This window comes from Bacteroides sp. 1_1_14 (genome assembly GCF_000162515.1).
Taxonomy (GTDB): domain Bacteria; phylum Bacteroidota; class Bacteroidia; order Bacteroidales; family Bacteroidaceae; genus Bacteroides; species Bacteroides thetaiotaomicron.
The window spans coordinates 463026-520696 of record NZ_GG774706.1; the positions used below are offsets into that span (position 1 = coordinate 463026).

The window sequence follows — 57671 nt, forward strand, 5'->3', positions numbered from 1 at the left end:
TGAACCGGGTAATAAAGAATAGTTAGCTCCGGGAGCTACTGCTATGCAGTTTTCACCACTGTCGGCAACAAAAATGAGTGCAGTCCCTGTGGGCTGATTAACATCATCTATGATATAATCAGTAGTGATACCTTCTTTCTTAAAGTGTTTTTTTAGAATTTCTGCATACATATCATTTCCCAAAGAGGTAATGAACGTTACAGATCCCCCGAGTCTTGCTGCTGCTACAGCCTGATTGGCGCCTTTCCCCCCGAGGGATTGCATGAAACTGGCATCTCCGACTGTTTCGCCAGGCGCCGGGAGATGGTTGACTTGTGCAACCATGTCGATGTTTGAACTTCCAATAACTACTACTTTCATTTGAACAGATTTATGTGTTTAACCTAGGTCTTATCTCGTTTATAGCACAACTTCTCTTTTATAAGGAATCGCACTCTGTGCACCGATTCGCGTGACTGCTATAGCTGCCGCCGCATTGGCAAATTTCACAGATTTAGCGAGTGAATGCCCTTCAGACAGGCAGACGCTGAATGCTCCGCAAAATACATCTCCGGCACCTGTTGTGTCAATCGTCTCTACTTCCTTTGCGGGAATCATGGTATATTCATCTTTCTCTTTTACGTAAGCCCCGTCTTTACCTAAAGTAATGACAACATTCTCTATACCTTTCTCTCCGATAGCCTGAGCGGCACGATGAGCGCTTTCTATATTCATCACTTTGATTCCGGATAACATTTCCGCTTCAATGCGGTTGGGGAGTATGGTGTGCACGTTCATTAAGAATGAGTTGCTCAGGCTGGACGCGGGAGCCGGATTGAGGATTACCTTTTTCCCATATTTGCAAGCAATAGTAGCTGCATATTCCACTGTGTCTATGGGAATCTCAAGTTGCATGAGAATAATATCAGCTTCCTTGATTTTTTCTTCGGCTTTATTGATATCCTCAATAGAAAGCGAACGGCTTGCTCCCGGTGCTACGATAATGCTATTTTCACCGAAAGAATCTACGGAGATAAGTGCAACTCCGGACGGACTTTTCTGGTCGGTAAATATATATTCCGTATTAATTTTCTCTGATCTGTATATTTCCAATGCTTGCAGGCCGAACAAATCATATCCGATTTTGGATATGAAGGTGACTTCAGCTCCCAGTCGGGCGGCTGCAATCGCCTGATTAGCTCCTTTGCCACCGGGATTCATGTAGAAGGTTCCGCCTAGTATGGTTTCTCCGGGAACAGGTAGTCTGTTGGCTTTCACGACCATATCGGTATTGCAACTACCGATGACTACAATTTTGGGTCTATGAATTGATATAGTTTCCATAGTATTAAAAATTAAGACTATGCAAATGAAAGCAATAATCATGCATAGTTTTCTACATTAATAATTGGTTTATATAATCTCAAAAATGATATCTTATATTGGATTTTCCTTGTATATAGGAGAGAATATAGAGGTAATGTGAAGCGAATTTATATAATTACAAAGAGAAAATGGAGATTTGAAAAGAGTGTTTTTATCGTCTGAAATACGAATCAGACACCTTACTCTTTAACATTCTTTTGCGCTAGCACGTGCTCTGAGGACTTCAGACAGTTTTTCTTTCCGAATTTTGGATTCCATCCACGCCGTAAAGTCAAAGAGGCGTAAAAGCTGACTTTCATATTTATTATTATATAATTCATGAATCTCAGGAGACAACTTTTCCCAAAATGCTTCTCTGTCTTTTTTCAGGATGGGAATATTTCTTTTATTCAGAAACCATAAAATGATACGTTCTGTTTTAAAAGTCTGCTCTTTGGGCGAAGATAGACTTCGGGTGATGGAACGGGATTCATACTGGATTAGCTCATGCTCCTGCACTTCATAAAAGACGATGAGGCGGACCAGACGAATAGTTCTCATTAAAGGCAGATACTTTATGTTATGGTCTATGATAGCGTTGCTGATATACTTTTTAGCAGTTTTATATTCTTGGTTACCAATGTGTACGAGTGTGGTGTAAAGCAATAATTCACTTTTTCGAATAGGGCCTAACCAGGCTTCTTTATCATAAAGTATTTCCTGGTAGTCTGCCATAAGTTGGGTACATTTCGAAAAATCTCCTTTATCCAGATAGGGAAATAGTTCGTATTGGAAGAGAAGGCAAGTTGCATTTACTTTAAATTCGAGCGAAGTGCTGTCTGATATAAGCTTTCTTAATTTATCAAGGAAGTAGGGGATTTCGTCATAGTTGCTCACAGACCGCAGGCTACCGAGTACTCCTTCGAGTACAGATAAATAGTATATAGGAGGATTTGACCAGAACTGCTGATTCTGCTCAAATAATGAGTCTAGTTCTTTGTATGAATTTAAGGCAGCTCTGTAATCGCCTGCTCCCATCAGGTAATTAGCCTGAAAAAGTTTATGGTTTCGTGTTAATTCAAAATTACCTTCGGAGTCTGAAGAAGCGGCTATATAAAGTTCGTTGACCATAAGGTCATTCATATCCTGTTTTTGCTTTACTGTTCTGATGGAGCCAATATGAGATAAACGATATTTCAATAAGTTGTGTAATGAAGATTGCTCTGTGATTTTCCGAATCTTTTTCAAAGCTTCATTTTGGATGAAGTGTTTGTGAAAAAGCTCCTGTTCTGTCATGTTGGGAAAGTTCAGACGGAGCAGATATTCCAGTTCCAGCTTCAAAGCTATCGTCAGAATTTCGTTGTTCTCATAGAATTGTGCTTGTTCTATTGTATTGGATAGTATTTCGAAACACTCTTCAAACAGAGAACGTTCATAAAGCATTCGGGCTTTGCACAAATTATTCAGCAGATCGTAATAGATATCTTTCTTTTTACGCAGGGTGAGTAACGTATCCGTCAGCTTTTCATATAAGTATTGAATGGATACTTCAAATGAGCCATTGGGCTTGCGTCTGTAAAATTCCTCTTTTACAGTATTTCCATTCGGTTGTTTACTCTTTATGATAATATCATAAATCACCAGATAGTCTTTTTCCTCCTTGTCCTTGATAACCTGTAGGGAGAAGTGCTTCTTTTCTGATTTAGATAACGAGTATATCAGGGATATAACGGAATCTACTCTTTTCATAGGGAACTCTTTGCATTAGTATTAGATTGCAATATTCGGGAATTTTTATGTAAAAAGCAAATCTGGCATTCTGTCACTTTGTGTTTTCTGTAGCTCTTTGTTGCGTATATTTGTGGGAAGAGGCCGGGCCTGTTCTGAAAATTGCAGGGAATTCTCATTTCCTCAGATCAGAAAAATATATTATAATGTGATTGAATGTTTTTCTGCCTTGAAAATTGAATGTTTGATAGTCTATCTGAAAATAATACTCATTTTGGATGGTTTTTCATAAGAAAAGCTATACCTTCGATGTACTTTTTAATAATAAAGATGAAATGTTGGATTTAAAGCAACTTACAGTTGAAGTATGCCGCATAGCTACCGAAGCTGGGCATTTTCTGAAAGAAGAGCGGAAAAACTTCCGTCGTGAGCGTGTTATGGAAAAACATGCGCATGATTATGTGTCGTATGTGGATAAAGAGTCTGAAGTACGGTTGGTAAAAGCGCTTTCTGCCTTGTTGCCCGAAGCAGGATTTATTACGGAAGAAGGCTCTGCTACTTATCAGGACGAACCTTACTGCTGGGTCATTGATCCGTTGGACGGAACTACGAATTATATTCATGATGAGGCTCCTTATTGTGTATGCATCGCTCTGCGCAGTCGTACCGAATTGCTTTTGGGAGTTGTGTATGAAGTCTGCCGGAATGAATGTTTCTATGCCTGGAAAGGAGGAAAGGCTTTCATGAATGGTGAGGAAATTCATGTTTCGGATGTCCGGGATATCAAGAATGCATTTGTGTTTACTGAATTACCTTATAATTATGATCAGTATAAACCGACGGCTCTCCATCTGATTGATAACCTTTATGGAGCCGTGGGAGGCATTCGCATGAACGGTTCGGCTGCGGCTGCAATCTGTTATATAGCTAATGGTCGTTTTGATGCATGGGCCGAAGCGTTTATCGGTAAGTGGGATTATTCGGCGGCTGCCCTGATTGTGTTGGAAGCAGGCGGTCGCGTGACTAATTTCTATGGTGACGACCATTTTATAGAAGGTCATCATATTATTGCAACCAATGGATACCTGCATCCTTTATTTTTGAAACTCTTAGCAGAAGTTCCTCCGTTGGATATGTAAGACTGCTGCGATTGTATAAATAGCTACTACTATGAAACACACATTACTTATAAAAGATTGGCTTTATTCTTTTTGTCCCTTTGGTTTCCCCGTTGCTGCGTCGTTTGTGGCGGATCGTTGGCTAAAGGAGAAGAGTGTATTTGCACCATGTGCAATATAAACTTGCCTCGTACCGATTATCATCTTCGGAAAGACAATCCGGTAGAAAAACTCTTTTGGGGTAAGTTTCCTCTGGAACGTGCCACTTCTTTTTTCTTTTATCGCAAAGGAAGTGATTTTCGGCAAGTTCTCCACCAACTCAAATATGGAGGACAAAAAGAAATTGGTGCTATTATGGGACGATATATGGCATCCGAATTGCAGGCTTCCGACTTCTTTCATGGAGTTGATGTAATCATTCCCATCCCTTTGCATAAGAAGAAACAGCAGATACGTGGCTACAATCAAAGTGAATGGATATCGCGCGGGATTATGGCCGTAACAGGTATTCCGGTGGATACCGAAGCAATCATACGCCGGAAGAATACGGAAACGCAAACACAAAAGTCAGCTTTAGAACGTTGGGAGAATGTAGATGGAATCTTCGAATTGCATCGTTCGGAGTATTTGGCAGGAAAGCATATATTAATAGTAGATGATGTGTTGACGACTGGAGCAACTACCGTAGCGTGCGCTTCTCGGCTGGCAGAGATTGAAGGAGTACGGATTAGTGTGTTGACGTTGGCTATGGCAGAATAAAGTAGCTATTCTTAAAAAGATTCAGTAAGCTGCAATAACTGCAAAAGAAAGGCTTTGGATAGTGTTATTATAAATGTAATTATTATATTTATAGGAATCGGTTTATGAATATCCTAATTCCGTTTAGCCTGTACTATTTTTATATCTCTATACCAATATCCGTAACCCACACTCACATCAAATACCCGCTCCTTGTCAGCAGGATTCGGCTTTATATGAAAAAACATTTTGCAAGGTTGTTCCACAGATGAATTTACGATCTCTCCCCAGTCACCTTTGTAAGTTGTGGTATCATCATACTTTATGTTGGGCTCGATTTTACATTCGATGCCATCTACCATTACATTAGTCACATAGGCCATGTCTGAATATTGGTCTGTACCTTGAAGAGTAAATTCTATACCATCCGAACCTATTTCTCCACATAATTTATATTTGTTTGCTTCGTCTTGGACTAAATCAATATCGGTAGCTTTTAAGGTTAAAGGATGAAACGTTTCATCTTCATTCCTACAACTTGCAAAAGCGAGAACTGTCACGGCGACAATAAATACTATTAATTGCTTTTTCATATTGTTATAACTTGCTTGGGGGATACAAAGAGTTGTTACCTACTTAATAAATACGGGAGTAGCTGATTTATTGCATTGAACCGGATTTTTTTTTGAGGATAGAGAAATAAAAAAGAGGTGCATCGTTATTGATACACCTCTTTTTGCTCTTCCTCTTGGACTTGAACCAAGGACCCTCTGATTAACAGTCAGATGCTCTAACCGACTGAGCTAAGGAAGAATGTTGCAATCAAGAATTTCAGTTTTGCTCTTCCTCTTGGACTTGAACCAAGGACCCTCTGATTAACAGTCAGATGCTCTAACCGACTGAGCTAAGGAAGAATGTTTTTCTCAATTGCGATGCAAAAGTAGTAGGTTTTTTTGAAATATGCAATATCTTTGCAAAAAAAATATTGAGAATGGACAAAATAATAGGATTGGGCAACGCCCTGATAGACGTACTTGCAACCCTGAAAGACGATACACTCTTGGATGAACTGGAATTACCCAAGGGAAGCATGCAACTCATCGATGACGCTAAGTTACAGCAGATTAACACAAAATTTTCACAAATGAAAACGCATCTGGCAACAGGCGGATCGGCAGGAAATGCCATACTTGGACTCGCTTGTCTGGGTGCCGGAACAGGTTTTATCGGAAAAGTAGGAAATGATCATTATGGCGATTTTTTTTCGGAAAAATCTGCAGAAAAATAATATTGAAGACAATTTATTGACCTCCGAACAGCTTCCTTCGGGAGTGGCATCCACTTTTATTTCTCAGGATGGAGAGCGTACTTTTGGTACCTATCTGGGAGCGGCCGCTTCTTTGAAAGCTGAAGATCTGACATTGGAGATGTTCAAAGGATATGCATACTTATTTATAGAAGGATATCTTGTTCAGGATCACGAAATGATTCTTCATGCCATCGAACTGGCTAAAGAGGCTGGCCTGCAAATCTGTCTCGACATGGCAAGTTATAATATCGTGAAGAATGATCTGGAATTTTTCTCCTTATTAATAAATAAGTATGTGGATATCGTTTTTGCAAACGAGGAAGAAGCGAAAGCATTTACCGGCGAAGAACCGGAGGAAGCTCTGAGAGTGATAGCCAAGAAATGCAGCATTGCTATTGTGAAAGTTGGAGCAAACGGATCTTATATCCGTAAAGGTACGGAAGAAATTAAAGTGTCGGCTATTCCTGTAGAGAAAGTTCTGGATACCACCGGTGCAGGCGATTATTTCGCTTCCGGATTTCTGTATGGTCTGACGTGCGGATACTCGCTCGAAAAATGTGCAAAAATTGGTTCTATTCTCTCGGGAAATGTTATTCAGGTGATTGGAACAACAATCTCTCCGGAGCGCTGGGATGAAATTAAGTTAAATATTAACAAGGTTCTGGCGGAATAACCAAGGTTTGAGTTACTTTTACGTCTCATTTTAATGAAAGATATATGAAAAAATTGCTGAATAGGCGGATAGCTCTTGTTTTGGTGGCTGTAATAGCTACCGTAGCTTTCTTTAGTTTTAAGAGTGGAGACGACCGCAATTTCCAGATTGCCAAGAATCTGGATACATTTAATGCGATTGTGAAAGAACTGGATATGTTCTATGTGGATACTATTGATCCGAACAAGACCATTCGTGAAGGAATCGACAATATGCTTTTCTCGCTGGATCCTTATACAGAATATTACCCGGAGGAAGATCAAAGCGAACTGGAACAGATGGTGAAAGGAAGCTTTGGAGGTATCGGTTCTCTTATTACCTATAATACGAAGCTGAAACGTTCCATGATTGCCGAACCGTTCGAAGGAACTCCGGCGGCCAAAGCGGGACTGAAGGCGGGAGATATCCTGATGGAAATAGACGGAAAAGATCTGGCAGGAAAGAATAATTCGGAAGTCAGCCAGATGTTGCGCGGACAGGCGGGTACGAGCTTTAAACTGAAAGTGGAGCGTCCTAATGAGAAAGGCGGACAAACCCCGATGGAGTTTACTATCGTGCGTGAATCTATTCAGACCCCTGCCATCCCATATGCTACCGTGATGGATAATAAAGTGGGATATATCAGCCTGAGCACATTCTCCGGCAACCCTTCCAAGGATTTCAAAAAAGCATTGCTGGATCTGAAGAAACAGGGAGCTACTTCTCTGGTCATCGACCTCCGTAATAACGGTGGCGGTCTGTTGGATGAAGCAGTGGAAATAGCCAATTACTTCCTGCCCCGTGGAAAAGTAATCGTAACCACCAAGGGAAAGACGAAACAGGCAAGCAACACATACAAGACTTTGCGTGAACCGCTGGATCTGGATATTCCGATTGCCGTATTGGTAAACAGTGGTACGGCTTCTGCTTCAGAAATCCTGTCGGGCTCATTGCAAGACCTAGATCGTGCCGTTATTGTTGGTAACCGTACATTTGGAAAGGGACTTGTACAGGTTCCCCGTTCTTTACCTTATGGAGGAATGATGAAAGTGACTACTTCCAAATATTATATCCCAAGCGGACGTTGTGTGCAGGCGATTGACTATAAGCACCGGAACGAAGATGGAAGTGTGGGAACGATTCCCGACAGTCTGACTAACGTATTCTATACTGCTGCCGGACGTGAAGTACGTGACGGAGGTGGTGTAATGCCTGATATTACTGTCAAGCAGGAAAAACTGCCGAATATCTTGTTCTATCTGGTACGTGATAATCTGATTTTTGACTATGCGACTCATTACTGCTTGAAGCATCCTACTGTAGCTGCTCCTGAAAAGTTTGTAGTGACGGATGCTGATTACAATGATTTCAAGGAACTGGTGAAGAAGGCTGATTTCAAATATGACCAGCAAAGTGAGAAGATTCTGAAAACACTGAAAGAGGCCGCTGAATTCGAAGGCTATATGACAGATGCTGCAGAAGAGTTCAAGGCACTGGAAAAGAAGTTGAATCATAATCTTGACCGTGACCTGGATTATTTCTCAAAGGATATCAAGAGAATGATTGCTAATGAAATTATCAAGCGTTATTATTTCCAGAGAGGTGGTATTATCGAGCAACTGAAGGATGATGATGATTTGCAGGAAGCAATAAAGGTATTGAATGATCCTGCGAAGTATAAGGAAATGCTGAGCGCGCCGATAACGAAAGCTGAAAAGAAGTAACGTTGATTGTCATATATAAAATGCGGTGGACATTAGTAAGATGTTCACCGCATTTTATATATGCATATTATATTGGTTAGCCAATGGGAGCCCGGTGTAAGTGTTTTTTTTATAAAAAAGAAGGATAGCTTTTGCCCTACTAATCAGAATGTTCTATCTTTGCACCAATTACATTTTAAATGATTTACAATATGTCTACAGAATTATTCTCTACTCTGCCTTATAAAGTGGCAGATATTACACTTGCTGATTTCGGACGCAAGGAAATCGATTTGGCAGAAAAAGAAATGCCCGGCCTGATGGCTCTACGCGAAAAGTATGGAGAATCCAAACCGTTAAAAGGTGCCCGTATCATGGGATCATTACATATGACCATCCAGACCGCCGTACTGATTGAAACACTGGTTGCATTGGGAGCTGAAGTCCGCTGGTGTTCTTGTAATATATATTCAACGCAGGATCATGCTGCTGCTGCGATTGCTGCTTCCGGTGTTGCGGTATTCGCATGGAAAGGCGAGAATCTTGCTGACTACTGGTGGTGCACATTGCAAGCATTGAATTTCCCCGGCGGCAAAGGTCCGAACGTGATTGTAGACGATGGTGGTGATGCTACCATGATGATTCATGTCGGTTATGATGCAGAGAATGATGCTGCCGTATTGGACAAGGAAGTGCATGCGGAGGATGAAATCGAACTGAATGCCATTCTGAAAAAAGTATTGGCTGAGGATAAGACTCGCTGGCATCGTGTGGCTGAGGAAATGCGCGGCGTATCGGAAGAGACAACGACCGGTGTACACCGTTTGTATCAGATGCAGGAAGAAGGCAAATTGCTGTTCCCGGCATTTAATGTGAACGATTCGGTTACCAAGTCTAAGTTTGATAATCTCTACGGATGTCGTGAGTCACTGGCTGACGGTATCAAGAGAGCGACCGATGTGATGATTGCCGGTAAGGTAGTGGTGGTATGTGGTTACGGTGATGTGGGCAAGGGATGTTCGCATTCAATGCGCTCTTATGGTGCGCGTGTGCTTGTGACGGAAGTCGATCCGATTTGTGCGTTGCAGGCTGCTATGGAAGGTTTCGAAGTCGTAACGATGGAAGATGCCTGCACCGAAGGTAATATCTTCGTGACTACTACGGGGAATATCGATATCATTCGCATTGACCACATGGAGAAAATGAAAGATCAGGCGATCGTATGTAACATCGGCCACTTTGATAATGAAATCCAGGTGGATGCGTTGAAACATTATCCGGGCATCAAATGTGTAAACATCAAGCCGCAGGTAGACCGCTATTATTTCCCGGATGGTCACAGCATTCTTATGCTGGCTGACGGTCGTCTGGTGAATTTGGGATGTGCGACAGGCCATCCGTCATTCGTGATGAGTAACTCATTTACCAATCAGACGCTGGCCCAGATCGAGTTGTTCAACAAGAAATACGAAGTAAATGTATACCGCTTGCCGAAGCACCTGGATGAAGAAGTGGCTCGCCTGCATCTCGAAAAGATCGGGGTGAAACTGACGAAGCTGACTCCGGAACAGGCCGCTTATATCGGTGTATCGGTAGACGGACCTTATAAGGCTGAACATTATAGATACTAATTTAATTGACAATTGACAGTTGACAAATGACAATGAACAGCTATATGGAACGAGTGATCTGCCGGGCTGTTATTGTTGACCATCAATTGTCAATTGTCAATTGTCAATTGTCAATTTTATGAAGAAGTTCCTTCCCGACTTAATTGCTATTTTAGCTTTTATCATCCTTTCTTTTGCTTATTTTTTTCCGGCTGATATCGAAAGTCGTATTCTGTTTCAGCACGATACGGTGGCTGGAGTGGGAGCCGGTCAAGAAGCTCAGGAATATCTTGAACGTACAGGAGAACGTACCCGCTGGACAAACTCTCTTTTTGGTGGTATGCCTACCTATCAGATGTCTCCGAGTTATGATTCTACCAAACCGCTGAAGTGGATAGAAAACATCTATCACTTGTATCTTCCATCTTATGTGGTGCTGACCTTCATCATGATGCTCGGGTTTTATATCCTTTTGCGGGCATTCGGGTTGTCTGTCTGGTTATCTGCTTTAGGGGGGATTATCTGGGCTTTCTCCTCCTATTTCTTTATTTTGATATCGGCAGGGCATATCTGGAAATTTGTCACATTGGCTTATATTCCGCCTACGATTGCCGGTATTGTACTGGCTTATCGGAAGAAATATCTGTTGGGAGGGATTGTGACTGCTTTGTTTATCGCGCTTCAGATTCAGTCGAACCATATTCAGATGAGCTACTACTTCATGTTTGTCATCCTGTTTTTTGTAGGAGCTTACTTTGAAGATGCTTATAAGAAGAAGGAGTTGCCGCATTTTTTCAAGGCAAGTGCCGTTCTGGCATTGGCTGCGATGATAGGAGTGTGTGCGAACCTCTCCAATCTATACCATACTTATGAGTATAGTAAGGAGACTATGCGCGGAAAGAGTGAACTGAAACAGGAAGGACCTGCTGCCAATCAGACCAGCAGCGGACTGGACCGTAACTATATAACGAACTGGAGTTATGGAATTGGTGAAACGCTTACTTTGCTGGTTCCGAATGTAAAGGGAGGGGCATCGATTCCTTTATCCAAGAATGAGACTGCCATGGCAAAGGCGAATCCGATGTATAGTAACATCTATTCGCAGCTGACACAGTATTTTGGCGATCAGCCCATGACTTCCGGACCGGTCTATGTGGGAGCTTTTGTTTTATTTCTGTTTATATTGGGGTGCTTTATTGTTAAAGGACCGCTGAAATGGGCTTTACTGGGAGCTACTATCTTCTCTATTCTACTTTCGTGGGGAAAGAATTTTATGGGACTTACGGACTTTTTTATCGATTATGTACCGATGTATAACAAGTTCCGTGCCGTATCTTCTATCCTAGTTATAGCTGAATTTACGATACCTTTATTAGCGGTCTTTGCCTTAAAAGAAGTGCTGGCTAAACCGGAAATATTAAAGTTGAAAGAAAATCGGACAGGAGTAATTATCACTTTGGTATTAACAGCCGGTGTTTCACTGATTCTGGCTGTTGCCCCGGGAGTTTTCTTCTCTAGTTATATTCCGGCACAAGAGATGGCAGCTCTGCAGCAAGGACTGCCTGCCGAGTATTTATCTCCGATCATTACGAATCTGGCTGAAATGCGCAAGGCAATGCTGACTTCGGATGCATGGCGCAGTTTCTTTATTATAGTAGTAGGATGCTTCTTATTATTCCTTTATCAGCAGAAAAAGTTGAAGGCTTCTTTTACTATGACAGGTATCGTGCTTCTGTGTCTGATTGATATGTGGACTGTCAATAAGCGCTATTTGAATGATGAACAATTTGTATCGAAGTCAAACCAGACAGGAGCATTCGTTAAAACTCAGACGGATGAGATAATTCTTCAGGATACGGCTTTGAATTATAGGGTGTTGAATTTCGTAGGATTTCCCGGTAATACTTTCAATGAAAATAATACCTCATATTGGCATAAGAGTGTGGGTGGTTATCATGCGGCCAAGTTGCGTCGTTATCAGGAAATGATCGATCATCATATAACTCCGGAAATGAAGGATGCCTATCAGGAAGTTGCCGGCGCAGGCGGTGCGATGGATAGTGTGGACGCTTCCAAATTCCGTGTGCTGAATATGCTGAATACGAAGTACTTTATTTTCCCTGCCGGACAGCAAGGACAGACGGTTCCTGTTGAAAACCCTTATGCGTATGGTAACGCTTGGTTTGTGGATAAGGTGCAGTATGTCAATAATGCAAATGAAGAGATTGATGCGCTGAATGATATTCTTCCAACGGAAACAGCAGTGGTTGATGCGAAATTTAAAGATCAGTTGAAGGGTGTGACGAAAGGTTACAAAGACTCCTTATCTACCATTCGTCTGACCAGCTATGAACCGAATCGCCTGGTATATGAAACTTCTTCTGCTAAAGATGGAGTGGCTGTTTTCTCTGAGATTTATTATCCGGGCTGGCAGGCCAAGATTGACGGACAGCCGGTGGACATTGCCCGTGCTGACTATATCTTGCGTGTGATGAATGTTCCCGCAGGCCAGCATACGATTGAGATGTGGTTTGACCCGCAGAGCTTGCATGTTACGGAAAGCATAGCTTATGCGTCACTGGCTTTATTGCTGATCGGGGTGATGATTCTGATTTGGTTCAGCAAGAAGAAGTTAACAACTCCGAAAAAAAAAGGAGGCTGAGAACTCTTAAACTTTTTTCTGATCTTGTACTCTATATACCTTAAGCGGCTCTCTTCATCCCGAAGAGAGCCGCTTATGCATTCACTAAAAAATTATGAAAAACAAACGCTGTTTTGCTGTTAATTGATTTTATATTCCAAAGTTAAGTGGTTCTTTAAACAGAAGAAAAGGAAATCGACAAAGGGCGAAGATTTGTCTATTAAATATAGTGATATTATAATAATTAAGGTGGATATCAGGACTGAAAAAGGAAAATATGAACATAAACAGTCGATATATGGATAGTCCCATTTTGTCGCAACCCATTAAATTTGTGCCTGAATATAGAGCGATTATTATGAAAAGACTATTGTTCATTTTTACCTTTTTTTGCCTCCTTGCCATTCATGGAGGCGCACAGAATATTCTGACTCTGGAGAACTGCCTTCGTATAGGGATTGAGAACAATCTCTCTTTACAGGGAAAACGAAAAGCGATGCAGAAAAGTAAGTATGGCATTTCGGAGAATCGGGTGAAGCTGTTGCCGCAAATCAATGGCTTTGCCAACTTTAATGATAATATCGATCCGCCTGTCTCAGTAACTGACGGTTCTTCCTATGGAGTACCTTATAATATTACCCGAACGTTGCAATATAGTGCCAATGCCGGGATAGAATTGCAGATGCCACTTTATAATCAGACTCTCTATACTTCGATTTCCATAGCAGAGATTGTGGATGAGATGAGCCGGCTTTCGTATGAAAAGGCACGGGAAGATTTGATCTTGCAGATCAGTAAAATGTACTATCTGGGACAGGTTACTGCGGAACAGATTGCATTGATAAAAGCCAATATCACCCGATTGGAAGAACTGAGAGATATCACACAGGCTTTCTTTGATAATGGAATGGCAATGGAAGTTGACTTGAAGCGGGTGAATATCAATCTGGAAAATCTGAAAGTACAGTATGACAATGCGCAGGCGATGATGACGCAGCAGCTTAATATGCTGAAGTACATCATGGATTATCCGGCAGAAAAAGAAATCGGCCTGTTGCCGGTCAATACGGATAGTATCGCTACGGTTGCTTTGACCGGACTGTCGGAAAACCTCTATGAGCTTCAGTTGCTCCAATCACAGGTGCAGCTGGCAGAGCGGCAGAAACGATTGATCAGTAATGGCTATATTCCTTCTCTCAATCTGACGGGAAACTGGAGGTTTGCCGCTTATACTGATGAGGCTTATCATTGGTTTCATTCCGGTCCGTCCAATCATTGGTTCCGTTCTTATGGAGTGGGACTGACTTTGCGTATTCCTATTTTTGATGGCTTGGATAAGAAGTATAAGATCCGGAAAGCAATGATCGATATCGAAACCATGAAACTTTCACGGTTGGATACACGGAAGAATCTGCAAACACAGTATTTGAATGCTGTAAATGACTTGATGAATAACCAGCGGAACTTTAAAAAACAGAAAGACAATTATCTGCTTGCCGAAGAAGTGTATACGGTTACTACCGACCGCTATCGGGAAGGAATCACTTCAATGACTGAAGTTCTGCAGGATGAAATGCGGATGAGCGAGGCACAGAACAACTACATTAGTGCACATTATAATTATCGGGTGACCAACCTGATGTTACTGAAACTAACCGGACAGATCTCATCCTTGTTCAAATAACAGATAACTAATTGAATCATTCATATGGAAACAATGGAAAATAATACAGTCTCCAGTACGCATCAGGAGAAAGCTAAGAAAATGAGAAAATTACGCCGCTGGCAGATTATAGTAAGTCTGTTTGGAGTTGCTGTGATTGTTTGGGGAGTAATTGAAATTGTTTTTCTCTTTCTGGGCTATAAGCAGACGGAAACCAGTAATGATGCGCAGATAGAGCAATATGTGTCGCCTGTCAATCTGCGTGCATCGGGCTATATTAATAAGATTTATTTTACGGAACATCAGCAGGTACGCAAAGGTGATACCTTGCTGGTGCTGGACGACCGCGAATATAAAATCCGGGTGATGGAAGCTGAGGCTGCATTGAAGGATGCGCAGGCAGGCGCCACTGTGATAAATGCTACCTTGCAGACTACACAAACGACTGCATCTGTGTATGATGCGTCTATAGCTGAAATAGAAATCCGGCTAGCAAAACTGGAGAAAGACCGTCAGCGGTATGAAAATTTGGTCAAACGAAATGCGGCGACACCTATCCAGTTGGAACAGATTACAACAGAGTATGAAGCTACCTTTAAGAAGCTGGAAGCAACCAGGCGCCAGCGGGAGGCGGCTCTTTCGGGAGTGAATGAAGTATCTCACCGTCGTGAGAATACGGAAGCTGCCATCCAGCGTGCTACGGCTGCGCTTGAAATGGCACGGCTGAATCTTTCGTATACGGTTGTACTGGCTCCTTGCGATGGCAAGTTAGGCAGACGTTCTCTGGAAGAAGGGCAGTTCATTACAGCAGGGCAATGCATTACATATATTTTGCCCGATACACAAAAATGGATTATTGCTAATTATAAAGAAACGCAGATAGAGAATCTCCGCATCGGGCAGAAGGTGGCTATCACGGTAGATGCTATCAGTAAGAAAGAGTTTACAGGCAAAGTGACTGCTATTTCCGGAGCGACAGGTTCTAAATATTCGTTGGTGCCGACTGACAATTCTGCCGGAAACTTTGTGAAAATACAGCAGCGTATCCCTGTCCGTATTGATTTTACGGATTTATCGAAGGAAGATAATGATAAGCTGGCGGCGGGTATGATGGTAGTAGTAAAAGCTAAACTCTGATAGCCATGCCTTCGTGTCCTAGAAATTATCCTTTTTACAATTGGGTGCCCAAACCGATAGGTATTATTATTCTGCTGTTCTTTTTCCTGCCGATTCTTTCGGTGGGCGGGGTATACTCCGTGAACAGTACCGAGATGATGAGCGGCTTGGGTATTATTTCCGAGCATATTCAGTTTGCCAATTTTGTGACTTCCATCGGTATGGCGGCATTTGCTCCCTTCTTGTATGAACTGGTTTGTATACGACGGGAGAAACTGATGTGTATCGCAGGTTTTGCACTGATGTATGTATTCAGCTATGTATGTGCCAAAACCGACAGTATCTTTTTGCTGGCACTCTGCAGCCTGCTGACAGGGTTCCTGCGTATGGTACTGATGATGGTCAATCTGTTTACGCTGATCAAATATGCTTTTGGCATGGAGGCAACGCGTAATATTACTCCCGGCATGGAACCGAAAGACGCGACGGGATGGAATAAACTGGATATCGAAAAATGTGTCAGCCAGCCGGTAGTTTATCTGTTTTTTATGATCCTGGGGCAAATGGGTACGGCGCTAACGGCTTGGCTGGCTTTCGAATACGAATGGAAATATGTATATTATTTTATGATGGGTATTCTGCTGCTGTCCATTCTGATACTGTTCATTACGATGCCTAATCATGGTTTTGCCGGACGTTTCCCTATCAACTTCCGCAAATTCGGCAATGTGACCGCATTTTGCATATCATTGACGTGCATCACTTATGTGCTGGTTTATGGCAAGGTGCTGGATTGGTATGATGATCCATCTATTTGCTGGGCAACGGCGATCAGTATCCTTTTTGCTGGGATTTTTCTTTATATGGATGTTACCCGGCGGTCTTCCTACTTTATTTTGGGGGCGTTGAGGCTGCGTACCATTCGTATGGGGGCTTTGCTTTATTTATTGCTGATGATCATCAATTCCAGCGCGATGTTTGTCAATGTGTATGCAGGAGTCGGGATGCACCTGGATAATTTGCAGAATGCATCGCTGGCAAACTGGTGTATGGTCGGTTATTTTATCGGTGCCTTGATTTCCATTGTATTGGGGTCTAAAGGGGTGCATCTGAAATATCTTTTTGCTCTTGGCTTTTTCTTTCTGGCATTGTCGGCAGGATTCATGTACTTCGAAGTGCAGACAGCCGGACTTTACGAACGAATGAAGTATCCCGTAATTATTCGTACCATCGGAATGATGATTTTATATGCATTGACGGCAGCATATGCCAATCAGCGGATGCCTTTCAAATATCTTTCGACCTGGATTTGCATCATGCTTACCGTCCGTATGGTACTGGGACCGGGTATCGGAGGGGCTATTTATTCAAATGTACTACAGGAGCGCCAGCAACATTATATTACCCGTTATGCACAAAATGTTGATCTGGTAAACCCCGAAGCTTCTGCTTCGTATACCAATACCGTGCAGGGAATGCAATATCAGGGAAAGAGTGAAACGGAAGCGCATAACATGGCTGCCATGTCCGTCAAGGGGCGGATACAGGTGCAGGCTACGCTCTCTGCTGTGAAAGAAATGGCAGGGTGGACTATTTATGCAGGCGTTATTTGTATGATTTTTGTGCTCGTAGTGCCTTATCCCAAACGAAAATTGCTAACTTAGTATCGTTTTTCAATAGTAATTTATCAGTGAGTCAGTGTTATGGATACTCAGCAGGAACGTTTATTACAGCTTGACCGCGATCTGAAAAGTGGGAGGAATATATGCAGTTCGGGAGGTGTGCTCAGTTGTTTTCCATCTTCTTTGAAAGAACCTTTTCTGATGCAGGGGCTTGGTTTGATTGTCTGTCGGCAAGGTAGTTTCCAGTTTTCTCTTGATAATAAGTGCGCTTCTGCCAAGGCGGGTGAGACTTTGTTTATCCATGAGGAGTCTTGGTTTCAAGTGTTTCAAGAGACCGAAGATATGGAAATTCTTATTCTTGCCTATCAGATAGAACCTATACGTGACATTATCGGTAACTCAGTGGTTTCCATGTATATGTATTCGAAGCTTACCCCTGAACTTTCCTGTGTATGGAATACCGGCGAGGAAGATGAGATTATGAAGTATATGTCTTTGATAGACAGTGTGCTGGAAATGGAGGAGAGTGCGTTTAGCCTTTATGAGCAGAAACTTCTTCTGCTGGCACTGACCTATCGTATTTGTTCGGTCTATAACCGTAAATTGATTAGTGCCGGACAGGAAACGGGCGGGCGGAAAAATGAGATATTTGTCCGTCTCATCCAGTTGATAGAGCAATATTATATGCAGGAAAGGAGTGTGGAATTCTATGCGGATAAACTCTGTTTGTCTCCGAAATACCTTTCGGCTCTTTCCAAAAGCATCTGTGGGTATACGGTGCAGGAACTTGTATTCAAGGCGATTATCCGTAAGTGTATCTCTTTGTTGAAGAATACGCAAAAAAATATTCAGGAGATTTCCAATGAATTCGGCTTCCCCAATGCTTCTTATTTTGGCACATTCTTCAAGAAGCAAATGGGGATGTCGCCGCAGCAATATCGAAGGAATCTTTAATCGAAATTACTCTTTTTCTCCATAAGCCAGATCGCCTGCGTCGCCCAGCCCCGGTACAATATAGGAATGTTCATTGATTTCAGGATCGATGGCAGCACACCAAATGGTTGTTTTGTCTTCGGGAAATACGCTCTTGATATGATCGATTGCATGTTGGCTGGCAATGATCGAAGCTACGTGAATTTCGGCGGGATGCCCTTTGGTAAGCATGGCCTGATAACTCAGTTCCATACTGCCGCCTGTAGCCAGCATCGGATCGGTGATAATCAGCGTTTTGTCGTCAATACGCGGAGATGCGATATATTCTATATGTATATCAAATTTCAGGGTATCTTTATATTTTCGATAGGCGGACACAAATGCATTTTCTGCTCCGTCGAAATAGCTTAGGAAGCCTTGGTGAAAAGGAAGGCCGGCGCGGAGAATGGTGCTGATGACAAGCTGGTTGTCCGGTGTGCTGACGGGAGCAATGCCCAGTGGTGTCCGGATGTTTTTTACTGAGTATCGGAACTCTTTGCTCATTTCGTAAGCCATGATTTCTCCGATCCGTTCAATGTTACGGCGGAAACGTAGGCGGTCATTCTGAACTTCTACATTTCTGATTTCGGATATGTACTGGTTTAGAATCGAATTTGTTTGGCTAAAATCAATTACTTTCATATTATAGTTTAATCATAATTTAATCTCATTTTCATCGTATTGAGAACGTTCTGGCTTGCAAAGTAAACGATAATCTTTCAAATTGCAATATTCAGTTTGCAGATATTGTTAGGAATTTATAAAAGAGATTCAATTAGGGAAAAATTTCTCTAATCCCTTCTTCCTTTTCAAAGAAAGTATTACTTTTGTACCCGGATTTACAAGGAGGCACCCAAAGCTCCTCATGTTCAGGTGAAAAGAGATAATAAAACGAAATACCAATTTTAATTAATTCAAAAAAAATGGCAAATTTAGATTTAAGCAAGTACGGTATCACAGGTGTGACCGAGATTGTGCACAATCCGTCTTATGACGTTTTGTTCGCTGAAGAAACAAAACCAGGTTTGGAAGGTTTTGAAAAAGGCCAGGTAACTAACATGGGCGCTGTAAACGTAATGACTGGCGTTTATACAGGACGTTCTCCTAAAGATAAATTCTTCGTAAAAGACGAAACCAGCGAAAATACAGTATGGTGGACTTCTGAAGAATACAAAAACGACAACAAACCAGTTGACGCTAAATGTTGGGCAGCTGTGAAAGATTTGGCAACTAAAGAACTTTCTAACAAAAGACTGTTCGTTGTTGACGCTTTCTGCGGAGCTAACGAAAACTCTCGCTTGAAACTGCGCTTCATCATGGAAGTAGCATGGCAAGCTCACTTCGTAACAAACATGTTCATCCGTCCGACAGCTGAAGAATTGGCTAACTTCGGTGAACCTGATTTCGTTATCATGAACGCTTCTAAAGCTAAAGTTGAAAACTACAAAGAACTGGGCTTGAACTCGGAAACTGCAGTTGTATTCAACTTGACTGAAAAGATCCAGGTTATCCTGAATACTTGGTACGGTGGTGAAATGAAGAAAGGTATGTTCTCTTACATGAACTACTTATTGCCTTTGAACGGTATGGCTTCTATGCACTGCTCTGCTAACACTGATAAAGAAGGCAAGAGCTCAGCTATCTTCTTCGGTCTGTCAGGTACAGGTAAGACTACTTTGTCTACTGACCCGAAACGTTTGTTGATCGGTGATGACGAACACGGATGGGATGACGAAGGTGTATTCAACTTCGAAGGTGGTTGCTACGCTAAAGTTATCAACTTGGATAAAGAAAGCGAACCGGACATCTGGAATGCTATCAAACGCGATGCTTTGTTGGAAAACTGTACAGTTAACGCTGAAGGCGAAATCAACTTCGCTGACAAGTCAGTAACTGAAAACACTCGTGTTTCTTATCCTATCTATCATATCGAAAACATCGTTAAACCGGTGTCTAAAGGTCCTCATGCTAAACAAGTTATCTTCTTGTCAGCTGACGCATTCGGTGTATTGCCTCCGGTATCTATCCTGAACGCAGAACAAACTAAATATTACTTCTTGTCTGGTTTTACAGCTAAATTGGCTGGTACAGAACGTGGTATCACTGAACCGACTCCGACATTCTCGGCTTGTTTCGGTGCTGCTTTCTTGTCACTGCACCCAACTAAATACGGTGAAGAACTGGTGAAGAAGATGGAAAAAACTGGTGCTAAGGCATATTTGGTTAACACTGGTTGGAATGGTACTGGCAAACGTATCTCTATCAAAGATACTCGTGGTATCATCGACGCTATCCTTGACGGTTCTATCGACAAAGCTCCTACTAAGGTTATGCCTTACTTCGACTTTGTTGTTCCTACAGAACTTCCGGGTGTTGATCCGAAGATCCTTGACCCACGCGACACTTACGAATGTGCTTGCCAATGGGAAGAAAAAGCAAAAGATTTGGCTGGACGTTTCATCAAGAACTTCGCTAAATTTACAGGTAACGAAGCTGGTAAGGCTTTAGTTGCTGCTGGTCCGAAACTCTAAGCCTTTTAGGCAATAGATATGTAATGCAAAATGTGGGCGGTTCCGAAAGGAGCCGCCTTTTTTTGTTTATATGAAGGTGATTTTGTATCTTTGTTAATCTGAATTATGTTCGATAAAACGCTGACAAATACATGATTATTACTTATTTAAAACTCTTTTGTACATTCGCGAAAATTGGTATGTTTACCATTGGCGGGGGATATGCCATGATTCCTTTGATAGAACGGGAAATAGTAAAGAAAAACTGGATGAGCAAGGACGAATTTATGGAAATGTTTGCCTTGACTCAATCGTTGCCCGGAGTTTTTGCGGTAAATATATCCATTTTCGTGGGATATAAACTTCATAAGGTTAGCGGAAGTCTGGTTTGTGCGTTGGCGACTATTCTCCCTTCATTTGTCATTATGATGTTGATTGCCATGTTCTTTGCCCGTTTTCAGGACAATGAGGTGATGATTCGTATCTTTAACGGGATACGTCCGGCTGTAGTGGCGCTGATTTTGTTTCCTTGTATATCTGCGGTCAGAGCTTTGCATTTGAAGTATGTGCAACTGATAGCTCCTGTGATTGCCACAGTACTGATCTGGCAATTCGGGCTTTCTCCTATTTATGTGGTATTGGCGGGGATTTCCGGTGGATTAGTGTATACTCTGTGGTTGAAAAATAAGATTAAAGATATAAAGGCATGATATATTTACAGTTACTTTGGGTGTATCTGAAGATAGGTACGTTTGGTTTCGGAGGTGGTTATGCGATGCTTTCGTTGATTCAGCATGAAATTGTAGATCTCCACCATTGGCTGACTCCCCAACAATTTACGGATGTGGTGGCAATTTCGCAGATGACTCCGGGGCCGATTGGAATTAATAGTGCTACTTATGTGGGCTATGCAGTGACACACAGTGTATGGGGAGCGGTACTTGCTACCGTAGCGGTGTGTCTGCCCTCTTTTATTCTCGTATTGCTCATTTCCTATTTCTTTGCGAAATGCAAGGATAATAAATACATAAAAGCAGCGATGTCCGGTTTGCTTCCCATGTCAGTGGCATTGATTGCCTCGGCTGCCTTGTTGATGATGAACAGGGAGAATTTTATTGATTATAAAAGTATAGGGATTTTTGCAGGAGCATTCCTTATCACCTGGAAATGGGATTTGCATCCTATTCTGCTGATTTGTCTGGCAGGTCTGGTGGGGGTGATCTTGTATTAAAAAAACTTATTATAAGGAACGTTATTGCTTGTCTGTCATTACTTTGTCTATTTTTGTGAAAGTTGGATAAAAAAACAGATTTATGGTGTATCTGGATACCGATAAGCAAACCTATGCAGATTTAAGCATAACGGAAAGCGTGTATGACGAGCAGCCCCTTTGTTCCTTGTTTATGAAAACGGAAACAAAACAAGGGAAATCTCTGATGCTGGAATGGATTATGTATCCATTAAGTGATTGGGAGACTATCTGTAAACGCCAGAAAGCGATTGACTGGGAGTTCCTGCCGGATCTTCCCCTGAATGAGGAGGAACTGGATTTTATCGAATATTATCTAGGGTATCGGGATCAGATAAGGAGGAACAATATCTTATTTACTTGTGCCGGACTTATTGACCGTCTGGTGCGATATGACCCTAATCGTTATGTGATTTGCAGAGGTGTGAAGCTCGTTGTTCACATGCTTCATCGTTTGAAAGAATGGGTGACAGGAGCGAGGGATAATATGCCTAAACTGTTGAAGGAAGCGGCCGGCACTATACGGGGGATCTTGTATGGAAGCGAACTGGAGGAAGTACTGGAGCAGACTTCCGACGAAAAAGCCCGTTTGTCAATTTATGCCGTCGATAAATACGATTATTTGTTTCGTTGTACTCGTCTTTTGTCTATAAAGGAATTGTTATCCATTATTTATTTGCTGGATGTTTGCAGAACGGCACATCGGATTGCGAGGGAAAAGAAGCTCAATTGTACTCCTAAAATGGTGCAGGCGATGGAGTTTTCTGTAGAGGGAGTGGTGCATCCGTTCGTGAAGAATGCGCAAAGAAATAATTGGGAGATGTCTCAGGGAAACATTTCGCTTTTTACCGGCTCCAATATGGCGGGGAAATCCACCACACTGAAGGCGTTGACTCTGGCTGTATGGCTGGCGCATTGCGGATTGCCTGTTTTTGCCGAATCGATGACGTGTCCGGTCTATGAAGGTATATATACTTCTATTAATTTGCCTGATTCTTTGAGGGACGGACGGAGCCATTTTATGGCAGAAGTGCTTCGGATTAAAGAAATACTGATAAAGGTGGGGAGCGGAAAGAAATGCCTGGTAGTGCTGGATGAGATGTTTCGGGGAACTAATGCGAAAGATGCGTTTGAAGCTTCCGTTGCAGTAAATGAGTTGCTCAGGGACTTTCCACATTGCCATTTCTTGATATCGACGCATATCCTTGAATATGCGAAAGCCTTTGAACATGATTGCTCTTGCTGTTTTTACTATATGGAAGCTGAGATTAGGGAGGATCATTTTGTATGTCCTCACCGGTTGCTCAAAGGTATATCAGAAGCTAGGGTTGGCTACTGGATCGTAAAGAAGTTGCTTAATATGCATGAACTGGAAATAGAAAAAGCCCGCTAGATAAAATCCGGCGGGCTTTCTGCATTATCTCGGGCTATTGCTTACGATTTGTTCGCGCGTTTACGCTCGATTTCGTCCAGAATGACTTTGCGCATACGCATTGCTTTTGGAGTTACCTCTACGTATTCATCTTCTTTGATGTATTCCAATGCCTCTTCGAGTGAGAACTGAACAGGCGGAATCAGACGAACTTTGTCATCAGATCCGGAAGCACGCATGTTGGTAAGCTTTTTGGATTTTGTAACGTTGATAACCAGATCGTTGTCATGGGAGTGTTCTCCTACTACCTGGCCTGCATATACTTCGTCCTGTGGGAAGATGAAGAACTTACCGCGATCCTGCAATTTATCGATGGCATAGGCAAAAGCAGTTCCGCTTTCCATTGCGATCATGGAGCCATTGGTACGGCGTTCGATTTCTCCCTTGTGCGGCTGATATTCTTTAAAACGGTGTGCCATGATAGCTTCACCGGCAGAAGCAGTCAGTACGTTGGTACGAAGACCGATGATACCACGTGAAGGCATGTCGAATTCAAGGTTGATACGTTCGCCCGTATTTTCCATCTTCACCATTTCACCTTTGCGGCGGGTAACCATATCGATAATCTTGCTTGAATATTCTTCCGGTACGTTGATTGTCAGTTCTTCGATCGGTTCGCACTTGACGCCGTCGATTTCTTTAAAGATAACCTGTGGCTGACCTACCTGCAGTTCGTATCCTTCACGACGCATGGTCTCGATCAATACAGAAAGGTGAAGTACGCCACGGCCGGAAACAATCCATTTGCCGTCTTCCTCACTCTTTCTTACACGGAGTGCCAGATTCTTATCAAGTTCTTTCATCAGACGGTCGTGGATGTGGCGTGAAGTCACGAACTTACCGTCTTTTCCGAAGAATGGAGAGTCATTGATGGCAAATAGCATGCTCATCGTCGGCTCGTCGATAGCAATTGGCGGTAATGCTTCCGGATTTTCGAAATCGCAGACCGTATCTCCGATCTCAAAACCCTCGATACCTACCAATGCACAGATATCTCCTGATGAAACTTCGTTTGTTTTTACACGTCCCAAACCTTCAAATACATGAAGCTCTTTAATTTTAGATTTGAACATATCGCCATTACGTTTTACCAGCGTGATGTTCATTCCTTCTTTCAAGGTACCGCGATGTACGCGACCTACGGCAATACGACCGGTATAAGAAGAATAATCCAGAGAAGTAATCAGCATCTGCGGAGTACCTTCCAGTTGTTCGGGAGCAGGAATATTTTCAATAATACAATCCAGTAGCGGGGTAATGGTATCTGTCGGCTTTTGCCAGTCTGTGCTCATCCAGTTATTTTTGGCGGAACCGTAAATAACGGGGAAGTCCAGTTGGTCTTCTGTTGCGTTGAGGCTGAACATCAGGTCGAAAACCATTTCGTAAACTTCTTCAGGGCGGCAGTTAGGCTTATCTACCTTATTTACTACCACGATTGGTTTCAAACCGATTTCCAGTGCCTTCTGAAGTACGAAACGTGTTTGGGGCATCGGACCTTCGAAAGCGTCGACTAACAGAATGCAGCCATCTGCCATATTCAATACGCGTTCTACTTCACCACCGAAGTCGCTGTGTCCCGGAGTATCAATGATGTTAATTTTAGTACCGTTGTAATTGATGGATACATTTTTAGAAAGGATCGTTATACCACGTTCACGTTCCAGGTCGTTGTTATCCAGGATAAGTTCACCACTATTTTGATTGCTGCGGAATAGATTTCCGGCCAGCAACATCTTGTCAACCAGCGTTGTTTTCCCATGATCAACATGGGCAATGATTGCAATGTTTCGAATATTTTGCATATAATACCTATTATTTGGCTGCAAAGGTACGAAAATAGGATTAGAAATAAATGCAATAGCCCCATTTTTTTCTTGTAAAACGTTGTGAGATATAAAGATAATGTCTATCTTTGCACGCTCAAAAGAATAATTTACTATATCAAAATTCTAAAAATTATGTATTTAGACGCAGCTGAAAAGCAAGAAATCTTTGGAAAGTACGGGAAGTCTAACTCTGATACTGGCTCAACTGAAGCGCAGATAGCTTTGTTTTCCTACCGTATTTCTCACCTGACTGAGCACATGAAGCTCAACAGAAAAGATTATAGTACAGAGAGAGCTTTAACAATGTTGGTAGCTAAACGTCGTCGTTTGCTGAATTACCTGAAGGACAAAGATATCACAAGATATCGTTCTATTGTTAAAGAACTTGGTTTGCGTAAGTAATCTACTTGCCGCGAAAAGATTAAAAACCGTTTCTCACATTGAGAAACGGTTTTTTTATTGGCTTTCAATGAAGGATTAGTATTTTATGCTGTGCACATTGATTGCAGCCGGCTGTCCGTTGTATAGTGCTTCACAACTAATTGTCAGGAATGTAGACGAGTTCGCATTATTACAGCGAATGATGGCTACTCCATTTTCGTCGGTGGTAACTTTAGGGTTCCAATAGATTGTACGGCGGTGGTCATTGCCTTGTCCTTTACTGATATCCGGGTAATAGGGTGAATAAAATTCAATGGGTTGGGAGTAACCTTGGATCTGTGTGTTTCGGATACCACGTGATTGGTACTTCTTTTCCGGGTCCCAATTGTCGATGGTAGTGATATAGCAAATTGCAAATTGATTTCCCGGTTGATTATAGGGAGTTGTGTTGTTCAGATAACTTTTGAGGGCTTTTTCTTCAAAGGGAGAGAGTCTGGAAGTTTCCATGTGATTTTTTAGACTTTCGTCGCTCAGGTGATAAGCGCTGTCGTCATCAATTCCGGCACTTGCTGTCGTGCCGTCGCAAATCATAACAGATTTTATCGCATCGATATTTTTATCTATAAAAAGCTCCCGATCAAATGTTGAGTAAAGAACTCCATTTATGACGCATAGTATATAATGATTCTTGTATTTCATGGTTATAAATGGTGGATCTCCCTTCCACTTAGACTTCACTTGAATATTGGGATTTAATGTGGTCATTAGCCAAGGGAAATAGTCCATGAATTTTCCTTCATCGCGCATTCGATCCAGTTCCTTAGGGATATCATAATAAGCTCTTACAGATTGCTCGAAAGCTAGAATTTTTTTGTATTTCGTACGTTTGGCTTTAATCGTTACCTGATCCAACAAATGAGTGTCGTGTCCCATAATTGAATCTAGATAAAGAGAGTCGGAGAGACTGCTCCACCAACTGAGTCCGCTAATATCTTCCCATTTAGGATGTAGCTCTTCGTAAGCGTATTTGCGTAGTTCGGGTGTAAAGTTACGGAAAAGTGATATGTTTGTTTTCCGGTTCAGCTTTTTTCCTTTACGGCGAGTTTGAATAGCCGCACTCATGGAACCATTGAAGGCATCCATTGGAATGTGGAAGAATCCCAAAGAGTCTGTGACCGTAGTACCTGCTGCTGATATCGTATCTCTCCGGGCAATGACGCTTACAGAGATATCTTTTTGCTCTTTGTTTCTCAGAAAAGATGTTACCTGCCCATGCAGAGTCAGTCTCGTTTCCGGCAGATAGATTGGTATTTCTGGAGTGGCACTGATGGCTTGGCTTATATCATATTTTCTCCATCCGTGAATCATCAACAGATTATCTAATGCCACTCTTCGTCTGGGAGAATTGTTTGCGAAATAATATCCAGGTTGATGAATGTATCCTTTCAGATCTGATGTAAGTAAAAGGTCTGTGTAAATTGTCTGATCGAACCGTTGGAAGTCTGATTTTAAAGCATCCCGGACCGCTACGGAGAAATGTCCTTGTATTGGTTGACCTGTATGGTCTTTCATTGAGATATGATACTCAATTGGTTCAAAAGGATAGTATAATGCATTGGTGGATGTGGCTGTTAATTGTAAAGATGGAGAAGGCATTACATAGCAAAAGCGCTCGCATAACGTTGCCCCATTGCTATTCATTAAAGAGAGTTGTATGACTCCTCTCGGCAATCCCTGAGTGGATAACGGGAGATGATATACTGTTTGATCTTTAAAATCAATGGTCTGATACATGAGCGGACGTCCTTGATGTGATATGAATAAAGCCAGTGTATCTTTGAGACTTGTCGAATTTCTGAGAACTTTGATGACTAATGCTTTTTCTTTAGACGCCACATTTAGCACATATCCTTGGGGTAAAGCCTTCGGTAGCTGAAATGAGTATTTTTTATCTTGATAGGTCACTACAGCTTTGGCTTGTTTGTCTGTAGGGGTGTATGTAAAGCATCCCATACCGTCGTGGAGAGTTGTAAATTGTGTAAGTTCTACATCATCTGGCCCATAAACAGTTCCTGAAATGCCTACTGTACCTTCTTCTTTACTTGTCGCTTCGAATGCAACGACTGAAGGCACTCCCTCTACTAATTGTCCACCTTCCGGGAAGAATCGAATCATGAAATCTTTTTCTTTTGAACGCGGACGTTGCTTCATAGATTCATCCATTCGGTAAGTGATGATGCTCCGGTTTTCGTCTACTTCGCTTCTCCGTTTTCTATATACAGGGATCGTACGCGAGAAATATTGCTTTTCACTGAATGCCAACATCCACTTCGTATAGGCCCTAATCTCATAAAAACCGGAGAATAAGGCTTTGGTCAGTATGAATTGCCCTTCTCCTTCTCCATCCCGCAACTGTATGATTTGTCGGTCGCTAGTATTTCCCAGTTGGTCTAATAGTTCTACATAAAGGGGGGTACTGATTGGGCTAGGCTGGTTTTGCTCGGCCGTTACTACGTATGCCTTATACCATATCGTGTCTCCGATGTAGTAACTGGTGTTGTCCAAGTGCAGATAGGCTTTCTCGCGTGGATATGCATCGGCGTAGGCTTGAGAACGGGCAAAGTAAGTTGCGAATATAGAATCCGCAACTTGCTGGCTATGGATTTGCACGGCTATACTTGATAGGAGGCAGAAAGTGATGATTATGGAGCGTATTCTCATTACATTTTGAATGATCAGTAACTTGAAGGTTGGGGAACGTCAAGTGTTAGCATAACTATACTTGTTTGATCACTAACTGTTGCGAAATGAACAGTTGAGCCATCGTAATGACTGGAGTTGGAATAATTTGTGCGATAAGCAAATGATACTTCATCTCCTTTTGTATCATAAGAAAAGTATCCCCATTGAATAGGGGAGTCTTTATTCCAAGGATCATAGACTGCAGAGACCGTAATGGGTTCCCAATAACCACTGCCTGTAATGAGTACATCGCATGCCATAGGGAAAGGTATATCGGGTGGAAAACGAAAACAAATAGAACCATACATTGAATTAACTTTAGAGAAAGTGTACTCTTGCTTATCAAAATCATATCCGACGAAGTTTGCATAGGGATTCCATGGGCCTTTATCAGGATATGGTCGATCATACACTAACTCTGAGCAGGTAGCACGAACCGCAATATATCCTCCTCCTTCGGGAAGTTGTAGATCGGTTACAGGTATTTGGATTGTTTCATAGGTTCCTTCTTGAACCAAAACTTCACGGACAGGAAAGAAGGAATATTCAACTGGATTAGGATCAAAATCACGACTTGCTCCTAATTGAATCTGATCATATTTCCCTTGACCTTGTCGTATCTGAATATTTAGCAAAGGTGGAAATGGAATATATTGACTCCATTCTATTTTAATAATCTGAGGTAATTTTGCATGCTCAAAATACTCGTCCTGGCTCGTTCTTGTTGTTACCACTTTACTGGTCGCTTCTATACTAACAGGGCTGTCTTCCTTCGTACAACTGCAAAAAATGATTGAGAGGAATAATACTAATAGTAAATGGATTCTTTCCTTACTACTTGTGAATTGATTGTGTGTGTTCATAAGCTATATATTTTAGAGGCTTAACAATAACTACTTATGATCTATGATTATGCAAGAAAGGAAAAAATAATGATAATATGAAAATTCCGAGTTTAATTAGTGTTAATCTCCAGTCTATATATTACTTAATCCATTTTCAAGGCAGGTAGGTGAAAAGAGATATATTATGGGAGATATTTTAGGATTATAATTGTGTTCATCTAAAGATTTTGCTATTTTTGCAACCTAATTATTCTAATTTATCACCTTTGCTAACTAAAAAACTTTCAATATGGATACGAGTAAGATTGTTGGAGAGAAAATTAAAGCGCTCCGGGAAGATAAATCAATAAGTATAGAGGAATTGGCACAGCGTTCGGGTTTGGCTATCGAGCAGATCGAACGAATTGAAAATAACATCGATATACCGTCTCTTGCACCGCTGATTAAAATAGCGCGTGTGCTGGGGGTACGTCTGGGCACTTTCCTGGATGATCAGGATGAAATCGGGCCTGTGGTATGCCGTAAAAAAGAGGCTAAAGATGCCATCAGCTTTTCCAATAATGCGATTCATTCACGCAAGCACATGGAATATCATTCATTGTCTAAATCGAAAGCGGATCGTCACATGGAGCCGTTTATCATTGACGTGATGCCGACAGAGGACAGCGACTTTGTGCTTTCTTCGCATGAAGGAGAAGAGTTTATCATGGTTATGGAAGGGGTTATGGAAATCAGCTATGGTAAGAATACCTATTTGCTGGAAGAAGGTGATAGTATTTACTATGACTCCATCGTTCCTCATCATGTACATGCTTACGAAGGGCAGGCTGCTAAAATATTGGCTGTAGTCTACACTCCGATTTAATAAAATCTGATACCAAATATTAAGAATAATCGCATGCAATTATTTGAACGTACTCTTGGGCAATGGCTGGAACATTGGGCTGAAGAGACTCCCGATAAGGAATATATCGTTTATTCCGACCGTAATCTTCGTTTTACATGGAGCCAGCTAAACCAGCGTGTGGATGATATGGCGAAAGGACTGATCGCTGTTGGTGTGGAACGTGGTACTCATGTCGGTATTTGGGCGGCGAACGTGCCCGATTGGCTGACATTGCTGTATGCTTGTGCCAAGATTGGTGCGGTATACGTCACGGTGAATACGAATTATAAGCAGGCCGAGCTAGAGTATCTTTGCCAGAATTCCGATATGCATACACTTTGTATCGTCAATGGTGAAAAGGACAGTGATTTTGTGCAAATGACGTATACGATGCTTCCTGAACTGAAAACCTGTGAACGCGGTCATTTGAAGAGTGAACGCTTTCCGTATATGAAGAATGTGATATACGTCGGTCAGGAGAAACATCGGGGAATGTATAATACTGCGGAAATCTTGCTGCTGGGGAATAATGTGGAAGATGACCGCCTGACTGAACTTAAAAGTAAAGTAGACTGTCATGATGTAGTGAATATGCAATATACATCAGGAACTACCGGTTTCCCGAAAGGAGTGATGCTGACTCATTATAATATTGCCAACAACGGTTTTCTGACCGGCGAACACATGAAGTTTACGGCGGATGACAAACTCTGTTGTTGTGTGCCGCTATTCCATTGTTTTGGAGTGGTGTTGGCTACGATGAACTGTCTGACTCATGGGTGTACACAGGTGATGGTAGAGCGGTTTGATCCGTTGGTCGTGTTGGCTTCCATTCATAAAGAACGCTGTACGGCTCTTTACGGAGTGCCTACGATGTTTATTGCCGAGTTGCATCATCCGATGTTCGACTTGTTTGATATGTCTTGTCTGCGTACCGGTATAATGGCAGGTTCGTTGTGTCCGGTTGAACTGATGAAACAGGTAGAAGAAAAGATGTACATGAAGGTTACCAGTGTATACGGACTGACTGAAGCCGCTCCCGGTATGACCGCTACCCGCATCGATGATTCGTTTGATGTACGTTGTAATACGGTAGGACGCGACTTTGAATTTACAGAAGTCAGAGTGATTGATCCTGAAACCGGCGAAGAATGTCCGGTAGGCGTACAAGGCGAAATGTGCAATCGTGGATATAATACGATGAAAGGGTATTATAAGAATTCGGAAGCTACGGCTGAAGTGATTGATAAAGATAACTTCCTGCATTCGGGCGACTTAGGCATTAAAGATGAGGACGGAAATTACCGGATCACAGGACGTATCAAGGATATGATTATTCGTGGTGGTGAAAATATCTATCCGCGTGAAATCGAAGAATTCCTTTATAAGCTTGATGGAGTAAAGGATGTTCAGGTAGCAGGGATTCCCTCTAAGAAATATGGTGAAGCGGTTGGTGCTTTTATCATATTGCAGGAAGGAGTTGAAATGCATGAGTCGGACGTTCGTGACTTCTGTAAGAATAAGATTTCCCGTTATAAGATACCGAAATATGTCTTCTTTGTGAAGGAGTTTCCGATGACAGGCAGTGGTAAAATTCAGAAATTCAGATTGAAAGATCTTGGATTGCAGCTTTGTAAGGAGCAAGGAATAGAAATTATTTAAATAAAGAATTAAAAAAGAAGAATGAAGAATTAGCTGCGCTGTATGCTGCATAGCAATTCTTCATTCTTCTTTTTTTAGTTCTTCATTCTTAAATGAAATCGTCTCCCAGTTGCATCTGGGCATCATTCACGTATTTGCGGATAGAATGTTCTTCGTCTTTACGGCAGATTAGCAGGACATTGTCCGATTCGGCTATCAGATAGCCTTCCAAGCCATCGATCACGGCGAGCTTTCCTTTGGGGAGTACGATCATATTATCTTTTCCATTATAGATCAAAGAATGACTTTTTAAGGTCACATTGCCTTCCCGGTCTCTTTCTGATAAGTCGTAGAGTGATCCCCATGTGCCCAGGTCAGACCAACCAAAATCGCCTAAAGATACATATACATTGTCCGCTTTTTCCATGATGCCGAAGTCAATGGATACATTGGGACATGCGGGAAAGTTTTCTTCAATGAATGCTTTCTCTTTATCTGTAGCATAGATGTTTTTTCCCGGTGCCAGTTTGGATGCTAATTCGGGAAGCAGGATTTCTGCAGCTTTAATAATGGTATTGACGTTCCACATAAATAATCCGGAGTTCCAGTAGAATTCACCGCTTTCTACGAATACTTTGGCTAATTCCAGTTCCGGTTTTTCGGTGAATGTCTTTACTTTGTAGAAGCCATCACTGGTTGGTTCGTCAATTTGTATATAGCCATATCCGGTCTCAGGACGGTTGGGCTTGATGCCTAGTGTCAGTAACTTTTCAGAGTGAGAAACGAATTCCAGTCCTTTAATGATTGCCGCACGGAATTCTTCTTCTTTCAAAATCAGATGATCTGAGGGAGCAACGACGATATTCGCATTCGGGTTTAAAGCGCGGATGTGATAGGCAGCCCATGCGATGCATGGAGCGGTATTTCTTCTTGCGGGTTCCAATAAAATCTGTTTCTCATCCAATTCGGGAAGTTGTTCCTTCACCAGATCGGCGTACATTGCATTGGTGACAATAAGAATATTTTCGGTTGGGATTACCTTTTGAAAGCGGTCGAAGGTCTGTTGTAGGAGTGAACGACCGGTTCCGAAGAAGTCAAGAAATTGTTTGGGCAATGTTTTGCGGCTAAACGGCCAGAAGCGGCTACCGATACCACCACCCATAATCACGCAATAATTATCCATGTTTGTCATGATAGTGACTCTATTTTTAAATGTTTTTGCTAATGTACGGTTTATTCTCTAAATATAGAAGCCTTTGGGACATGTTTTATTATTTTTTGCTCCTTTTTTTTCTCAAACTATTGTGGAATCAAAATATTGTCGTATCTTTGCACCGCAATTGAGAAATCAAGCATGCCCAGATGGCGGAATCGGTAGACGCGCTGGTCTCAAACACCAGTGGATTCACTTCCATCCCGGTTCGACCCCGGGTCTGGGTACGAATAAACCCTGATAATCACCTGATTATCAGGGTTTTCTGCTTTTATAGGGCGTACTAAAAGTGTACTGAATGACGAATACAAAGAAAAGGTGTACTTTAATAGTTTTCTTCCCCATATCTTTATGATTTCTTAACGCTTATCCTATCTTTATCTACCTTATTATTGCCGATGTTTTCGGGAAAAGTGAGATTCTTACCTTATATTTGTAGTAAGAACGTTTAAAGGCGCACGATTATGGAAAATCATATGGAAAACAATTTCAGAGAAATACAGAAGATATTAGATAGTTGTATAGCTCATGACTATAAAACTAAAGTAGATGCACTATTTTTAAAACGTGAATATTTGACGCAAGCTCAGCTAAAGGATTATTTGCGGCAAGAAATTTTCCGTGTGACTGAAAATATTGTAGCCATCCAACAAAAATACCGTGTCGTGCGTAACATTGTATTGGATATGGATATTCCCGATTTTTTGTGGGAAAGCGGTTATTTTGAGGACTTGAATTCTGATGAAAGAAAAAAGTATATCGGTTTCCGCTGCTCTGATTTTGATATGGACGCATATTTGCATGAACCGTCCTGTTATGATGGGCGGCTTCCCTATTTGTCCATTATCGTTAATCTTGTCGTGCTTTCCAAGTATTTGCGCTATCTGCAAGAACAGGAAAGCAATTACCATACAGATGCGGTTGCCATCCAAGAGCAAGTCTTGCCAAAAGAGAAAGAGGAAAGTGCAGATACTAATCCAACCAAGATTGTGGGCAAAAGCAATCCTTTCAAGTCCACGTTGAAAGCCAATGAAATCAAACTTCTGACCGACTGTGTGAATGAAGCGAATATGTTTACTACTACCGTCAGTGCCAAAATACTTACCGATTTTTTCAACTGCAAACTGAATGGGGTATTGAAAGTTAATAATACCCGTCTGTTAGCCTATCTTATGATGCAGCTTGGCTGCTATAATTACATTGTTTATGAATGGCAGTCTGTCATAGCAAATAACAAGCTGATATTAGGAAAGATAAAAGGAGAACCACTTACACGTACTGACTTATCCAGTGCAACAGACCAAGCAAAAAACATCTATCCGAAAGGATATGAAATCATAGACAAGTACATCAAACAACTGAAAAAAGGTTGAGCATAGATTGAACGCTCAAACAAAGGTCAATTAGACTTCATTTTCAACCTCTTAACTTTGCCCCCGTTAACAAAAAAAACGAGGGTGCGCACCTTCATATTGTTTCACCTAAATTCCTAAACAATATGGAAAGAGATTTAGAGTTAAGAGTTTCAGAACTCGAAAAATTAGTGTTCCTTTCAAAGAATGTGCTTAGCTTCGATGAAGCGAGCAGGTTCTTGAACCTTTCTAAAAGTTACCTGTACAAGTTGACTTCGGGTAACTTGATACCCCATTACAAGCCGCAGGGCAAAATGCTTTATTTTGAGAAAGCGGAGTTGGAAGCATGGTTGCGTCAGAACCCGGTCAAGACGCAGGCACAGATAGAGCAGGAAGCGCAGAAATATATCCTTAACCGTCCTCTAAAGAAATAACGGTTATGGAAAATAGAAAAGCGACAGAAGCTGGGCAGGACGTCACTATGCAGAAAGAGGATTTCGCAGTTCTTTGGAAAACCATTCATCTAAAGGTGACGGACACTTACGAAGTACCGCCCGAAATACTCTGGGTGAACGGCTCTACCATTGGCACGCTGGGTAATTTCAGTGCATCCACGGGTAAAGCCAAGAGCAAAAAGACATTCAACATTTCCGCTATCGTTGCGGCAGCGTTGAAGAATGACGAAGTACTGAAGTATTCGGCATACTTGCCACCGAACAAACGGAAAATCCTCTATGTCGATACAGAGCAGAGTAAATACCATTGCCACAAGGTCATGGAGCGTATTTTACGACTTGCCGGACTGCCTACCGACAAGGACAGAGACGATTTTGTTTTCATCGTGCTAAGGGAGCAGACACCCGACAAGCGGAAACAGATTATCGGCTATATGCTTGAAAATATGCCCGATGTGGGGTTACTCATTATTGACGGAATCCGTGACTTGATGTATGACATCAACAGCCCCAGTGAATCGACTGACCTAATCAACCTCTTGATGCGCTGGTCAAGCGGATATAACCTGCATATCCATACTGTACTGCATTTGAACAAGGGGGATGACAACACAAGGGGACATATTGGTACGGAGCTGAACAACAAGGCTGAAACCGTCCTGCAAATCACGAAAAGCCAGCAGGACGGCAACATAAGCGAGGTAAAGGCGATGCACATACGTGACCGGGAATTTGACCCGTTCGCATTTCGTATCAATGACAACGCTTTGCCCGAAATCGTGGATGATTATGTATTCCAACAACCTAAGCAAGACAGGAATTTTCCGCTTACGGAACTGACTGAACAGCAACACCGGGAAGCGTTGGAGAACGGTTTCGGCAAGCAGGTGGTACAAGGCTATTCCAATGTCATAGCGGCATTGAAGCAGGGTTATGCGAGTATCGGCTACGAGCGTGGACGCAATGTCCTTGTGTCACTTAACAAGTTTCTTGTGAACAAGCGCATGATTGTGAAAGAGGGCAAGGGCTACCGATATAATCCCGATTTCCATTATTAAAAGTCAGTTTGGTTTAGTCCGGGTGTATATATAAGAGGAACGGACTTACTATTTCCCTGTTTCGGAACAAGCAGGTTTAGTATGGTACGGGTATATATATAACGGACTAAACAGGACTGGCGCACTTTTCAACTATTTTTTAATCCCCAAAAAAGAAAATGTTATGAACATCGAAGATGTGAAACAAATACCCATCGCAGACTATCTGCACAGTTTAGGTTACTCTCCTGTCAAGCAGCAGGGCAACGGCTTATGGTACAAATCACCGTTAAGGGAGGAACACGAACCGTCTTTCAAGGTGAACACTGACCGCAATCTTTGGTATGACTTTGGAGCAGGCAAGGGCGGCAACATTATTGCACTGGCAAAGGAACTCTATTGCTCCGGCAGCCTGCCATACCTTTTAAACCGGATAGCGGAACAGACACCGCACGTCCGCCCGGTCAGTTTTTCTTTTCCCCAGCGTAGGACAGAACCGAGTTTCCAACATTTGGAAGTCCGTGACTTGACCCATCCGGCATTGCTCCGTTACTTGCAGGGGCGGGGTATCAATATCGAACTGGCAAAAAGAGAATGTAAGGAACTCCATTTTACCAATAACGGCAGACCGTTCTTTGCTATCGGTTTCCCGAATATGGCAGGAGGTTACGAGGTTCGCAATTCCTTTTTCAAAGGCTGCATCGCCCCGAAAGACATCACCCATATACGGCAGCAGGGAGAGCTGAGAGAGAAATGTTTGGTATTCGAGGGTTTTATGGATTATCTTTCTTTCCTCACGCTCCGGATGAAGAACTGTCCGACCATGCCCGACCTTGACAGACAGGATTATGTCATACTCAACTCTACTGTCAACGTGCCGAAAGCCATTGACGTGCTGTACCCATATGAACGCATCCACTGTATGCTTGACAATGACGAGACGGGGTTTCAGGCTACACAGGCTATTGCATTGGAATACTCCTACCATGTGCGTGACTTCTCGGACAATTATAGGGGCTATTCAGACTTGAACGATTACCTGTGCGGCAAGAAGCAGGAACAGAAGAACAGCACCAGCCAAGTACAGGAGATAAAGCAGGAAACCGGACAACGTGCCGCCCCAAGACAGAAAAGGGGCAGGGGGATTTAGTCCGGCAGGATTACCAACGGCAGGCGGTTTAATTTGGAGAGCAAGGTTATGTTTCGGTAAACCGAAACTACCTTGCTTTGCTCATCACAAAGAAAATTTCTCCCGTTGGTCGCAATTTTTAAGACACCATTTAAACGTAAAAACCTATGACGAATATAAAGGATAAGCCGGGGGGACGTCCGGCAAAGAAACGGATAGAGAAGCAGCAACGGGTTGTCAGTACGAAACTGACCGAGTTGCAGTATTACGCCATCAGAAAGAGAGCCGGAGAAGCCGGGTTGCGTGTCAGTGAGTATGTCCGGCAGGCAGTTGTTTCGGCAGAGGTCATACCCCGGCTGAATAGGCAGGATGCGGACACCATCCGCAAGCTGGCAGGGGAAGCCAACAACATCAACCAACTGGCACACCGGGCAAATGCCGGAGGTTTCGCACTGGTGGCGGTGGAACTGGTGAAACTGAAAAACAGGATTGTCGAAATTATAAACCAGTTGTCGGATGATTGGAAAAATAAAAAGGGAAGCGGGTTTAAGGGCTGCGTAAACTATGTGTTGGGCAAGGAACAGGCGGCTTTGCTCCATGCGGACGGGGTACTGACAGAAAGTCAGGGAGATATAATCCGCAGCTTCTGTATGCAGACCGGGATGAATCCCGACTTGAAAAAGCCAGTCGGACATATTGCGTTAAGCTATTCGGCAGTGGATGCACCCAAATTGACAGACGAGAAGATGATACAGCTTGCGCAGGAATATATGCGTGAAATGAAAATTACCGATACGCAGTATATCATCGTGCGCCATCAAGACCGGGAGCATCCGCACGTGCATATCGTGTTCAACCGTATAGACAACAGCGGCAAGACTATTTCGGACAGGAACGATATGTACCGTAACGAACAAGTATGCAAGAAGCTGAAAGCCAAACACGGGCTTTATTTCGCTGGTGGAAAAGAACAAGTAAAGCAGCACCGCTTGAAAGAGCCGGACAAATCGAAATACGAGATTTACAACGCTGTAAAGAATGAAATCGGAAAGTCCAAGAACTGGCAGCAGTTACAGGAACGGTTAGCGGAAAAGGGTATTACTATCCTGTTCAAGTATAAGGGGCAGGAGATACAGGGCGTTTCCTTTTCCAAAGGCGAATACACGTTCAAGGGTTCGGAAATAGACCGTAATTTCAGTTTCTCCAAACTGGATAAATGTTTTGGGGATGTAGGGCAGGCGATAGTCGGAAGCAATAAGCAGACGGTTACTGCACCTATTCAGAAATCAGTATCAGCACCCGACAAAGCGAATAATTCTTTTATTGCAGGTTTAGACGGTCTGTTTTCCGGTTTGTCAGCCCCGGCTGATGAAATACCCGATGATTCCTTTTTGAGAAAGAAGAAGAAAAAGAAAAAACAACTTAAACTGTAAATACATGGAGGAAAATTTGATTTTAGAGGGGCTTCTCTCAATGGTTACAGAACTGAAAGAGAAGCAGGAAACACAGGTGACGCCAGCCAGTCGGGAGGAAACTCTCGAAAGACTGAACGCAATCGAACAGGCATTGTCGGAACTGCATAGTAACCCGGCTGTTCCCGAAAAGGATTTGCAGGCTATCCGAAGCCAGCTTGACGAGATAAGGAACAGGATGCAAGGTCAGCAGAAACATATTGAGGACACCAAGAAAATAGTATTGGAAACCTACCGTTGTTTCAAGGTAATGATTGATGCCTTGGGTTCTTGCAAGACGGATAAAGAGGAAGCTACGCCCTTACCGCTCTATCAACGGATTTACAACAAGGTAGCTTCTTGGATTTGTCCGGGATTGTTTCTTTTTTCGGCAGTGCTGGTTATCTGTTTCGCTTCCATATTCTTGAATGTTTGTTTGGCTGAACGTATGCAGCAGTTGCAGGACAACGATATGAAATACCGCTATTTACTGATGCAAGGACAGGCAGACGGGGAAACTTTTGATATGCTGGAAAACAAGTTCAAGTGGCAACGGGATAACGGTTTTATCCGAAGTCTGACCGATTCAGTTATAGATTTTGAATACCGCATCCAAAAGCAGGCGGAAGCACTGGAACGTGCAAGGCTGTTGAACGAACAAGCCGAGCAACTAAAGAAAGAAGCCGATAAGTTGGGTAAGCCATAAACAGAGAAAGCCGGAACGGATGAAGCACATTCACCGTTTCGGCTGTTTTAATTCACTTCTTTTTCTTCGTGCAGTGTTCTTTCTCGAACTGGCGTAGCGTGGTAATGCTGAACCTTTCTTTAATAAACTCTCGGACATCGGAAGCCTTGTAATACACTTTTCCGCTGATTGTGAAGTACGGCAGCACACCGATAGCCCGGTAACGTTGAAGGGTTTTGATACTTACTTTGAACAACAGACACAAGTCTTGATTATCCAACAGGTTATCATCTTCGGGCAGCACCTTATCGGCGTTACGCAACACCCGTACATCTTTGCAGAGTTCTTCCAGTTTGGCATACAACTTCTGCATCCATTCGCCAAATTCATCATTTTCTATATACATAATTGCTTCATATTTCAGATTATACCTTTTGTGAATTGATGAAGCAAAATTCAGAAAAAGAATGCAAGAAAATTACGGGGGCGCACATGGAATCCATTATAAATAAATCATAAAGCACTGATTATCTATATCCTTTTTTGTCATGTTCCTTTCGGATAAGGTCTGCCAGTCCATTAAGAAATTCTGTGAGTTTGCCCGGCTTTCGTTTTATCACGTCCTCATGCTTTTGGTGACAGTCGCTTATCTTGATGTTAAACAACCATTCAAAACCTTTGGATAAATCTACCAAATAGGCAGGTTTGCCGTTCTGATAAACAATGTCTTTGGAGAGGAACAGACCGCTTACCATTTCCATGATGTTGATAAGGGCTGTTTTGTCAGCGAGATAGAGAGGGGAAAGGCTTTGTTTTTCAATCCGCTGTTTGAGTTGTTCCGGGTATTTGATGCGCCATTCAATAAGGCGTATTTCTGTGTTTAAAAGTCCTATCGCTTCATCAATTAGATGCAAATAGGGCATTTTTTTCTTGCTCAAACCGTACACGGTATGACTTAAGACGATATAAACCAAAAGAAAAATAGCGGAGTAATACACTATAATCTTGCTCGTTAATACTGAAATTGGCTACATGGATAGCTAATTCTTCAACAGCTTTTGTTAGTTCAGATGCAGAAACTTTGCGCTGTGAGTATTCCGATAGTAATCGAAAAAAAACTCTGTTGTAATAATGCTTTCATCTATTAATATTTTTAATTTCATAATTAGTTAGTTCGTCTTTTATAGAATTTTACTTATATCATTGGGTGTCTTAAAATAATAGTCTGCACGTATAGGATTAGATACATTATTGCTCCATAAAACCAATCCGGAATCAACACCGGCATTGTTAGCACATTGAATATCATAAATACTATCACCAATATAGAGAGCGTTTTCGGGGCTTACATGGGCTTTAGCCAAATATGCTACTAAGGGTGCTGCTTGGGGCTTATGTTCATCAGTATCATCGGCACATACAATTGTGGAAAAATAGTCCGCTAACCCTAATGGCTCAAAATCAGAATAATATTCTTGATATGTTTTGGAGGTTACAATGCCTAAAATATAGCCTCTTGATAAAAGGGATTGCAAGCATTCTTTGATACCTTGAAAAGGTTGAATAGTGTGCTGGAGCAATTTCATATTCCTATCCCATCGTTTCAATGCATCTTCTATGTCGGGTATTTTGAGTAATTCCAACGCATTTCTTCCGGTAATGCCTAAAGCAAATTTCAGACTTTCATATTGAGGTGCGCTTCCTGTTATTTCTGTAATTGTTTTTATTAAAGAGTTGATGACTGCATATTCCGTATCTATCAATGTACCGTCTATGTCGAATACGATATGTTTATATTTCATGTGTTGATTTATTAGTCAAATAATACTTGCCAGTTTCTATCGTAGTAAGCTGAAAAGCACATTTTAATTTGTTCTTCGTTATTTTTCTCTTTTGCAAGAATAGGTAATTCTTCCAATCCGAAATAGGCACTCTCATCCGTTTCAATATTGGGTCGGAAATATCCGCTTTCAATCTCACAAAGAACAAAAACTTTACAAACATTGTAGGCATAGGGGGGAATATTATGCAAATTTCTATCTTGTATAGCTATTATCCGGATAGCTTTTACATTTAATCCTGCTTCTTCTTTTACTTCTTTTTCTGTATTAGTCTTGATACTCTGATTTATATCGACCCAACCACCGGGCAAAGACCAAGTTCCATTTTTCTCTTTCACAAGCAGTATTTTATCATCTTTGAATATAGCAGCTCGTGTATCTAATTTAGGAGTTTGAAATCCTGTTTCATTGCAAAACAGATTCTTTACTTTTTCTATGGGTATTTCACTTTGCAGACTAAGCATTTCTGCTGCAATTTCTCTAATGCGTTCAAAGCGTTCTATATCAAATACATCTTTGGAGTATGTCAATCCCCCTTGGGCAATGAATTGTAGTTCTTTTGCCCATTCAAGCCATTGTGGTTGTACTATTTTATTCATATAGTGAATGTTAGTATCGTTATATTGATTTACAAAGGTATGGAAAATGAAATTCTTTATTTTTGTCCTATGTTAAAAAATCATCGGCTTGACCGGATTCTGCTAAGAGAAGGTTGTGTTATTCCTAAAAAAGAGGCAATATGTCCTAAAGTCACTCGGTGGAAAATGCTGGGATATTCTTTTATCAACTTTTCATAACGTTCTTGGGCAGACAAGTTCAGCCGGGAAATATGAATGTCCTGTAAAAGTAGAAAATTTTCTTGCTGTAACACTCTCATCCAATTGGCAATGTCAATACGGGATTTATATAAATCATTCAACTTGTCTATAGAAATGGAGTAGGTTAAAGTTTCTTCTAAGGTTTCTACATATTCAAATCCTGCTTTGTGCCGATATAAATCCCATGAACCACAAGTCGCATCGCCTTCCATAGAAAACCATGTTGTTATTTCTTTTCCATTATGCAGGATATATGAACGTGTTATTCCTTTTTCTATGAAATAGACTTGATTGTCAAAACGACCAGCTTGTATGATGATAGTTTTAGCTGGAAAAGTCTGTTGTTTAAAACAGTACTTTAGCAGATGCAATGAATCATCCGAAACAGGATAGAGTTCTTGTATCTTTCTTATTATATTATCCATTATCAATGTTTTTGCTCTTTCTACAAAAATAATAAAACAGAAAGGGATAATATTGTTGCATTCATAGTTTAAAAAGGAATTTGACTATTTTTAGCAAGGTGGGATGAAAAGAGAACCACGATGTGGATATGTGATATAGGCAAAAGAAATAGGTGGTGCTAAACTACGTTTAGTTTATCCCTTTGTTTATATAGCCAAAACGAACTAAACCAATTTCTATTGACAGCTAGAAACGATACTGGCGAAAAAAGAAATAGTATTACCTTTTTCGCCAGTATCGTTTTTAGCAATCTTTTTCAGTCTTGATTTATCCTTAATAGTTTGAGGAAGAAATGAACTCTTTTATTTCTTCCTCGGTTGGAAGTTCTATCATGTACTTCTGTACAAAGATATTCGGGTCTAATCCGGCAGTGGCATATTTAACTAATGTATCTCCCTTTTCGGTGCAGAGCAAAATGCCGATAGGCGGATTATCATCCGACTGCATCACTTCTGCTTTAAAGTAGTTGAGGTACATATTTAACTGTGAAGCATATTCATGGCGGAACTTGTCTATCTTTAATTCCACAATAACATGGCATTTCAAAATACGGTGATAGAACACAAGGTCAGTAAAGAAATAATCTTCATCAATCAAGATACGTTTTTGCCGGGCTTCAAAGCAGAAGCCATGTCCCATTTCTAACAGGAAGCGTTGCAGATTGTCAAGAATGGATTGCTCCAAGTCGTTTTCTGTCACTAATGCACGTTCATTCAAGCCTAAGAATTCCAAAGTAACAGGGGTATTGATTACATCTTTGGGCTGTAATAAGGTTGCTTGTTGTTGGACTAAAGCGGAGAGTGCTTCTTTGTTTTTGGATAGTCCGCTACGTTCGTAATATAAAGACGCTATTTGTCGCTCCAACTCCTTTACAGACCAGCAACCACGCATAGTTTCCATTTCATAGAAAGCACGTTTTACCGGGTTTTCAATTCCCGATATGGTATTTAAATGGGTGGAAGATAATCTGTTGAATAATCTATCAGCCGGAATCATCCATGTTTCGGTTTGTGGGTGTTCTGTTGATAGTTTCCAAACGCCATTTTCAGATTCGGCGGTCACCAACCGCCGAATTGGTTCGGTGAATTCGGCGGTCAATGACTGCCGAATTTGTATTTGTGATGCAATATATTGTGTGACAGACTCTTTTAGCTGTGGATAAACAAGATATAACCGCCTAAATTCACGGAATCTACGTTCATTCAGACCTTTTGTTTTCAGCCGTTGTTCCAGCTTCTTCAACAATTGTTCACCGTATGCGGCACGGTCTTCTCCGTTCTGCTCAAACTCTACGATATAGCAACCCATAAGCCAGTTACGGGAAGTAAGGGCAAGGTTTACAGCGTGTGCAGCTTGTACCTGCAACGTGTTCTGTATCGTATTGATATGTTTTACTAATGCTTCAAAGTTCATAGTTACAAAGATAAGTCTTTTATGGTTAAAACTTTAGTTCGGGCAAGCTGTTTATTGCTTCCTCTTTTAATTTATCCATCGCACGGGTGTACTTCTCCGTATGCTTTAATCCGCTATGTCCTAAAAGGCTGGCTACGGTTTTGATATTTGCCCCATTATTCAGAATGTTCACGGCAAACGAATGTCGGGCACAATGCCAGCTTATATGTTTGTCTATTCCGGCTCTCTTTACCCAACGCTTTACTGATTTACAGCAGCTTTCGTATGTAGGTAAATCGAATATCAAACAGTTCTTGTCTGCCGGAGCTTCGCCAATAATGGATAATAGACCATCATTCAAGGGAATAACTACACCGCTACTGGCAGAATGCCCCTTGGTCTTGCTTTGCTCGAACTTCAATAATCGGTTAGCATAGTCCACATTTTTATAAGTAAGGTCTTTTACGTCTCAGAAACGCAGCCCACAATACAGACAGAAGACAAAAGCCCGTCTGACATTCGGATTTTCATTATCGTAATGGCAAGCTACCAATTTTTGTATTTCTTCGGGAGAAAGCACATCTTTCCGAAGCATTTGACTATCTACTTTGCAGGTAACACTTTTGCACGGGTCTTTCAACATTACATCGTGTTCAATCGCATATCGAATAACTTTCTTGAAACGCTGGTAAATGCTTTTAGCACCCTCACCCACACTTCGGGATTGCAGGTAGGCTACAAACTGCTCCATCATTTCTTTGGTGATAAGTTCCGGTTTGATACTAAACTCATTCATGGGGTACTGCTCTTTTAAGAAGTCCTTAAAACGGCTAAGCGCAATTTGTACCATGCGAATATCTTTCTTGGTATAACTGTTGATATAAGCTTGGAAATAGTCTAAGAAATTGACCGTTCTATCTTTTTTCAACCGATACCCCAACATACTTTCCTTAAATTCCTGTTCACGCTCTGCGCGTATCTTTGTGGCAAGCTCCAACGTTTCTTTGTTCTGCTGACGTTCCGCAGGGGTACGGGGCTTATCTATCAGATACAGACTAAGGTTTTCTTTTCGCCTGTTGTGCTTTACTGCAAACTTGGGCTTGCCTTGCATCTTTCCACTATCATAGTACACTTGATTGCCGTTTTCATCTAATACGGGCTTTTCCTCTCTACCTAAATAATACTCTAAGTAAAGGCTAATTCTACCATCCGAGAGCTTATTTTGCTCTAACTTGGGGTTTTCTTTCGTTTTATTTTCTAACTTTGCCATTGTTTAGAGGTTTTTATCCCGATTTAGGTACCATAACCGGGTGATTACGCTAAATAGTTGATTTTCTTTTGTTTTCTGATATTGCAAAGGTACAAAAGAAAATGATATTTCAAAGTGTACTAAAAGTGTACTGAATAACAGAAAATGGGCAAAATATGGCAAAAATGGAGAAAATAGGAAATATGCAAGTTATTGATAATAAGGTAGATAGTTTCTTTTGTTTTCCTATGATTTCTATGGTTTGTACCGGGTCTGGGTACCACGAAAAGCTAAGAATTGAGCAATCAATTACTTAGCTTTTTTGTTATAGGGTATTTCTTTCTAATGTGCACTACCAGAAGGTTTTCGATATTTTCTATAGACTGTGTTATTTGCAGCAAAAATACTAAAAAGGTGCAATTCACTTTTACGATGAATTGCACCTTTTCTTATCTCTCAGTATCATTTATCCCTTGCCTACCTTTATCCAGGTTGCTTTCTTCCATAGCCATTCTAATGGACCCTGGCGATGTGAACGAAGCCACCAGTTACAAAAAAAGTATTGTAAAAAGAATACGCTTACACCAATAAGGATACACGCTGTAATGCCTGTATGCAGATAAAGTCCTAATCCCCAGTTGTAAAACAAGAATCCTCCGATTAAAGATTGTGACAGGTAGTTGGTCAAGCTCATGCGTCCATAAGGTGCAAATTTATGAAGAACATTCTTAAGGGTTGTCAGGTAATAAACCAGTATGATACCTGCAAACATGATTCCTGTAAATGCAATATTTGACAGTGACTTGCATAGAAGGACAGAAGGTACAAGTAGTGCTTCGCGACTTATAAAGTCGGGGAGTATATTTATCAAACCATAAATGGGGAAAAAGGCGGTAACGGCTATGATGAATACTTTAATCCAGATTTTTATATTCTTTTCTGAATAGAGAAACGCGTTGCTACGCCCAATTATCATACCTACCATAAACAGACCGGCGGTTTGAGTAACTCTTCCGTGTAATAGCATCCAACCCATGTTGGCAACATTACCCGTCCATATGGCAGTTTTGCACATTTCGAGGAAAGAACCTTCTTTCTGAGCTGCATTGACTAACTCCCAGTATGGAGCATCAAGCTCAGCATTAATAATATAGTCAGGGTTGATGAGTGCATAAATTATTTGTCCCAATTCAATAGGTTGAAGTAGAAGAATGACTGCTATGATCGTGACTGTTCGGGTAGAGAGTCGGCAGACTGCGATCAGTACATAACCAAGCAAGGCGTAGAGTACCAATATTTCACCCGGAAATAAAGCCGAATTAATACAAGCTATAAAAAGAAGTAATACTAACCGCCAGGCAAACCGCCCACGAAAATCTTTTCCTTTAAGTTTTTGTGAATTGTCTTGAATAAAAAAACTAAATCCAAAAAGCAATGCAAAGATGCAGTATGCCTTACCGGAAAAGGTAAAAAATACACTATCCCAAATTACCCTATCCGTAAATATCAGAAAGTTACAGGTCTCTTCCGGAAAGCTATTGAGGCTAAACCGTTCGATAAAATGGATAAGTGTAATTCCCATTACAGCGAACCCACGTAGCACATCAGCTATTTCTATACGATTATTATGGGGTAATGTGTTAGATAAATGCATACTTTTTAGAATTTAAAATGTTAACGTACTTTTTCAGATGCAAATTTAACGCAGCCCTTTTATAGTTTTGGAAAAATACTGTTCAATAAAGAACAAAATATGACTTTTATGTGCTTTGTATGATTGATGATGCTGTTTGTCTTTTATAGTTAGCTTGTTGATAACTTCCTGAATATTAATGTAAATAATGAAATAAAATGCTATGTTGGTCTTATTAAATAGAAACAACTTGTACTGAATACATTTCTAATGAAAGGTATACATGCTATTGTTTTGTTTAATTTGTGAGGGGTTAGTCCAAATTTAATTTTGTAGTGTGGGTTAATAAAGTATAACTGTTCATTGACGATTTGATAATCAGTCTGTTTTACTACTCTTCGAAACATTTCTATTGTACATCGGGTGTATTTGATAGTTAATAACTCTTTGACTGTACTTTCTTGTTCGCTGAATAATTCCAATATCCATTTATACAAAATACGAGGTAGTAAATGTATAAATGGCATATGAGAGATAATCTTACTTCTTGCAATCTGCTGATGTCCGCCGAATGGCATTTGCCAGGCAGGAAAAGCAATGAAGATCATTCCGTTAGGCGATAGATATTTTTTTAAGTTGCGCAGAAATTGCTCCTTGTTGTCGATATGTTCTATTACATCATGTATGAGAATAAGCGGGAAATGTTTCTGTAAATCTTTTAATAAGAAGATATCAGAAGCGATGAAAGTTCCTTTTTGCCTTTTAGTGATGAAGAAGTTTTGTGCCTGTTCAATTCGGGATGCGGCAATATCAATTCCAATGACATCACAACCTAGCTCGGCAAAGGGAAGCAGATTCCCTCCTTCGCCACACCCTACTTCCAATACTTTGTTTGGCAGATTTCCAGTATATTCTTTAATATAAGGAATATAATAATTTCTCGTAGTCTGAGCTTGTTCCTCAAAATAACGTTCACGGTTTGTATGTCGTTTCTGCATCTGATTTGTCTATTGTTTCTAACTGTTCTATAGTTATGATAAACTATCAGCCGGAAGACTGCATGGCAGAATGTTTTTTTACCAAGAGAAACGAATGCCTACAGGAACAGAGAACGTAACCGGATGTTCTTTTCGGATTGTGCGCAATGAACTTCCATCGGGAATATAGTAATTAATGGTTGGCTCTATATAGATGCTGGTGTGAGGTGTAAAGTGGTATTGTACACCTGTACTCGCATTGATTGACCATTGCAAAGGTACATCTAATGACTGGTAACCCAAATTAATGGGGACACTATCTGTGACATGAGAAGTATGCAGAGTTCCTTTTATCGGGATTTCCATTTGTAAACCGGCTGTTGAGTAAAATGAGAATTGTTTATAATTCCCAAAACGGTAGGAAATACGGAGAGGAATACCTATGTAATGGAGCTTCTGGGTTTCCTGAATCCGATATTCCTTTCCTGTGGTGAACTCTGATTTTAAATAAATATATTGTAATCCGGTTTCTATACTCCAGTGGTTATTCAACTTTTTGTTCAATGCTAGTCCGATAGTGATGGGGCTATTATGGTGTTGATGTTCTATAATTCTTCCACTGTTGTTCTTGGCAATTGTCATTAGCGTAAGCGAGTCTCCTAAGGTTCCTTCCTGATTGCGGGTGTTTAAATAGTCATAATATTCTTCCCAAGTATTGACTTGCTGGGGGAGACCGCTTTCCAAACCGTCAGAGTGTGGTGTTGTCATCAACTTGTATAGGTTTTGTGCCAGTTGTGGTCCGACTGACCCTGCCAACATCATTTTCCATTTCCCTATTTTCTTTTTGGGGAGTGAAGTGAATTCTTGGCTTGAATATGAGAATGTAATAATTTTCTCTGCATGCTCCCATGTAAAAGATGGTTTGGCAACAGGCTGTTTCTCTACTGAGTCTTTTATTTCAGAAGTGGTAGATAATCCTGTTGCACTTGTGTCTAATGCTAACCGGGGGAGGTTTGCTAAAGTAGTATTAAAAGGGGGTTCTTCTTTGTAGTGAGAGATATGTCCGGAAGAGGTAATGCTCTCATTTTCTTCTTTCTTATCTAATTTCACTTTCCGAATGACATTGTTAGACCAATGATTATCTTTAGTCTCTTTTCTTTTCCAGTATAGATAGTCGTGTATCGTTGGGAAAAAAAATAAAATCACTAGTATAAGAATCAGCCTGTAATCAGAAATCATCTTTTTAAGTAAGACTTTTGCCCTGAATAATTGAGAAGAGGAGGAGTGGGGAGCTATATTCAACAGTTTACCTATTTCCTTGTGAGATAATCCCTCCAATACAGCTAACTTGAAGATTTTGCTGTATCCTTCTGGCAATTTCTCTACCATTTCTGTTATTTTATCATAAGGAATAGAATCAGATGATAGCGAATTGTCAATAGGCTCCTCGTTTTCAGGGATATCAGATAAGGGAATTGCAGAGTTTGTACTCTTTTGGTTGAGATACCTTAATGAAATATTCTTCATAATTATTCCCATCCAGCTTTCCAGTTTTTCGGGAGTACGTAATGTCTTAATCGAAGTGAAAATGACAATGAATCCGTCGTGTAGGAGATCTTGTGCGATTTGTTTATCAGGTATATAATGAAGGCATATTCCCATCATCTTTTTCGAATAGGTTTTATAAAGTAGACTTAATGCCTGCTCATTCCCTTTTTTACATAAATCTACAAGTTCTTTTATATCCATGTGCGTGTATTATTTTAATATGATGAATAGAAAACGAAAAGACTGCATGCTTTTTCGGTTTTTAACATCTTGTTTTTTGCGGATATGAAGAAACTTTTTGTTGATAAATTGAACTTGAATTCATAAAACTTTGACGAACTTTCAATTATTATGCAATCTTTGTGCTCTATACATTTTTTATTTCCCGACAAACTACTAACTTTATCATCATTATTATAATGACATGTGAATAGTCGGTTGTACCATTATTTAAATCTCGTTTATGGGTAAATACAAATTTATAGAAGAAAGAGTGGAAACAATGTCCTCGTCGGAGCTTAAGATATTCTTGAATATACTGAAGAACAGATCTAAGGAATTGATGTCAACTCTGGAGTCAGTAAGGGAAATAAAAGATTTGGAGGCTGTTTGTAAATCAACTCAGAAACTAAACAATCGTGTTTCCGAGTTTGACGGAGGATCTTTTCTTATATTAGTGGTTGGACCCGTGAAATCGGGAAAATCTACTTTAGTAAATCTCATAGCACATGCTCATGTCAGCCCCACTCATTTTTTAGAGTGTACGGTGCGTCCGTCTATAATTTCAAAAGGACAGGAGGAATCCATTACCCGTATTTTTTCTGTTGCTGATAAAGCCAGAAAGGTAGAACAGTTTGATTCGGTCATTGATAGCCTGCGCGGATTTGAAAAACTGGAAAGCATTTCCGAGATAAGCATTGAAAAGAAAGAATTGAATGATGCTAATCTGGAGGAGTGTGTTTCGTTAGCTTTGGAAGAAAGCGTGATAAATACAGATCATACGCTGGTGACATCCATAACAACTTCCGGTGGGGAGCTTTTGAAAGATAATATATTTCTGGTGGATATGCCCGGGCTGGATGGCGGGTATGCGAATTTGGATAATCCTATTTATGAAACGATCTCTCAAAGGGCAGATTTCGTGATATTTGTGCAAAGTTCAAATTCTGCTATATCGAAGGTTTCCAATCGTTTTCTGAAGTTGCTGCAGGAGAATAATCCGAAAGTTCCGGTTTGTCTTCTACATAATGTGTTTGAAGCGGCTTACTGGCATTCGGAAGAGGAGAAGCAGGCTGTAATTAAGGCACAGGTAGAATTTGCCGAGAATGAAATGGGCAGACGTAACTTCCAGTTGAAGGAGAATATATATAGTTTGAACTTGGGAAAAGTGGCGGATGCTGCCAGCTATGAGGGAATGGAGGATCTTCAGGAAGAAGCTGCGAAATTTCAGAGATTTGAGAAGGATTTGTATGGCAAGGTGATCTCCAATAGTACTGATATACGTCTGAGAAGCGTAATCGGAAGAACGCTGAATCAGTTGGAAAAACTGGATAATTTAGTTGGAGAATCAATTGGTCAACAGGAAGCAATCGATATAGAATATCAGGCTGCGGGAACTTCGTTTGACGAGTTACTCCGTCAGGCGAGTGAACTTAGTTACGATGGGAGCGATTTTAGAAAAATGGTGCAAGTCTATATGGATGATGATTTGAAAGAGTTTACTGAAATCGTTAGGGAGTATTATGATTCCGGATGCAATTCCGCATTTGCCGGTGGAGCGAAGGGGAAAGATGCGACACGCAGCCTTGTTACAAAGTTTATGACTGATTCGTCAGCGGCGATAAAAAGTAAATTCCTTGATTCCCATGAACATAGTCTGGCTCGGCAGTATTTGCGGAAACTTTCTAACTTGAAAGATGATGTAGCTTTTATAGAGAAGATGAATACTTTTCTGAAGCAAAAAGGTTGTGCACTTTTTGATTCAGTGCCGCAAGTGACGGATTTTCCGGTGGTCGATTTTGATTTGCAGGGAGCTTTTGATGTGAAGAATATTAATAATCCGACTGTTCCGCATATCGGAATACCCAATCCGTTCGGGACTTATTCGACAATGGAAATTCAGAGTTTTCTGAGAAAAGCGATGGAATGTATCACCGGAATCGATCATACGCATACCGGGAAAACGATCAAAGGATATCTTCAGCTGACTGTCGGGAAGAGTATATATAAGGCGGCTAATGACCTTTATGATCAGTATGTGCCTGTACGCAAACAAAGTATCATTGATTTTTTGGAACAACAAAAAACAATGTATCTGAATGCGCTGGTGTCTGATAAAGAAGAATTTGACAGGAAGGATGCGTTGCTTCGGTCAATAAATGCACAAGTTCAGAGTTTTAAGGATTCAATAAGATAAGAATAAGCCAATGAAACGAAATTTATTAATTATCACACTCCTGTTTTTGGGCTCTTTTGTGATTTTATTGTTGGGTAACATCATTATTATTGGTGAGAAAATAGCCTCCTTATCGCAGGTTGCGTGGGCAGAGTATGCTTTTTACACCTTGATTCTGGTTGTATTTTATGCCGTCGTTATACGTCCGGTCGTTCGGGTGCATCGTGCTCCGCAGATTCCGGCTTTGTCTATTGATGGGGAGTGGAATACTGCACAACTTGTTGCGTTTGGACATAAACTGGCGGATAACTGCAATTATATACCTAAAGATAAGTCCTGTTCCGAGTTGAGAAAACTGCATCAGCAGAGATTGCGTGAAGATTTGGAACGCTATGCAACGAGTAAGGAAGAACTGGTGCAAATCATAAGCGAAGAGTTGAAATTGCGCATTGAAGGGGGAGAACTGAAAGAAACTTCAGGTCCGCGTATAGAGGATATGTATTCGGTTCGTATCATCGGTATCAATCGTCGTATTATAGAATGGGCAAAATCTGTCTTTATGATTACGGCTATTTCGCAGAATGGAAAGCTGGACACTGTATCCGTGCTTTATATGAATTATAAAATGATAGAGGATGTGATTGTAGCTTCCGGTTTCCGGCCTACGAGGCAACAGTTGTTCCGGCAGTATGTCAATATTCTGGTTACTTCATTAATGACTTTCGTCGCATCGGAGGTCTTTAGAGATATGGGTTCGGTTGCCCCTTCGGTTCGTTGGCAGACCAGTCTTCGGATGCAGCTTCCGATATCGATATTTCCGATGCTTCTGTTGACGCTGCCGATGTTGATTTGGATGACATTGGTGATACCGTTTCGGGAGATACCGGCTTTTTGAGCATTCTGTCTAATGTGAAAATACCGGGTGTAGTCATCGGCTCGATATGCGATGGAATCGTGAATTCGTTGATGACTTTGCGTATCGGTTATGTGACGCGTAACTATCTGATTGATGGAATGAATTCATTAAATGGAATCAAAGCCAAAAGAAAAGCAAAGCGTGTAGCCGTGAAAGAGGCGTTGAAGTCTTTGCCCAAAGTTGTCGTGGTAGGTACTTCTTTCGTGGGAAAGGGGGCTATGAACATTATTCTGAATATTATTGGCGGGAAGAAAGTGAAGGAAACTAATGAAAATTGATTTTCCTCTTTCAACCTGTCACCACCTCCTGAAACTCTTTATTCATCAGTAATGTATGCTGGTGATAGGTCGCAGACCATCTGCCACTGATCTATCACCTATCACCGTCTGCACACACATATATTTATTCTCTTTTTGCTTTAATCCGTACCACCCGATACACATTACCTCGTTTGGTATGCACAGAAGGCACCCGATTCTTTTGTAATATTCTTCCGAACTGAATAATATTGCAATCGGATACGCGAATCTTGCTATCATGTTGCACCTGCTCCAGAATTTCGATGGCAAGGAATTGTTCGCATTCTTCTCCTTCTGTAGCTGCCCGGAAATACTCATGGAATAATTGTTCTGCAATTGGCATCACTTGGAACTCCTGGTTACTTTCATTCATCACCTTCTCATCTTCCGGATCAAACCAATACCGTTCCCCCTTGTATAGATCATGCATCGCCTGTGCATAGAGCTGTTCGTAATCAATTGGGGAACAATCGATTGGTCCGGTCACATCGACAACAATATAACGGCGGCTACCGGAAGTGTCCGTCAGCAGGTCTTTGTGATTGCTCGTCCCAATGAAGGAGGCGTAACGACGCATCTCTTGCGTAGCCGTACCGTGTGGACGGCGGACATTGACAATCGGTTTCTGAAGAATATGTTTCAAAAAAGCCTGTTGATTCACTCTGTTCTGGTCAAATTCGTCCATATTGATCAGTGCGAACCGATTGAGGGATATCTCGGCATCCCGTTTGTTACTGAAATCAATGCGGTCCGTGTAATATGCCTGTAATTCGGGAGGAAGTAAACTCCGGCAAAAAGTAGACTTTCGGTAAGCCTGCGGACCTACGAGCAATGGTACAGTGCAATTCGCATATTTCCGGTCTGTCTGCCGCCAATGTGCCACCATATTCAGAAACCAGCGATAGAACAAGTCCGCCCAATGTCGGTTGTTGCAGGGAACCCGGGCTGCTAGTTCGCGAATCCGGTCGTGCCCGTCCCAACGTACATCCAGTCCGAAGAGAAAATCTTCGATCGGATTGAAAATCGGAATCCGGTCGGAGTCCAGATAACGGACCACATCCCTGTCCCAAAGACTGAGTCCTTCCAGCCTTGCGTTCATGGCGATACTGTTTCGAACACGGCTACTCAGGGGACGGAAGTAGAAACAAAACGTATTCCGTTCCCGATATTCCGTTACTGTCGTCATTGTATTGTAACGGAATTCGTATCTGCGTTGCATAAATTCTTCCGTTCGCAGCTCCAGTTCCTGTTCTGCCGATAGGGGAGATTTTTTGCCGAAGCCTTTGGCAATGGTGTATACACTCTGTACTGTCTGGCGGATCAGAAACTCTTTTTTCTGCCTATATAAATGAGCGATTGCCCAACGGGCGGTTTCTTCTTCCGGTATGCCTGCCTGGAAGCAATTTTCGGCTAACTGAACCAATAAAGGCTTCAAGTCTTCATCGGATCGGGGATATATCCCCGGCTGAAGTTCGCTTAAAGATTGGCATGCCTTGTTTAAAGCCACTTCGAAGAGCGCAGACAATGTTTCAAGACTGTCATATCCCGGGATCAATCGCTTGAATGGCGATGTTTCCGCCTGTACGGCTTCTTGGTAGGTCGTTTCCGAGGGCATTTCCATTGGCTGGCGCATATACATAATGGTGGAGTCGGGATTGTAATAAAGTTCCGGGTCGTATGTTTGCCGGCAAAATTGCTCTAATGCCGGATTTTTCAATTCAATGGAATAGGAGAGTATCGGCTGGTATAAGCTGACAGCTTTTCTATAGGCATGCGCTTGAAAGATTTCCGCTTCTTCCCGGTTTTTGGGAAGTGATTTGTCCGGTCGTGTGAACCGTACCCATATTTTTACGGAATGTCCGCTGGAACCCATGAAAGCAAGATAAGTCTGCGAAAGCTCTTCCGCTTCCTGCTTCACCCGGTTCACTTCCATCAAGTTTGCCAGATGATTGACTTCTATTTGTATGATTCCGTTGTATGCGGTCATCTGTATGCCGTTGGCCGTTTTGCGAAAAGCTGCAGCCGGGATGACTTTTGCCAATTTCTTGGCGTCGTCCAGCTTGGCGTCCGGTGATGCGTAACGTATGCTTGTCCGTAGATTGCTGATCGGTTGGGCTTTCGTCTCATGCTTCATCGCTTCTATTTGTAGGTTTATGTCCAACGTTCGCATGGTTGGTGTCCCTCCGTTGTCCCGCATCAAAGTAAGTTTCATAATGAATGTGTCTGTAAAATGATCTAATTATTGAATTTGTTATTGTTAATGTCTTTCTTCCGGAAGGCATGTAAAGGTACGCTTTATTATTCGGCTTCACAAATGTTTGTGTTGTACTTTTCTTAAAGTTTTTTATATATCGGTTGGTTCGTTGTCTATTATAGGTTTACGTGTTGTCTATTAATAGAAAAGTTCCTTTCTTCCTATTGCAAAGTTCCTTTCCTCTAATAGTAAAGTTGTTTTTGTCCGCTTATAAACTACAAATGCAAGTTTTAATTATAGAAATGAAATCTTTGTTTTTATAAATGAAGCTTGCATTTATAAAAACAGAGATTGCGTTTATAGTTTTCAATAGGTGGAAAATAACTTATCTATTAGAGAAAAGTAAGTTTAGTTCTAATAGAGTAGAACTTATCTACTAATATCCTAGGTGATAAGTATTAATGTTTTGGATGACACAAGTGGTGATAGGTGATAGATGTGGTGATAGGTTCGGATAACTTGTCATCTTGTCTGCAAGTGCGATGAATAAATGGATGTGGAGCGGTGGGTGATAGGTGATAGAAAAAAACTTAATGTTTTTTATAATTTTATCTGAAATGATGGAGAAATGTTAATAGGAATGTTTGTCACGATATGACTTAACAGGATTATGGTATGATAGAAAGGAGTGAAGATAGCGAAGGAACAATTATGAAACCTACCGGAGTCTATAGCTATGGAAGTTAAATTTTCCATAGATTGATGAAAAAAGAAAGCCTTATTTATCATAACATTACTGTACTAGGTAAAGATTCATTCTTGTATGGTTTGAAATACATATATTCAATGGCAATTATTTGAAGGGCAGGTCAATGAATCAAGACTTCATTCTATAAACTAATTTTGTTGATGGGGTATTTCGATTAGTGTTGGTGAAGATGAAAATCGGAGATAGACAGCCGCTATAAAAAGTTCTTTAATTACGATAGGAAAAAAAACTCATAATAAGCATGTTTTTTGAAGTAATAATCCCCTTTTTTGACCGTTTAGGTACAATTGATACTTTTTGCGATTTTTTTTATTATATTAATTTGCTACATTTGGATGCTTGTTGAAATGTAACAGACTGAAATATAGAGAAATATACGAATAATAAATAAGGAAGAGTCTATGCGAGTTATCAAGGTTGGGCGGAATCCCGTTAATGATGTTGTGGTAAGTGACCCGGGCGTATCATCACAGCACGCTGTCATCACCGTGTCGAGTTCTGGTATAGTATGTATTAAAGATCTTAATTCTAAAAATGGAACTTTTGTTAACAGCATGCGTATACAAAATCAGGTGCAATTGTCAAATGGTGACAAAGTGAAGTTGGGTAATACAAGCATTGATTGGAATAGAATAATACAGCAACCTGAGAAGACAGTGGTATCTGCTGGTAAGGGACAGGTGATTATTCCGCCTGATGTAAAAGGTCGACGGAGTATCGGACGTTCTTCGGAGGCTCAAGTTCGGTTGAATTTTGATGATGTGTCGAGTGAACATGCTATATTATGCCAACGATCTAATGGGGACGTGTTAATCATTGACAACAATTCGACGAACGGTACTTATGTGAATGGAAACAGAATTTCGTCTCATGTCTTGGTGAAAGGAGATGTAGTGCTAATTTCTAAAAAGTATCCGTTGCAGTGGGAGAATATATTTGCTTTGACTCCTCCCAAAGGAGGGTACTTGTGGCAGTGGGGCAGTGCCTTTTTGATTTTGTTGGCAGTGAGTGTAGGTATCTGGTATTATTGGACACACCGGTCGTTGCCTCCGGAAGAAATCTACGAAAAATACCAGAAATCGGTTGTGTTGATTTATCAAAAAACTGCTTATGTAGCGAGTGTTGGTGATAAGTTGTTGGGCGAATATATGGGAGATGATTCGTGGAATTATTTCTATTTGGACGATAAAGATGATGTGTGTCAAGGAGTAGGCGGATCGTCAGGGACAGGATTTTTTCATTTCTACAGATGGTAAGATAATGACCAATAAACATGTTGTGTCGTTGCTGGACGGAGAAAAAGAAAAAGCGGAAAAAGTAAAGGAAACTATTCAAATGGCTATTGTGAAAAGGTATCCCAATAATGCAGGAGCATTAGCGTTGGCGCGTGCTGTTACAGTAAAATATAATATCTTTTATACAGGAGTTGCTTTGAATGATACTCATGTGAGTTCGGTAAACGACTTTATCCCATGCTCAATTTGTAAAGTGAGTAATGATGATAAGATAGACATTGCAATTATACAGGTAAATACAAAGAAGACTCCAGATGGAGTAGTTAATATAGTTGATCTGAATGATATCGTTACGGATAAGGAGTTACAGTTAGGCAAGAAAGTATATACTATAGGTTTCCCTCAATCTTTTATTTTGGGAGATACAGAGATCGGTTTGGAAGCGAATAATCAGAGCGGAGAGATTACTCAGCAAAGAGGCGAATATCAGTATGGGCATAATATTACGATACATCAGGGGGCAAGCGGTTCGCCAGTATTTAACGAAAGAGGAAAGTTTGCGGGCGTTATCGTTTCGGGATATTTAGGATTGTCGCAAGGCTACAATCAGGCTGTACAACCCAAACGAGCGGTGGAATTAATTAAATAATCATACTAAATATTATAATAACTATGGCAACAAAAAAATGTATAAACGGACATCAATATGATTCGAGTATTTATGGGGATAATTGTCCTTTTTGTCCTTCTTCCCATTCAACTAGAGTACTCGACGATGATACAACGACAGGTAAAACTCAAGTGCTAGGTGGAAATATGAACGCAGAAACGGATACAATAGACCTTGGGAA

At 41.2% G+C, this 57671-nt stretch carries 46 protein-coding genes, 3 tRNA genes and 5 pseudogenes (1 of these 54 only partly in view); 31 read left to right on the forward strand and 23 right to left on the reverse strand.

Going from position 1 to position 57671, the window contains the following annotated elements; all coding sequences use genetic code 11:
- The 3 genes from HMPREF9007_RS27760 to HMPREF9007_RS10920 all read right to left on the reverse strand — a co-directional run.
- Positions 1-360: PfkB family carbohydrate kinase (locus tag HMPREF9007_RS27760; protein WP_008761959.1), on the reverse strand; the 360-nt coding region annotated here is incomplete at its 3' end.
- A 39-nt stretch (positions 361-399) separates the two neighbouring features.
- The gene (gene rbsK, locus HMPREF9007_RS10925; RefSeq protein WP_008761960.1) at positions 400-1323 is read right to left on the reverse strand and encodes a ribokinase; all 924 of its coding nucleotides are present in this window, start codon (positions 1321-1323) and stop codon (positions 400-402) included.
- A gap of 228 nt (positions 1324-1551) precedes the next feature.
- A complete protein-coding gene (locus HMPREF9007_RS10920) occupies positions 1552-3093 on the reverse strand; it encodes a hypothetical protein (RefSeq protein ID WP_008761961.1) in 1542 nt (513 codons plus the stop codon).
- A 314-nt stretch (positions 3094-3407) separates the two neighbouring features.
- Here HMPREF9007_RS10920 and HMPREF9007_RS10915 point away from each other — a divergent pair, with 314 nt between their 5' ends.
- Positions 3408-4211, forward strand: a complete 804-nt coding sequence (locus tag HMPREF9007_RS10915) for an inositol monophosphatase family protein (RefSeq protein ID WP_011108488.1) — start codon at positions 3408-3410, stop codon at positions 4209-4211.
- Between the two features lie 31 nt (positions 4212-4242).
- Positions 4243-4949 (forward strand): annotated as a pseudogene (locus HMPREF9007_RS10910) (ComF family protein).
- Positions 4950-5062: 113 nt separating this feature from the next.
- Here the strand turns inward: HMPREF9007_RS10910 and HMPREF9007_RS10905 are convergent.
- The 3 genes from HMPREF9007_RS10905 to HMPREF9007_RS10895 form a co-directional block, all read right to left on the reverse strand.
- Positions 5063-5521: a hypothetical protein gene (locus HMPREF9007_RS10905; RefSeq protein ID WP_008761964.1), complete on the reverse strand. Its 459-nt coding sequence runs from the start codon at positions 5519-5521 to the stop codon at positions 5063-5065.
- A gap of 146 nt (positions 5522-5667) precedes the next feature.
- Positions 5668-5741, reverse strand: a tRNA-Asn gene (locus HMPREF9007_RS10900).
- Positions 5742-5768: 27 nt separating this feature from the next.
- Positions 5769-5842, reverse strand: a tRNA-Asn gene (locus HMPREF9007_RS10895).
- Between the two features lie 77 nt (positions 5843-5919).
- Between HMPREF9007_RS10895 and HMPREF9007_RS10890 the strand changes: the two are divergent.
- The 8 genes and pseudogenes from HMPREF9007_RS10890 (at position 5920) to HMPREF9007_RS10855 (ending at position 18237) form a co-directional block, all read left to right on the forward strand.
- Positions 5920-6910 (forward strand): annotated as a pseudogene (locus HMPREF9007_RS10890) (adenosine kinase).
- A 44-nt stretch (positions 6911-6954) separates the two neighbouring features.
- The gene (locus HMPREF9007_RS10885; protein WP_008761965.1) at positions 6955-8652 is read left to right on the forward strand and encodes a S41 family peptidase; all 1698 of its coding nucleotides are present in this window, start codon (positions 6955-6957) and stop codon (positions 8650-8652) included.
- Positions 8653-8843: 191 nt separating this feature from the next.
- A complete protein-coding gene (ahcY, locus tag HMPREF9007_RS10880) occupies positions 8844-10262 on the forward strand; it encodes an adenosylhomocysteinase (RefSeq protein WP_032850487.1) in 1419 nt (472 codons plus the stop codon).
- Positions 10263-10380: 118 nt separating this feature from the next.
- Positions 10381-12903, forward strand: a complete 2523-nt coding sequence (locus HMPREF9007_RS10875; protein ID WP_008761967.1) for a YfhO family protein — start codon at positions 10381-10383, stop codon at positions 12901-12903.
- Between the two features lie 337 nt (positions 12904-13240).
- Positions 13241-14566, forward strand: coding sequence for a TolC family protein (locus HMPREF9007_RS10870; protein WP_008761968.1), 1326 nt, complete (start codon positions 13241-13243; stop codon positions 14564-14566).
- Positions 14567-14590: 24 nt separating this feature from the next.
- On the forward strand, positions 14591-15682 hold the full coding sequence (locus HMPREF9007_RS10865; protein ID WP_008761969.1) for an HlyD family secretion protein: 1092 nt from the start codon (positions 14591-14593) through the stop codon (positions 15680-15682).
- Between the two features lie 5 nt (positions 15683-15687).
- Positions 15688-17325 carry a hypothetical protein gene (locus tag HMPREF9007_RS10860; protein ID WP_016268872.1) on the forward strand — a complete coding sequence of 546 codons (1638 nt, stop codon included), beginning with the start codon at positions 15688-15690 and terminating at the stop codon, positions 17323-17325.
- Positions 17326-17364: 39 nt separating this feature from the next.
- Positions 17365-18237, forward strand: a complete 873-nt coding sequence (locus tag HMPREF9007_RS10855) for a helix-turn-helix domain-containing protein (RefSeq protein ID WP_008761971.1) — start codon at positions 17365-17367, stop codon at positions 18235-18237.
- Between the two features lie 6 nt (positions 18238-18243).
- Here HMPREF9007_RS10855 and upp read toward each other — a convergent pair whose 3' ends face one another.
- Complete coding sequence (gene upp / locus HMPREF9007_RS10850) at positions 18244-18897, reverse strand: uracil phosphoribosyltransferase (protein ID WP_008761972.1); 654 nt, start codon at positions 18895-18897, stop codon at positions 18244-18246.
- 281 nt (positions 18898-19178) lie between these two features.
- Between upp and pckA the strand changes: the two genes are divergently transcribed.
- The 4 genes from pckA (at position 19179) to HMPREF9007_RS10830 (ending at position 23407) form a co-directional block, all read left to right on the forward strand.
- On the forward strand, positions 19179-20786 hold the full coding sequence (gene pckA, locus HMPREF9007_RS10845) for a phosphoenolpyruvate carboxykinase (ATP) (RefSeq protein ID WP_008761973.1): 1608 nt from the start codon (positions 19179-19181) through the stop codon (positions 20784-20786).
- A 131-nt stretch (positions 20787-20917) separates the two neighbouring features.
- Positions 20918-21475: a chromate transporter gene (locus tag HMPREF9007_RS10840; RefSeq protein ID WP_008761974.1), complete on the forward strand. Its 558-nt coding sequence runs from the start codon at positions 20918-20920 to the stop codon at positions 21473-21475.
- Entirely contained in the window at positions 21472-21996 is a 525-nt protein-coding gene (locus tag HMPREF9007_RS10835) for a chromate transporter (protein WP_008761975.1), read from the forward strand. Before HMPREF9007_RS10840 ends, HMPREF9007_RS10835 begins: the two co-directional genes overlap by 4 nt.
- A gap of 82 nt (positions 21997-22078) precedes the next feature.
- Positions 22079-23407 carry a hypothetical protein gene (locus HMPREF9007_RS10830; protein WP_008761976.1) on the forward strand — a complete coding sequence of 443 codons (1329 nt, stop codon included), beginning with the start codon at positions 22079-22081 and terminating at the stop codon, positions 23405-23407.
- Between the two features lie 41 nt (positions 23408-23448).
- On the opposite strand, the gene typA is transcribed toward HMPREF9007_RS10830, so the two are convergent.
- On the reverse strand, positions 23449-25248 hold the full coding sequence (gene typA, locus HMPREF9007_RS10825; RefSeq protein WP_008761977.1) for a translational GTPase TypA: 1800 nt from the start codon (positions 25246-25248) through the stop codon (positions 23449-23451).
- Between the two features lie 156 nt (positions 25249-25404).
- Here typA and rpsO point away from each other — a divergent pair, with 156 nt between their 5' ends.
- Positions 25405-25674, forward strand: a complete 270-nt coding sequence (gene rpsO, locus HMPREF9007_RS10820; RefSeq protein ID WP_008761978.1) for a 30S ribosomal protein S15 — start codon at positions 25405-25407, stop codon at positions 25672-25674.
- A gap of 75 nt (positions 25675-25749) precedes the next feature.
- Here rpsO and HMPREF9007_RS10815 read toward each other — a convergent pair whose 3' ends face one another.
- Positions 25750-28374, reverse strand: a complete 2625-nt coding sequence (locus HMPREF9007_RS10815; RefSeq protein ID WP_008761979.1) for a hypothetical protein — start codon at positions 28372-28374, stop codon at positions 25750-25752.
- Positions 28375-28388: 14 nt separating this feature from the next.
- A complete protein-coding gene (locus HMPREF9007_RS10810) occupies positions 28389-29258 on the reverse strand; it encodes a hypothetical protein (protein ID WP_008761980.1) in 870 nt (289 codons plus the stop codon).
- 271 nt (positions 29259-29529) lie between these two features.
- Here HMPREF9007_RS10810 and HMPREF9007_RS10805 point away from each other — a divergent pair, with 271 nt between their 5' ends.
- Both HMPREF9007_RS10805 and HMPREF9007_RS10800 read left to right on the forward strand, forming a co-directional pair.
- Entirely contained in the window at positions 29530-30105 is a 576-nt protein-coding gene (locus HMPREF9007_RS10805; protein ID WP_008761981.1) for an XRE family transcriptional regulator, read from the forward strand.
- Between the two features lie 33 nt (positions 30106-30138).
- Positions 30139-31788: an AMP-binding protein gene (locus HMPREF9007_RS10800; protein ID WP_008761982.1), complete on the forward strand. Its 1650-nt coding sequence runs from the start codon at positions 30139-30141 to the stop codon at positions 31786-31788.
- Between the two features lie 88 nt (positions 31789-31876).
- Here the strand turns inward: HMPREF9007_RS10800 and HMPREF9007_RS10795 are convergent, their stop codons facing one another.
- Complete coding sequence (locus HMPREF9007_RS10795; RefSeq protein ID WP_008761983.1) at positions 31877-32959, reverse strand: mannose-1-phosphate guanylyltransferase; 1083 nt, start codon at positions 32957-32959, stop codon at positions 31877-31879.
- A 164-nt stretch (positions 32960-33123) separates the two neighbouring features.
- Here HMPREF9007_RS10795 and HMPREF9007_RS10790 point away from each other — a divergent pair.
- The 8 genes and pseudogenes from HMPREF9007_RS10790 (at position 33124) to HMPREF9007_RS10765 (ending at position 39110) form a co-directional block, all read left to right on the forward strand.
- Positions 33124-33207 (forward strand) — tRNA-Leu (locus HMPREF9007_RS10790).
- Positions 33208-33444: 237 nt separating this feature from the next.
- Positions 33445-34353, forward strand: coding sequence for a hypothetical protein (locus tag HMPREF9007_RS10785; protein ID WP_008761984.1), 909 nt, complete (start codon positions 33445-33447; stop codon positions 34351-34353).
- Between the two features lie 125 nt (positions 34354-34478).
- Positions 34479-34766, forward strand: coding sequence for a helix-turn-helix domain-containing protein (locus tag HMPREF9007_RS10780; protein WP_004323794.1), 288 nt, complete (start codon positions 34479-34481; stop codon positions 34764-34766).
- 5 nt (positions 34767-34771) lie between these two features.
- Positions 34772-35845, forward strand: coding sequence for an AAA family ATPase (locus HMPREF9007_RS10775; protein WP_004323793.1), 1074 nt, complete (start codon positions 34772-34774; stop codon positions 35843-35845).
- Between the two features lie 163 nt (positions 35846-36008).
- A complete protein-coding gene (locus HMPREF9007_RS10770; protein WP_008761985.1) occupies positions 36009-36974 on the forward strand; it encodes a toprim domain-containing protein in 966 nt (321 codons plus the stop codon).
- Positions 36975-37120: 146 nt separating this feature from the next.
- Positions 37121-37453, forward strand: a pseudogene (locus HMPREF9007_RS27765) (MobC family plasmid mobilization relaxosome protein); the annotation flags it as partial.
- Positions 37454-37462: 9 nt separating this feature from the next.
- The gene (locus tag HMPREF9007_RS0125150; protein WP_032850488.1) at positions 37463-38386 is read left to right on the forward strand and encodes a relaxase/mobilization nuclease domain-containing protein; all 924 of its coding nucleotides are present in this window, start codon (positions 37463-37465) and stop codon (positions 38384-38386) included.
- 4 nt (positions 38387-38390) lie between these two features.
- Positions 38391-39110, forward strand: coding sequence for a hypothetical protein (locus HMPREF9007_RS10765; RefSeq protein ID WP_008761987.1), 720 nt, complete (start codon positions 38391-38393; stop codon positions 39108-39110).
- A 52-nt stretch (positions 39111-39162) separates the two neighbouring features.
- Here HMPREF9007_RS10765 and HMPREF9007_RS10760 read toward each other — a convergent pair whose 3' ends face one another.
- The 11 genes and pseudogenes from HMPREF9007_RS10760 to HMPREF9007_RS10715 form a co-directional block, all read right to left on the reverse strand.
- Complete coding sequence (locus HMPREF9007_RS10760; RefSeq protein WP_008761988.1) at positions 39163-39495, reverse strand: helix-turn-helix domain-containing protein; 333 nt, start codon at positions 39493-39495, stop codon at positions 39163-39165.
- Positions 39496-39616: 121 nt separating this feature from the next.
- Positions 39617-40036, reverse strand: coding sequence for a hypothetical protein (locus HMPREF9007_RS10755; protein ID WP_008761989.1), 420 nt, complete (start codon positions 40034-40036; stop codon positions 39617-39619).
- Positions 39990-40230: pseudogene (locus tag HMPREF9007_RS26300) on the reverse strand (hypothetical protein). The gene HMPREF9007_RS10755 and the pseudogene HMPREF9007_RS26300 overlap by 47 nt, the downstream one beginning before the upstream one ends.
- A gap of 40 nt (positions 40231-40270) precedes the next feature.
- A complete protein-coding gene (locus tag HMPREF9007_RS10750; protein WP_004323786.1) occupies positions 40271-40891 on the reverse strand; it encodes an HAD family hydrolase in 621 nt (206 codons plus the stop codon).
- Between the two features lie 11 nt (positions 40892-40902).
- A complete protein-coding gene (locus tag HMPREF9007_RS10745; protein ID WP_008761990.1) occupies positions 40903-41529 on the reverse strand; it encodes an NUDIX hydrolase in 627 nt (208 codons plus the stop codon).
- Positions 41530-41609: 80 nt separating this feature from the next.
- Entirely contained in the window at positions 41610-42173 is a 564-nt protein-coding gene (locus tag HMPREF9007_RS10740) for a Crp/Fnr family transcriptional regulator (RefSeq protein WP_004323784.1), read from the reverse strand.
- Positions 42174-42486: 313 nt separating this feature from the next.
- A complete protein-coding gene (locus HMPREF9007_RS10735) occupies positions 42487-43626 on the reverse strand; it encodes a PDDEXK nuclease domain-containing protein (RefSeq protein WP_004323783.1) in 1140 nt (379 codons plus the stop codon).
- Between the two features lie 25 nt (positions 43627-43651).
- Positions 43652-44875 (reverse strand): annotated as a pseudogene (locus HMPREF9007_RS10730) (site-specific integrase).
- Between the two features lie 445 nt (positions 44876-45320).
- A complete protein-coding gene (locus tag HMPREF9007_RS10725; protein ID WP_008761992.1) occupies positions 45321-46508 on the reverse strand; it encodes a DUF418 domain-containing protein in 1188 nt (395 codons plus the stop codon).
- Between the two features lie 200 nt (positions 46509-46708).
- A complete protein-coding gene (locus HMPREF9007_RS10720) occupies positions 46709-47485 on the reverse strand; it encodes a class I SAM-dependent methyltransferase (protein ID WP_008761993.1) in 777 nt (258 codons plus the stop codon).
- A 78-nt stretch (positions 47486-47563) separates the two neighbouring features.
- Entirely contained in the window at positions 47564-49213 is a 1650-nt protein-coding gene (locus HMPREF9007_RS10715) for a sigma-70 family RNA polymerase sigma factor (protein WP_008761994.1), read from the reverse strand.
- 262 nt (positions 49214-49475) lie between these two features.
- On the opposite strand from HMPREF9007_RS10715, the gene HMPREF9007_RS10710 reads away from it, so the two are divergent.
- From HMPREF9007_RS10710 to HMPREF9007_RS27770, 3 genes are read left to right on the forward strand one after another with little or no spacing between them, the layout of a single operon-like run.
- Positions 49476-51428 (forward strand): dynamin family protein, encoded by a 1953-nt coding sequence (locus tag HMPREF9007_RS10710; RefSeq protein WP_008761995.1) that lies wholly within the window; start codon positions 49476-49478, stop codon positions 51426-51428.
- A 10-nt stretch (positions 51429-51438) separates the two neighbouring features.
- Positions 51439-52302, forward strand: coding sequence for a hypothetical protein (locus HMPREF9007_RS10705; RefSeq protein ID WP_277754677.1), 864 nt, complete (start codon positions 51439-51441; stop codon positions 52300-52302).
- 14 nt (positions 52303-52316) lie between these two features.
- A complete protein-coding gene (locus HMPREF9007_RS27770; protein ID WP_277754678.1) occupies positions 52317-52601 on the forward strand; it encodes a hypothetical protein in 285 nt (94 codons plus the stop codon).
- A gap of 124 nt (positions 52602-52725) precedes the next feature.
- Here the strand turns inward: HMPREF9007_RS27770 and HMPREF9007_RS10700 are convergent, their stop codons facing one another.
- The gene (locus HMPREF9007_RS10700; protein ID WP_008761996.1) at positions 52726-54834 is read right to left on the reverse strand and encodes a BT4734/BF3469 family protein; all 2109 of its coding nucleotides are present in this window, start codon (positions 54832-54834) and stop codon (positions 52726-52728) included.
- A gap of 1152 nt (positions 54835-55986) precedes the next feature.
- Between HMPREF9007_RS10700 and HMPREF9007_RS27190 the strand changes: the two genes are divergently transcribed.
- The 3 genes in view from HMPREF9007_RS27190 to HMPREF9007_RS10695 are tightly spaced (at most 23 nt apart) and all read left to right on the forward strand, a layout consistent with a single transcriptional unit that may run on beyond the window.
- Positions 55987-56841, forward strand: coding sequence for an FHA domain-containing protein (locus HMPREF9007_RS27190; protein ID WP_165000525.1), 855 nt, complete (start codon positions 55987-55989; stop codon positions 56839-56841).
- A gap of 4 nt (positions 56842-56845) precedes the next feature.
- Positions 56846-57469 carry a serine protease gene (locus tag HMPREF9007_RS27195; RefSeq protein WP_165000526.1) on the forward strand — a complete coding sequence of 208 codons (624 nt, stop codon included), beginning with the start codon at positions 56846-56848 and terminating at the stop codon, positions 57467-57469.
- A gap of 23 nt (positions 57470-57492) precedes the next feature.
- On the forward strand, positions 57493-57671 hold the start of the coding sequence (locus HMPREF9007_RS10695; protein ID WP_008761997.1) for an FHA domain-containing protein. 397 nt of this gene lie beyond the right edge of the window; only the first 179 of its 576 coding nucleotides appear in the window; its start codon is at positions 57493-57495; its stop codon lies beyond the right edge, outside the window.

Excerpts from the sequence above, each read along its gene's own strand:
- rbsK (WP_008761960.1), bottom strand. The coding sequence starts at position 1,323 with ATGGAAACTATATCAATTCATAGACCCAAAATTGTAGTCATCGGTAGT.
- HMPREF9007_RS10920 (WP_008761961.1), bottom strand. The coding sequence starts at position 3,093 with ATGAAAAGAGTAGATTCCGTTATATCCCTGATATACTCGTTATCTAAA.
- HMPREF9007_RS10915 (WP_011108488.1), top strand. The coding sequence starts at position 3,408 with ATGTTGGATTTAAAGCAACTTACAGTTGAAGTATGCCGCATAGCTACC.
- HMPREF9007_RS10905 (WP_008761964.1), bottom strand. The coding sequence starts at position 5,521 with ATGAAAAAGCAATTAATAGTATTTATTGTCGCCGTGACAGTTCTCGCT.
- HMPREF9007_RS10885 (WP_008761965.1), top strand. The coding sequence starts at position 6,955 with ATGAAAAAATTGCTGAATAGGCGGATAGCTCTTGTTTTGGTGGCTGTA.
- ahcY (WP_032850487.1), top strand. The coding sequence starts at position 8,844 with ATGTCTACAGAATTATTCTCTACTCTGCCTTATAAAGTGGCAGATATT.
- HMPREF9007_RS10875 (WP_008761967.1), top strand. The coding sequence starts at position 10,381 with ATGAAGAAGTTCCTTCCCGACTTAATTGCTATTTTAGCTTTTATCATC.
- HMPREF9007_RS10870 (WP_008761968.1), top strand. The coding sequence starts at position 13,241 with ATGAAAAGACTATTGTTCATTTTTACCTTTTTTTGCCTCCTTGCCATT.
- HMPREF9007_RS10865 (WP_008761969.1), top strand. The coding sequence starts at position 14,591 with ATGGAAACAATGGAAAATAATACAGTCTCCAGTACGCATCAGGAGAAA.
- HMPREF9007_RS10860 (WP_016268872.1), top strand. The coding sequence starts at position 15,688 with ATGCCTTCGTGTCCTAGAAATTATCCTTTTTACAATTGGGTGCCCAAA.
- HMPREF9007_RS10855 (WP_008761971.1), top strand. The coding sequence starts at position 17,365 with ATGGATACTCAGCAGGAACGTTTATTACAGCTTGACCGCGATCTGAAA.
- upp (WP_008761972.1), bottom strand. The coding sequence starts at position 18,897 with ATGAAAGTAATTGATTTTAGCCAAACAAATTCGATTCTAAACCAGTAC.
- pckA (WP_008761973.1), top strand. The coding sequence starts at position 19,179 with ATGGCAAATTTAGATTTAAGCAAGTACGGTATCACAGGTGTGACCGAG.
- HMPREF9007_RS10840 (WP_008761974.1), top strand. The coding sequence starts at position 20,918 with ATGATTATTACTTATTTAAAACTCTTTTGTACATTCGCGAAAATTGGT.
- HMPREF9007_RS10835 (WP_008761975.1), top strand. The coding sequence starts at position 21,472 with ATGATATATTTACAGTTACTTTGGGTGTATCTGAAGATAGGTACGTTT.
- HMPREF9007_RS10830 (WP_008761976.1), top strand. The coding sequence starts at position 22,079 with ATGGTGTATCTGGATACCGATAAGCAAACCTATGCAGATTTAAGCATA.
- typA (WP_008761977.1), bottom strand. The coding sequence starts at position 25,248 with ATGCAAAATATTCGAAACATTGCAATCATTGCCCATGTTGATCATGGG.
- rpsO (WP_008761978.1), top strand. The coding sequence starts at position 25,405 with ATGTATTTAGACGCAGCTGAAAAGCAAGAAATCTTTGGAAAGTACGGG.
- HMPREF9007_RS10815 (WP_008761979.1), bottom strand. The coding sequence starts at position 28,374 with ATGAGAATACGCTCCATAATCATCACTTTCTGCCTCCTATCAAGTATA.
- HMPREF9007_RS10810 (WP_008761980.1), bottom strand. The coding sequence starts at position 29,258 with ATGAACACACACAATCAATTCACAAGTAGTAAGGAAAGAATCCATTTA.
- HMPREF9007_RS10805 (WP_008761981.1), top strand. The coding sequence starts at position 29,530 with ATGGATACGAGTAAGATTGTTGGAGAGAAAATTAAAGCGCTCCGGGAA.
- HMPREF9007_RS10800 (WP_008761982.1), top strand. The coding sequence starts at position 30,139 with ATGCAATTATTTGAACGTACTCTTGGGCAATGGCTGGAACATTGGGCT.
- HMPREF9007_RS10795 (WP_008761983.1), bottom strand. The coding sequence starts at position 32,959 with ATGACAAACATGGATAATTATTGCGTGATTATGGGTGGTGGTATCGGT.
- HMPREF9007_RS10785 (WP_008761984.1), top strand. The coding sequence starts at position 33,445 with ATGGAAAATCATATGGAAAACAATTTCAGAGAAATACAGAAGATATTA.
- HMPREF9007_RS10780 (WP_004323794.1), top strand. The coding sequence starts at position 34,479 with ATGGAAAGAGATTTAGAGTTAAGAGTTTCAGAACTCGAAAAATTAGTG.
- HMPREF9007_RS10775 (WP_004323793.1), top strand. The coding sequence starts at position 34,772 with ATGGAAAATAGAAAAGCGACAGAAGCTGGGCAGGACGTCACTATGCAG.
- HMPREF9007_RS10770 (WP_008761985.1), top strand. The coding sequence starts at position 36,009 with ATGAACATCGAAGATGTGAAACAAATACCCATCGCAGACTATCTGCAC.
- HMPREF9007_RS10765 (WP_008761987.1), top strand. The coding sequence starts at position 38,391 with ATGGAGGAAAATTTGATTTTAGAGGGGCTTCTCTCAATGGTTACAGAA.
- HMPREF9007_RS10760 (WP_008761988.1), bottom strand. The coding sequence starts at position 39,495 with ATGTATATAGAAAATGATGAATTTGGCGAATGGATGCAGAAGTTGTAT.
- HMPREF9007_RS10750 (WP_004323786.1), bottom strand. The coding sequence starts at position 40,891 with ATGAAATATAAACATATCGTATTCGACATAGACGGTACATTGATAGAT.
- HMPREF9007_RS10745 (WP_008761990.1), bottom strand. The coding sequence starts at position 41,529 with ATGAATAAAATAGTACAACCACAATGGCTTGAATGGGCAAAAGAACTA.
- HMPREF9007_RS10740 (WP_004323784.1), bottom strand. The coding sequence starts at position 42,173 with ATGGATAATATAATAAGAAAGATACAAGAACTCTATCCTGTTTCGGAT.
- HMPREF9007_RS10735 (WP_004323783.1), bottom strand. The coding sequence starts at position 43,626 with ATGAACTTTGAAGCATTAGTAAAACATATCAATACGATACAGAACACG.
- HMPREF9007_RS10725 (WP_008761992.1), bottom strand. The coding sequence starts at position 46,508 with ATGCATTTATCTAACACATTACCCCATAATAATCGTATAGAAATAGCT.
- HMPREF9007_RS10720 (WP_008761993.1), bottom strand. The coding sequence starts at position 47,485 with ATGCAGAAACGACATACAAACCGTGAACGTTATTTTGAGGAACAAGCT.
- HMPREF9007_RS10715 (WP_008761994.1), bottom strand. The coding sequence starts at position 49,213 with ATGGATATAAAAGAACTTGTAGATTTATGTAAAAAAGGGAATGAGCAG.
- HMPREF9007_RS10710 (WP_008761995.1), top strand. The coding sequence starts at position 49,476 with ATGGGTAAATACAAATTTATAGAAGAAAGAGTGGAAACAATGTCCTCG.
- HMPREF9007_RS10705 (WP_277754677.1), top strand. The coding sequence starts at position 51,439 with ATGAAACGAAATTTATTAATTATCACACTCCTGTTTTTGGGCTCTTTT.
- HMPREF9007_RS10700 (WP_008761996.1), bottom strand. The coding sequence starts at position 54,834 with ATGAAACTTACTTTGATGCGGGACAACGGAGGGACACCAACCATGCGA.
- HMPREF9007_RS27190 (WP_165000525.1), top strand. The coding sequence starts at position 55,987 with ATGCGAGTTATCAAGGTTGGGCGGAATCCCGTTAATGATGTTGTGGTA.
- HMPREF9007_RS27195 (WP_165000526.1), top strand. The coding sequence starts at position 56,846 with ATGACCAATAAACATGTTGTGTCGTTGCTGGACGGAGAAAAAGAAAAA.